50 protein-coding genes, 2 pseudogenes and 1 riboswitch (2 of these 53 cut by a window edge) are annotated in these 57,671 nt (G+C 43.8%); of the genes and pseudogenes, 37 read left to right on the plus strand and 15 right to left on the minus strand.

What is annotated here, in order from left to right:
- The 8 genes and pseudogenes from ACN6NF_RS04365 to ACN6NF_RS04400 form a co-directional block, all read left to right on the plus strand.
- Positions 1–300, plus strand: partial view of a sirohydrochlorin chelatase gene (locus ACN6NF_RS04365; RefSeq protein WP_474315493.1) — the 3' end only. Its footprint begins 489 nt before the window's first position; 300 of the gene's 789 nt are visible here — the last part of the coding sequence; the start codon falls outside the window, past its left edge; the stop codon is at positions 298–300.
- Between the two features lie 177 nt (positions 301–477).
- Positions 478–1,359, plus strand: coding sequence for a diacylglycerol kinase (locus ACN6NF_RS04370; protein ID WP_025677329.1), 882 nt, complete (start codon positions 478–480; stop codon positions 1,357–1,359).
- A 198-nt stretch (positions 1,360–1,557) separates the two neighbouring features.
- Positions 1,558–3,312, plus strand: coding sequence for a 23S rRNA (uracil(1939)-C(5))-methyltransferase RlmD (gene rlmD, locus ACN6NF_RS04375; protein ID WP_474315496.1), 1,755 nt, complete (start codon positions 1,558–1,560; stop codon positions 3,310–3,312).
- Between the two features lie 19 nt (positions 3,313–3,331).
- Positions 3,332–3,436 (plus strand): annotated as a pseudogene (locus ACN6NF_RS04380) (N-6 DNA methylase); the annotation flags it as partial.
- Positions 3,437–3,820: 384 nt separating this feature from the next.
- Positions 3,821–4,810, plus strand: coding sequence for a tRNA dihydrouridine synthase (locus ACN6NF_RS04385; RefSeq protein WP_474315499.1), 990 nt, complete (start codon positions 3,821–3,823; stop codon positions 4,808–4,810).
- Positions 4,811–4,864: 54 nt separating this feature from the next.
- Positions 4,865–5,434 (plus strand): SF0329 family protein, encoded by a 570-nt coding sequence (locus ACN6NF_RS04390; protein ID WP_474315501.1) that lies wholly within the window; start codon positions 4,865–4,867, stop codon positions 5,432–5,434.
- 327 nt (positions 5,435–5,761) lie between these two features.
- Positions 5,762–6,379: a TetR/AcrR family transcriptional regulator gene (locus tag ACN6NF_RS04395; protein WP_474315504.1), complete on the plus strand. Its 618-nt coding sequence runs from the start codon at positions 5,762–5,764 to the stop codon at positions 6,377–6,379.
- A gap of 134 nt (positions 6,380–6,513) precedes the next feature.
- Positions 6,514–7,842 (plus strand): metal-dependent hydrolase family protein, encoded by a 1,329-nt coding sequence (locus ACN6NF_RS04400; protein WP_474315506.1) that lies wholly within the window; start codon positions 6,514–6,516, stop codon positions 7,840–7,842.
- Here the strand turns inward: ACN6NF_RS04400 and ACN6NF_RS04405 are convergent.
- Positions 7,839–8,780 carry a helix-turn-helix domain-containing protein gene (locus ACN6NF_RS04405; protein WP_474315509.1) on the minus strand — a complete coding sequence of 314 codons (942 nt, stop codon included), beginning with the start codon at positions 8,778–8,780 and terminating at the stop codon, positions 7,839–7,841. The genes ACN6NF_RS04400 and ACN6NF_RS04405 overlap by 4 nt on opposite strands.
- Positions 8,781–9,130: 350 nt before the next feature.
- On the opposite strand from ACN6NF_RS04405, the gene ACN6NF_RS04410 reads away from it, so the two are divergent.
- The 3 genes from ACN6NF_RS04410 (at position 9,131) to ACN6NF_RS04420 (ending at position 12,860) form a co-directional block, all read left to right on the plus strand.
- Complete coding sequence (locus ACN6NF_RS04410; protein ID WP_474315511.1) at positions 9,131–10,150, plus strand: glycoside hydrolase family 88/105 protein; 1,020 nt, start codon at positions 9,131–9,133, stop codon at positions 10,148–10,150.
- A 12-nt stretch (positions 10,151–10,162) separates the two neighbouring features.
- A complete protein-coding gene (gene gnpA / locus ACN6NF_RS04415) occupies positions 10,163–12,337 on the plus strand; it encodes a 1,3-beta-galactosyl-N-acetylhexosamine phosphorylase (protein ID WP_474315513.1) in 2,175 nt (724 codons plus the stop codon).
- 241 nt (positions 12,338–12,578) lie between these two features.
- Positions 12,579–12,860, plus strand: a complete 282-nt coding sequence (locus ACN6NF_RS04420; protein WP_474315514.1) for a hypothetical protein — start codon at positions 12,579–12,581, stop codon at positions 12,858–12,860.
- Between the two features lie 91 nt (positions 12,861–12,951).
- Here ACN6NF_RS04420 and ACN6NF_RS04425 read toward each other — a convergent pair whose 3' ends face one another.
- Entirely contained in the window at positions 12,952–13,890 is a 939-nt protein-coding gene (locus tag ACN6NF_RS04425; protein WP_474315516.1) for a helix-turn-helix transcriptional regulator, read from the minus strand.
- A gap of 124 nt (positions 13,891–14,014) precedes the next feature.
- On the opposite strand from ACN6NF_RS04425, the gene ACN6NF_RS04430 reads away from it, so the two are divergent.
- Positions 14,015–14,464, plus strand: coding sequence for a VOC family protein (locus tag ACN6NF_RS04430; protein WP_474315519.1), 450 nt, complete (start codon positions 14,015–14,017; stop codon positions 14,462–14,464).
- A 102-nt stretch (positions 14,465–14,566) separates the two neighbouring features.
- Positions 14,567–16,045, plus strand: a complete 1,479-nt coding sequence (locus ACN6NF_RS04435) for a protein adenylyltransferase SelO (RefSeq protein WP_474315520.1) — start codon at positions 14,567–14,569, stop codon at positions 16,043–16,045.
- Positions 16,046–16,153: 108 nt separating this feature from the next.
- Here the strand turns inward: ACN6NF_RS04435 and ACN6NF_RS04440 are convergent, their stop codons facing one another.
- Positions 16,154–16,918 carry an SDR family oxidoreductase gene (locus ACN6NF_RS04440; RefSeq protein ID WP_474315523.1) on the minus strand — a complete coding sequence of 255 codons (765 nt, stop codon included), beginning with the start codon at positions 16,916–16,918 and terminating at the stop codon, positions 16,154–16,156.
- A 488-nt stretch (positions 16,919–17,406) separates the two neighbouring features.
- Between ACN6NF_RS04440 and ACN6NF_RS04445 the strand changes: the two genes are divergently transcribed.
- Positions 17,407–18,792: an amino acid permease gene (locus ACN6NF_RS04445; RefSeq protein WP_474315524.1), complete on the plus strand. Its 1,386-nt coding sequence runs from the start codon at positions 17,407–17,409 to the stop codon at positions 18,790–18,792.
- Between the two features lie 565 nt (positions 18,793–19,357).
- Here the strand turns inward: ACN6NF_RS04445 and ACN6NF_RS04450 are convergent.
- Positions 19,358–20,398: an NAD(P)-dependent alcohol dehydrogenase gene (locus ACN6NF_RS04450; RefSeq protein ID WP_019686215.1), complete on the minus strand. Its 1,041-nt coding sequence runs from the start codon at positions 20,396–20,398 to the stop codon at positions 19,358–19,360.
- 253 nt (positions 20,399–20,651) lie between these two features.
- Here ACN6NF_RS04450 and ACN6NF_RS04455 point away from each other — a divergent pair, with 253 nt between their 5' ends.
- From ACN6NF_RS04455 to ACN6NF_RS04465, 3 genes are all read left to right on the plus strand, one after another.
- Complete coding sequence (locus ACN6NF_RS04455) at positions 20,652–21,068, plus strand: MerR family transcriptional regulator (protein WP_474315526.1); 417 nt, start codon at positions 20,652–20,654, stop codon at positions 21,066–21,068.
- Between the two features lie 116 nt (positions 21,069–21,184).
- Positions 21,185–21,892: a hypothetical protein gene (locus ACN6NF_RS04460; protein ID WP_474315527.1), complete on the plus strand. Its 708-nt coding sequence runs from the start codon at positions 21,185–21,187 to the stop codon at positions 21,890–21,892.
- A gap of 407 nt (positions 21,893–22,299) precedes the next feature.
- On the plus strand, positions 22,300–25,194 hold the full coding sequence (locus ACN6NF_RS04465; RefSeq protein WP_474315528.1) for an S-layer homology domain-containing protein: 2,895 nt from the start codon (positions 22,300–22,302) through the stop codon (positions 25,192–25,194).
- A 102-nt stretch (positions 25,195–25,296) separates the two neighbouring features.
- On the opposite strand, the gene ACN6NF_RS04470 is transcribed toward ACN6NF_RS04465, so the two are convergent.
- On the minus strand, positions 25,297–25,971 hold the full coding sequence (locus tag ACN6NF_RS04470) for an NAD(P)H-dependent oxidoreductase (RefSeq protein WP_474315530.1): 675 nt from the start codon (positions 25,969–25,971) through the stop codon (positions 25,297–25,299).
- 142 nt (positions 25,972–26,113) lie between these two features.
- On the opposite strand from ACN6NF_RS04470, the gene ACN6NF_RS04475 reads away from it, so the two are divergent.
- Positions 26,114–26,494, plus strand: coding sequence for a winged helix-turn-helix transcriptional regulator (locus ACN6NF_RS04475; protein WP_017426240.1), 381 nt, complete (start codon positions 26,114–26,116; stop codon positions 26,492–26,494).
- 204 nt (positions 26,495–26,698) lie between these two features.
- Positions 26,699–27,691 carry an ABC transporter substrate-binding protein gene (locus ACN6NF_RS04480; RefSeq protein WP_474315532.1) on the plus strand — a complete coding sequence of 331 codons (993 nt, stop codon included), beginning with the start codon at positions 26,699–26,701 and terminating at the stop codon, positions 27,689–27,691.
- Positions 27,692–27,808: 117 nt separating this feature from the next.
- Here ACN6NF_RS04480 and ACN6NF_RS04485 read toward each other — a convergent pair whose 3' ends face one another.
- The 3 genes from ACN6NF_RS04485 to ACN6NF_RS04495 all read right to left on the minus strand — a co-directional run bounded on the left by ACN6NF_RS04485 (position 27,809) and on the right by ACN6NF_RS04495 (position 31,035).
- Positions 27,809–29,311 carry a stalk domain-containing protein gene (locus tag ACN6NF_RS04485; protein ID WP_474315534.1) on the minus strand — a complete coding sequence of 501 codons (1,503 nt, stop codon included), beginning with the start codon at positions 29,309–29,311 and terminating at the stop codon, positions 27,809–27,811.
- A gap of 225 nt (positions 29,312–29,536) precedes the next feature.
- Positions 29,537–30,172, minus strand: coding sequence for a cyclodeaminase/cyclohydrolase family protein (locus ACN6NF_RS04490; protein WP_474315536.1), 636 nt, complete (start codon positions 30,170–30,172; stop codon positions 29,537–29,539).
- Positions 30,169–31,035 (minus strand): bifunctional 5,10-methylenetetrahydrofolate dehydrogenase/5,10-methenyltetrahydrofolate cyclohydrolase, encoded by an 867-nt coding sequence (locus ACN6NF_RS04495; protein WP_413985619.1) that lies wholly within the window; start codon positions 31,033–31,035, stop codon positions 30,169–30,171. Before ACN6NF_RS04495 ends, ACN6NF_RS04490 begins: the two co-directional genes overlap by 4 nt.
- 113 nt (positions 31,036–31,148) lie before the next feature.
- A riboswitch (ZMP/ZTP riboswitch) is annotated at positions 31,149–31,233 on the minus strand.
- A gap of 212 nt (positions 31,234–31,445) precedes the next feature.
- On the opposite strand from ACN6NF_RS04495, the gene desA reads away from it, so the two are divergent.
- The 8 genes from desA (at position 31,446) to ACN6NF_RS04535 (ending at position 40,106) form a co-directional block, all read left to right on the plus strand.
- Positions 31,446–32,507 carry a Delta(5) desaturase DesA gene (desA, locus tag ACN6NF_RS04500; RefSeq protein WP_474315538.1) on the plus strand — a complete coding sequence of 354 codons (1,062 nt, stop codon included), beginning with the start codon at positions 31,446–31,448 and terminating at the stop codon, positions 32,505–32,507.
- A 60-nt stretch (positions 32,508–32,567) separates the two neighbouring features.
- Positions 32,568–33,701 carry a sensor histidine kinase gene (locus ACN6NF_RS04505; protein WP_474315539.1) on the plus strand — a complete coding sequence of 378 codons (1,134 nt, stop codon included), beginning with the start codon at positions 32,568–32,570 and terminating at the stop codon, positions 33,699–33,701.
- The gene (locus ACN6NF_RS04510; protein WP_017426246.1) at positions 33,698–34,297 is read left to right on the plus strand and encodes a response regulator transcription factor; all 600 of its coding nucleotides are present in this window, start codon (positions 33,698–33,700) and stop codon (positions 34,295–34,297) included. The genes ACN6NF_RS04505 and ACN6NF_RS04510 overlap by 4 nt, the downstream gene beginning before the upstream one ends.
- A 168-nt stretch (positions 34,298–34,465) precedes the next feature.
- Positions 34,466–35,086: a deoxynucleoside kinase gene (locus tag ACN6NF_RS04515; protein WP_014599501.1), complete on the plus strand. Its 621-nt coding sequence runs from the start codon at positions 34,466–34,468 to the stop codon at positions 35,084–35,086.
- On the plus strand, positions 35,086–35,727 hold the full coding sequence (locus ACN6NF_RS04520; protein WP_017426248.1) for a deoxynucleoside kinase: 642 nt from the start codon (positions 35,086–35,088) through the stop codon (positions 35,725–35,727). Before ACN6NF_RS04515 ends, ACN6NF_RS04520 begins: the two co-directional genes overlap by 1 nt.
- A gap of 191 nt (positions 35,728–35,918) precedes the next feature.
- The gene (locus ACN6NF_RS04525) at positions 35,919–36,920 is read left to right on the plus strand and encodes a Gfo/Idh/MocA family protein (RefSeq protein ID WP_474317503.1); all 1,002 of its coding nucleotides are present in this window, start codon (positions 35,919–35,921) and stop codon (positions 36,918–36,920) included.
- A 273-nt stretch (positions 36,921–37,193) separates the two neighbouring features.
- Positions 37,194–38,627: a purple acid phosphatase family protein gene (locus ACN6NF_RS04530; RefSeq protein ID WP_474315542.1), complete on the plus strand. Its 1,434-nt coding sequence runs from the start codon at positions 37,194–37,196 to the stop codon at positions 38,625–38,627.
- A 252-nt stretch (positions 38,628–38,879) separates the two neighbouring features.
- A complete protein-coding gene (locus ACN6NF_RS04535) occupies positions 38,880–40,106 on the plus strand; it encodes an RtcB family protein (protein WP_474315543.1) in 1,227 nt (408 codons plus the stop codon).
- A 192-nt stretch (positions 40,107–40,298) separates the two neighbouring features.
- Here ACN6NF_RS04535 and aroE read toward each other — a convergent pair whose 3' ends face one another.
- Entirely contained in the window at positions 40,299–41,189 is an 891-nt protein-coding gene (gene aroE, locus ACN6NF_RS04540) for a shikimate dehydrogenase (protein ID WP_474315544.1), read from the minus strand.
- 27 nt (positions 41,190–41,216) lie between these two features.
- Positions 41,217–42,407, minus strand: a complete 1,191-nt coding sequence (locus tag ACN6NF_RS04545) for an MFS transporter (protein ID WP_474315545.1) — start codon at positions 42,405–42,407, stop codon at positions 41,217–41,219.
- A gap of 216 nt (positions 42,408–42,623) precedes the next feature.
- On the opposite strand from ACN6NF_RS04545, the gene ACN6NF_RS04550 reads away from it, so the two are divergent.
- From ACN6NF_RS04550 to aroD, 3 genes are all read left to right on the plus strand, one after another.
- Entirely contained in the window at positions 42,624–43,535 is a 912-nt protein-coding gene (locus ACN6NF_RS04550) for a LysR family transcriptional regulator (RefSeq protein WP_474315546.1), read from the plus strand.
- A 129-nt stretch (positions 43,536–43,664) separates the two neighbouring features.
- The gene (locus ACN6NF_RS04555; RefSeq protein ID WP_474315548.1) at positions 43,665–44,927 is read left to right on the plus strand and encodes an MFS transporter; all 1,263 of its coding nucleotides are present in this window, start codon (positions 43,665–43,667) and stop codon (positions 44,925–44,927) included.
- Positions 44,928–45,030: 103 nt separating this feature from the next.
- On the plus strand, positions 45,031–45,795 hold the full coding sequence (gene aroD / locus ACN6NF_RS04560; protein WP_474315550.1) for a type I 3-dehydroquinate dehydratase: 765 nt from the start codon (positions 45,031–45,033) through the stop codon (positions 45,793–45,795).
- A gap of 104 nt (positions 45,796–45,899) precedes the next feature.
- Here the strand turns inward: aroD and ACN6NF_RS04565 are convergent, their stop codons facing one another.
- On the minus strand, positions 45,900–46,472 hold the full coding sequence (locus tag ACN6NF_RS04565) for a shikimate kinase (protein ID WP_474315552.1): 573 nt from the start codon (positions 46,470–46,472) through the stop codon (positions 45,900–45,902).
- A gap of 533 nt (positions 46,473–47,005) precedes the next feature.
- On the opposite strand from ACN6NF_RS04565, the gene ACN6NF_RS04570 reads away from it, so the two are divergent.
- From ACN6NF_RS04570 to ACN6NF_RS04580, 3 genes are all read left to right on the plus strand, one after another.
- Positions 47,006–47,698 (plus strand): pectate lyase, encoded by a 693-nt coding sequence (locus ACN6NF_RS04570; RefSeq protein WP_013369567.1) that lies wholly within the window; start codon positions 47,006–47,008, stop codon positions 47,696–47,698.
- Between the two features lie 181 nt (positions 47,699–47,879).
- On the plus strand, positions 47,880–48,875 hold the full coding sequence (locus ACN6NF_RS04575) for an aminoglycoside phosphotransferase family protein (RefSeq protein ID WP_474315554.1): 996 nt from the start codon (positions 47,880–47,882) through the stop codon (positions 48,873–48,875).
- A gap of 53 nt (positions 48,876–48,928) precedes the next feature.
- Positions 48,929–49,927 (plus strand): glycosyltransferase, encoded by a 999-nt coding sequence (locus tag ACN6NF_RS04580; RefSeq protein ID WP_235307374.1) that lies wholly within the window; start codon positions 48,929–48,931, stop codon positions 49,925–49,927.
- A gap of 288 nt (positions 49,928–50,215) precedes the next feature.
- On the opposite strand, the gene ACN6NF_RS04585 is transcribed toward ACN6NF_RS04580, so the two are convergent.
- The 3 genes and pseudogenes from ACN6NF_RS04585 to ACN6NF_RS04595 all read right to left on the minus strand — a co-directional run bounded on the left by ACN6NF_RS04585 (position 50,216) and on the right by ACN6NF_RS04595 (position 51,945).
- Positions 50,216–50,365 carry a hypothetical protein gene (locus ACN6NF_RS04585; RefSeq protein WP_474317576.1) on the minus strand — a complete coding sequence of 50 codons (150 nt, stop codon included), beginning with the start codon at positions 50,363–50,365 and terminating at the stop codon, positions 50,216–50,218.
- Positions 50,366–50,390: 25 nt separating this feature from the next.
- Positions 50,391–50,540, minus strand: a pseudogene (locus tag ACN6NF_RS04590) (DUF1036 domain-containing protein); the annotation flags it as partial.
- Positions 50,541–50,742: 202 nt separating this feature from the next.
- On the minus strand, positions 50,743–51,945 hold the full coding sequence (locus tag ACN6NF_RS04595) for an MFS transporter (RefSeq protein ID WP_474315556.1): 1,203 nt from the start codon (positions 51,943–51,945) through the stop codon (positions 50,743–50,745).
- 216 nt (positions 51,946–52,161) lie between these two features.
- Here ACN6NF_RS04595 and cysK point away from each other — a divergent pair, with 216 nt between their 5' ends.
- Positions 52,162–53,085, plus strand: a complete 924-nt coding sequence (gene cysK / locus ACN6NF_RS04600; RefSeq protein WP_474315557.1) for a cysteine synthase A — start codon at positions 52,162–52,164, stop codon at positions 53,083–53,085.
- A gap of 582 nt (positions 53,086–53,667) precedes the next feature.
- Here cysK and ACN6NF_RS04605 read toward each other — a convergent pair.
- Entirely contained in the window at positions 53,668–53,985 is a 318-nt protein-coding gene (locus tag ACN6NF_RS04605; protein WP_474315560.1) for a hypothetical protein, read from the minus strand.
- Between the two features lie 257 nt (positions 53,986–54,242).
- Here ACN6NF_RS04605 and ACN6NF_RS04610 point away from each other — a divergent pair, with 257 nt between their 5' ends.
- The 3 genes from ACN6NF_RS04610 to ACN6NF_RS04620 form a co-directional block, all read left to right on the plus strand.
- Complete coding sequence (locus ACN6NF_RS04610; RefSeq protein WP_080561132.1) at positions 54,243–54,404, plus strand: epilancin family lantibiotic; 162 nt, start codon at positions 54,243–54,245, stop codon at positions 54,402–54,404.
- A 66-nt stretch (positions 54,405–54,470) separates the two neighbouring features.
- On the plus strand, positions 54,471–55,412 hold the full coding sequence (locus tag ACN6NF_RS04615) for a S8 family peptidase (RefSeq protein WP_240664123.1): 942 nt from the start codon (positions 54,471–54,473) through the stop codon (positions 55,410–55,412).
- A 4-nt stretch (positions 55,413–55,416) separates the two neighbouring features.
- Positions 55,417–57,671, plus strand: the 5' portion of a protein-coding gene (locus ACN6NF_RS04620) for a lantibiotic dehydratase (protein ID WP_474315562.1). 829 nt of this gene lie beyond the right edge of the window; 2,255 of the gene's 3,084 nt are visible here — the first part of the coding sequence; the start codon lies at positions 55,417–55,419; its stop codon lies off the right edge, out of view.

The raw sequence follows: 57,671 nt of genomic DNA on the forward strand, positions 1-57,671 counted from the left end.
CGTACGGTGCAAAACGTGAGTGGTATCATCACGGATCACGCTTTGCTAAATCCTGAGGGTGTGCATGACAAGGCTGCGTATTGGAATCAGGTGCGGGGTCATGATGTTATTGTGGCACCGCTGTTTTTGAGTTCGGGGTATTTTACAAGTCATATGATTCCTAAACGCTTACAGGGACTCGATTACCGCTATTCAGGAGATCCTTTATTGCCGCATCCTTTGCTTACAAGCTGGATGGACAGACAAATTCGTGAACTGCTGCAGGGTATGCAGAAACAAGCAAGGACTGACAATAGATAAGATGGTCTGAATTGGGTGATAGTGTTTCTAACCTGAAATTCCCTTATTTGGATAGTGAATGGCTTCTTTTATTGTAAAAGAGGTCTTTTTCCAGTATGATGATATTTTGTACAGACTGAATGTGATGAACTACGATGTGAATATAAATATCATTAAATATACGGGTGGCGTAACGGAATGAAAAGAGCTAGATTAATCTATAACCCGACCTCTGGGCGTGAGGAAATGAAGCGTCGCCTTGCGGATGTCTTGCAGCGCCTAGATGAAGGTGGTATTGAGGCCTCTTGCCATGCAACTACAGGAGAAGGGGACGCAACGCGTGCCGCAACAGAGGCCGTTGAGCGTGGCTATGATATGATTATTGCCGCTGGTGGCGATGGTACATTGTATGAGGTCATTAACGGGATGGCTGAAAGGGAAAACCGTCCGCCTCTGGGTGTGTTTCCTCTAGGAACGACGAATGATTTTGCCAGAGCACTCGGCATTCCCAGGCATTGGGAGGATTATTGTGACCTCGTTATTCGTCAAAATCCGAAGCCGCTGGATATTGGAAAAGCCAATGACCGCTATTTTATCAACATCGCAGGCGGCGGAACTTTAACCGAGCTTACGTATGAAGTTCCAAGCAAGCTCAAAACGATGATTGGCCAATTGGCCTACTATTTCAAAGGTATGGAGAAAATGGTCAGCCTTGCTCCACAGGAGCTGATCATCAAGGCATCGGGTCAGGAAGTGATCCACGATGAATTTATGCTTTTCCTGATCGCGAATACAAATTCGGTGGGCGGGTTTGAAAAGCTTGCTCCCGGGGCGACAATAGATGATGGACTGCTAGATGTCATCGCTGTGCGGAAATGCAATCTGGCGGAGATGATCCGTTTGGTTACACTTGCGCTGCGCGGGGAGCACTTGCAGGACAAGAAAATCGTTTATTTCAGAACAGATTACATGGAAGTGACCTCACCTGGCTATGTCCAGCTTAACCTGGATGGCGAGTTAGGAGGCACTCTGCCAGCGACCTTCCGGAATCTTCCGCATCATTTGAATGTTTTTCGGTAAGGAAATGAACGAGAATGGATTGGTTTCCAGTTGGTTGAGCAGTGCGATATACGGAACGCAGAGTAGATAGTTGTTTTTTGAAGGGAACATATCAGCCCTTGCCGTTCTCCGTGGGGAGTAACGGCATTTTCGAGTTGTTTGAATGATATGGCTGAATAAAGATAAGCATGAAAAGAAGAACAGAAAGAAGTGACCATCATGACGAATAACCGTAGCGGACGTGGAAAAAGCCGCCGGAATACAGCAACAACAACTCCAGTTCAAGGGAATCAGCACAAAAAGACCATGCAGGTGAAAAAAGAGAGAGAACTGGAGCAGTCACGAGTTGGAGCTGGGAATAGAATGCTTCGGGCTGGAACCGAAAAGAAAAATGGAAATATGGATAATTCGGATCGAAAAATGCGGGGGGATGAACGGAAATCTCGTCATTTTTCCAAAGGTGAACGGAGTAACGATAGACGTAATCAGGAAGCTTCCAATCGTAGCAGGTCTAATGCAGAGCGTAGCGATCTGCCTGTGCAAAAGAATGATGAGGCCGTGATAGACATCATCGGCATGAACCATGATGGCGAGGGTGTAGGGCGTGTCGAGGGTTTTACGCTGTTCGTTCCGGGCGCGTTACCGGGTGAAAAAGTACGGGTCAAGGTGCTGAAAACGAAAAAACAGTATGGCTATGCCAAACTGCTGGATATTGTGCAGGCTAGCCCTGACCGGATTGCAGCTCCGTGCGCCATCTATGATCAATGTGGCGGTTGTCAGATCCAGCACATGAGCTATGAAGCGCAGCTAGGCTGGAAGCGACAGCATGTGGTGGATGTGCTGGAACGTATCGGAAAGCTGAGTGTAGCTACGGAGTCCAGTGAGCATACTGAGGTTTTGGCTGACTCTGCGGATGGAAATGAAGACAGCATGTCACGTGTACAAGGCGTAGTCGTGCATCCTACGCTCGGTATGAGTGAGCCTTGGCGGTATCGGAACAAAGCCCAGGTGCCGATTGGTGTCACCGAGGGCGGGCTTGTCGGTGGCTTCTACGCACGTGGCAGCCATCGAATTGTGGATATGAACACCTGTCTCATTCAGGATGAGCGTAATGACGAAGTTGTCGCACGTGTGAAAGAGATTGGCCGGATGCTGGGCATCAGTGCATATAATGAGGAAACTGGACGCGGGCTGTTGCGCCATGTCGTGGTGAAGACCGCTTTTCGCACAGGTGAAATGATGCTGGTGCTCGTCACGAATGGACGAGATATTCCGCACGCAGATGCGTGGATTGGCAGTATTCGTGAGCACATCCCACACGTGGCAAGCATATGCCAGAACGTGAACACGAAGCGAACGAACGTTATTTTTGGCGACGAGACTCGTGTACTGTGGGGACGTGACGTGATCTACGACTACATTGGAAACGTCCAGTTTGCGATTTCCGCACGATCCTTTTATCAGGTGAATCCTGTACAAACGGAAGTGCTGTATAACAAAACCGTCGAATATGCCGGTCTCACGGGCAAAGAAACGGTAATTGATGCATATTGCGGCATCGGCACGATCTCCTTGTTCCTCGCTCAGCATGCGGACCAGGTGTACGGGGTGGAGATCGTCAAAGAAGCCATTGACGATGCACGAAGTAATGCGCTATTGAACGAAATGCGTAATGTAAAGTTTGAGGTAGGCGCGTCCGAAGATGTGATTCCTGCATGGAAAGAGCAAGGCATCACCGCTGACGTTATCGTCGTCGATCCGCCCCGTAAGGGCTGTGATCCACGCCTGCTCGACACCATTCTGGAGATGAAGCCAGAACGCGTGGTGTATGTATCCTGTAACCCAAGCACACTGGCGCGGGATTTAAGGATATTGGAGGATGGCGGGTATAAAACAGTGGAAGTACAGCCTGTGGATATGTTCCCGCATACAGTGCATGTGGAGAGTGTTGCGCTGTTGGTCAGAAAAGACTAATTGTTGAGGTGTATTGGCGTTTGAAAAAGGTAAAAATCAAAACAAACTTACTGATAAAAACATCAATAAGATTATCGAAACGTACCGAAATCGTGTAGATGTTGATAAATATGCTCATGTGGCATTAGCTGAAAATTTTGGGTATTCATGTGTAGAAATTGACGAAAAGGGTCGAGGATATTATTCCTCGGCTCTTTTTTTAAGCCGTTCGCTTGGGAACGGCGCAGGCTGGGGGAAGTTATGCCGTGCAGTATTTCTATGAACTGCGGCGCAGTACGTTATAGAAGAGGCAAGGAGGGGCGGGCTCTTCCTTTTATTACGAGTCTTTTGGGGAGTATGCTCCTCTATTGAGTATGATATACTCATTTAGATGCTATGCTTAACATATACTGCCGTTTGAAATACGTTGGTTAAACATGTTATATGAGAGAAGCAAGGATATGAGCAGGTGAGCTTTACCATTTTGGGACCAAAGATTTGTCCTGGTATTTATAGAGGAGTTTTTGATATGACGAATAATTTTTGGCGTGATTTGCCACGACCTTTTTTTATACTGGCACCGATGGAAGATGTGACGGATGTTGTGTTTCGCCATGTCGTAAGTGAAGCAGCTAGACCGGATGTGTTTTTTACGGAGTTTGCGAATACAGAGAGTTATTGTCACCCGGAGGGGAACAAAAGTGTACGCGGGCGTTTGACTTTTACAGAGGATGAACAGCCCATGGTGGCCCATATCTGGGGAGATAAGCCGGAATATTTCCGTGAAATGAGCATTGGTATGGCGAAAGAAGGCTTCAAAGGCATCGATATTAATATGGGTTGTCCTGTAGCGAATGTAGCCGAGAATGGGAAGGGAAGCGGCCTGATCTGCCGTCCCGAAATCGCAGCGGATATCATTCAGGCCGCCAAAGTCGGGGGACTGCCCGTCAGTGTAAAAACAAGGCTCGGTTTCACTGCCGTAGACGAATGGCGCGACTGGTTGACCCATATTTTGAAACAAGACATTGTGAATTTGTCCATTCATCTGCGGACAAGAGAGGAAATGAGCAAAGTAGACGCTCACTGGGAACTGATTCCGGAGATTAAGAAACTTCGTGATGAGGTGGCACCAGATACACTGCTGACCATTAACGGAGATATTCCGGACCGTCAGACTGGCTTGAAGCTCGCTGAGCAATATGGAGTGGATGGCATTATGATTGGGCGTGGTATTTTCCAGAATCCATTTGCGTTTGAGAAGGAGCCGAAGGATCACAGCAGTGAGGAATTGCTTGAACTGCTGCGGCTTCATCTAGATCTTCATGATCATTATTCAGCGCAGGAGCCACGTTCGTTCAGCCCTCTCGCCCGCTTCTTCAAAATATATGTCCGTGGATTCCGAGGGGCAAGTGAACTCAGAAACAGCTTAATGAACGCCAAATCAACAAGTGAAGTGCGTACATTGCTTGATGAGTTTGGAAGCAAGGATCATGATGAGGTAGAGGAACGAGGAAATTAAATTGCCAAGTTAGGGACGGGCTGTTAGTAGGCATTGAGAACATAGGAGGAATACATGTCCTGGAGTAAATTGAAGCAACAACTGGAGAGTTTCCTTTCTCCTGCGTTATATGGAAGGTTCGAATACCGAGCAACCAGTTACCGTTATTTACCTGATAAGTCTGGAATTTGTTATATAACTGTAGATAAGAAGAACATACTCAATATGAATGAAATCACTAGTCCAATCAAATGGTATCAGACGGAGTTGGAAATCAAGAATGACCCCAATATCCAAGTTCCTATCAGCAATGAAGAAATTGAAGCGGTCAGAAAAGATACTAATGGGAACGTTCCGGAGGATCGTCTACAAGTAATTGCAAGAGGTAGAAAAATATCAGAGCATGCAAAGGAGCTTTTGTCAGCACAGGCCTCATTAAGCAAGTCAAATTTTAATGTTGTAGCTAATCAGTTTTTAACTACTTCTATAGAGGACAGCTTAGAGAGTAATGATATCTTATTGAATATTCTAGCTTTAGTGGACAGACGAGTAGGAAAAAAGCGAATTTTAAACATGTCTGAGAAGATGAAGTTAAAGCATCCGATTGTGCAGTATTTTTATGAACTACGGCGTAGTACGTTATGAAAATAAATAACTTTCAATGGTCGGGGCACATCGTGTCGGGGTTGTTCTCACTGAAGATAAGAATATAGGATTTGAAAGAAATTTGGGGAAAGGTTGAGTGGAGAACGGGGCAAACCGGCTTCTACCATGACTTTTTCCTGTTTTTTATCTCGGCTGTACTCTAGAATTCCCTGCTTGGTCGCATAAGTTTATCTATACAGGTGCGGCCATACAACGGAATTATTACCTATCGTAAATGTCAAAGTTTCTGTTGTCTTGCTCGGGTTTGACAAACCAAAACCATCGAACTACACTAAAAATGAATGGTTTATTCATTATTGATTGAAGGTGTTCATCATACAGGCCAAAAAAGATGAAGTGAAAAAGGAAATTGAATCAGCTGCTTTAAAGGTATTTTTTCGAAAAGGGTTTGTAGATGCCAAAATGAGCGATATTGCGGATGAGATCCAAATTTCTGTTGGAAATATTTATACTTATTTTAAAAATAAAAAGGAGTTATTTTATACGGTTGTTCCGTCGTCTTTAGTGGATTATTTGAAGAATGTGTTAGTGGAAAGCATTCATATCGATAACCAGACTTTTTTTGGAGAAGCCCATAACGAAAAAAAATCGGTCATTGTCCAGGAGCAAATCAACCTATTAACTCAATATAGCATGCAGATCGTCATTATTTTCGAAAAAAATAAAGGGACGATTTACAGCGATGCAAAAAAAGAACTAATCGACCTGATGATCGAAACCAAGAAGCCCTATTTGAAAAATACTTATAAAAGATATGAAATCGGAACTGATGAAAATATGATTTTGCTTAGTATCATTGCCAATAATGTCATCAATATGATTTTGGATTTATTGAAGAGGGATATGAGCGCCGATAGCCGGAAACGGATTTTTGAGGCACTTAACCTGTACAGGCTCCATGGACTAAAAAGCTCGAATGAATAATGTCGACACGTAGGAGAATATTTGCGGGACGGTCTATCATTTTTTGGCATTAAGGCTGTCCCTATATTTTTCATTTCAAAAATGAATAGATAATTCATTATTAAACAGCTTGAGCGCAGCAGGAGGGAGACACGATGAAGACAGGTTATGCACTTAAGAACTGCAATGTGATTTATGGAGACGCGAAAAAAGACGTTGAAAAAATGATGACGATTTTAATTCACGAAGACGGGCTGATTCAGGAGATCGGGAGATCAAGTGATTTGGCTATCCCTAGCCATTATCAAACGATTGATTTATCAGGGAAATATGTGATGCCTGGTCTCATCAACGCGCATGTCCATCTTTTTGCAGATGGAAAGCCATTTACGCTGTCTGCAAGCGAAGGGCTGCTGAATTTTGCATTCCATCATATTTTGGATACGAGACTGGGCCGAAATGTGTTAAAAAAACGGGTGAAGAAAAATGCTCTAACGGCACTGCATTCCGGTGTAACCACGATGCGCAGCGTCGGTGAATTTTTTTACACTGATGCACAGCTCCGAGATGAGATTAATGCAAACCAGTTTGTGGGTCCCAACCTTTTGGTGTCCGGGTATTTCCTGAGTGTAACAGGCGGTCATGGGGCGCCTTATTTAGCTTTGACCGGCGATTCCTCATGGGAAGCGAGAAAAAATGTAAGAATTAATGTGAAAAACAGAGTAGACCTAATCAAAATATGCGTGACTGGCGGGGTTACCGATGCCACCATGATCGGCGAAGCAGGCCGCTTGCAAATGACGGAGGAAGAGGTTGCTGCCGTCTGCGAGGAAGCCCATAAAATAGGTATGCGTGTAGCAGCCCATGTGGAAAGTACCGAAGGCGTAAGAATCGCGCTAAAAGGCGGGGTGAATACCATTGAACATGGTGCGGAGATGGATGAGGAGATCATAAGTCTGTATCAAAACAATCCTAGGGCATTAAAGGGCTATACCGCCTTGATTCCTACTTTACAGGCTGGGTATCCCGTTGCGAAATTGGACACAAGCCTAACGAAGGTGAATGAAACGGTTAAGGAAAATTCGCGACTTGTGTACGACTCCATGCTGAAGGGGCTGCGTCAGGCTGTAGAACATGAGATCAAAATTGGAATTGGAACGGATGCCGCAATGTCTTACGTCACTCACTATGATATGTGGCGGGAACTAGACCACTATATGAGACAAACGAAACTGAATGCGGGTCAGGTCATCGAACGGGTAACAAAGTCTAATGCGGAAATCCTAGGCATTGATCACCTTACAGGGAGCATTGATATCGGAAAACAGGCAGATTTAATCGTGTTGGAGCACAACCCTTTGGACAATATAAAAGCTTTGTCGAATGTAGCTATGGTTATGGTGAGAGGAAATCTTATACAAACACCATCGGTAACCCGAATTCAGGAAGTGGACGAGCTGCTTGATTCAGTTTGGCAAAATTAAACCCATCCCGTAAACTCCAGTATAGACGCCTTCGCCGATTGTGCTTCGGATTGCGCCCCTTTACGCCATTCTTTAGGCGGCTCTCCCATGAGCTTGGAGAAGCATCGGTTGAAGCTGGAAATGGAGCGATAACCGACTTGCTCGGAGATTGAAAGAATGGAGTCTTCTGTGCTTTTTAACTGCTTGCAGGCTTCTTCGATTCGGGTGCTGTTTAGGAAATCGAGAGGCGATGTCCCCATAATCTCGTGAAATTTTCTGCGGAAATGAGTTGTGCTCAAATGGCATAGGTCAGCCAAAAAATCTATGGTAACAGGTATCATATAATTTTTAGTGATGTACTCCAAAGCCGGAGAAATGGCAAAATTGCTTTTCCGGTTATGTACTGTTTCTGCATCTTTCAATGATTCATTCCTGGAGTGAATTCTGAGAAGTTCTATATAAAGGGATAGCAATAAGCCATAGGCGCTTTCCTGATAGTAAGGATTCTGTTGTTGTAATTCCTCTACGATCGAAGTCGCAAGTGTATACACCTTGGGATGCTGCTCCTTGTTTATTATGCAGTTTATTCCCTTTACGACCCACAAATTGGGCTCAAAGTTGCTGTAAGCGCTTTTAAAAGAATGTTGGAAAAGGTCCTCTGGCGAAAAAAAGATATAAGACCAAAGGCTGGCTGTATTTGGCGAGCTATACGTGGTATGAGGAAGATACCTGGGAATGAAAGTTACATCCCCGGCTTTGAAGGGGACAGTTTCTCCTTTGATCTCCATGAAACCGCCATCCGAATAGCAAATACCAATCTCCAAATGGTTATGAAAATGGAGATGCTCACTTTTAATATCTGAAATCTTCCAACGTTCACCGCTTAACAGCAAGACAGGGAAGTTTATAGGCAAGCTGTAATGTCGGTATTCTATAATGGGCTTCTTTTTTCTGGGCATATTCGATACTCCCATAACTTGGATTTGAGTAGATTATAGGTGAACGCTATGTCAAGTTTAGCCAGCAGATATACATCAGGATTTTGGAAAATTCGATTCCAATCGCTCCAAGGTGCAATATATAGACGAACTAGATCATGTCGATCTATATATTGTTTATGGGAAGTCGCTTATTGGACTTTTGCAAAATCCTCACATAAATGATTGAAATTGCGTAGTTTTGTTGTGGATATGCTTAGATTGAGACTATTTTACTGCGTACAATGAAATAAGTAAAGCGTTTCCAAAATAGTGACGAACAGCTCTCAAGCGCCTTTGGGGGCGTGTGCGCTAATGAGAGGGGAATAACGATGCTTCAATTAATTTATGACAAGGAAGAGATATTAAGAGTTATCGATAAAGTCGTCAGAAAAACGATGGCGATGGATTTAACATGGGATTGGCCTTGCGGTGTGGCTTATTATGGTGTTTCCAGGGCCTATACCCAAACAGGGAATAAAGAATATCTAAATATGCTTGTCCAGTGGGCAGATGAATACATCGAGCTGGGTTTGCCGCACTGGACGGTTAACACATGTGCCATGGGCCATATGCTGATCACGTTGTATGAAGAAACAGGAGACCAGAAATATTGGGATATTGTGATGAGCAAGGTGGATTACATCCAAAACAATGCCCTCAGGTTCGGAGACCATGTTCTGCAGCATACGGTATCCGTTGCTAATGATTTTCCAGAACAGGCATGGGCGGACACATTGTTTATGGCGGCATTTTTTCTACTTCGTGTAGGAACCAAATTAAAGGACGAGAAAATGATCCAGGATGCTTTAAATCAATATTACTGGCATATCAAATACCTGCAAGACCCTAGCAGTGGTCTCTGGTACCATGGCTACAACAATGTCAAACAGGATCACATGTCCGGATTTTTCTGGGGAAGAGCGAATGCTTGGGGAGCATATACCATGTCGCAAGTCAAAATTCATTTGAAAGACTGGTATTTGTATCCGCCGTGTATGGACGTGGAGTGTTCCCTTCGGGATCAACTGGCGGCACTGAAGGGCGTGCAAACAGAGAATGGTCTGTGGCGGACAGTGCTGGATGACGAGGAGTCCTATGAAGAAGTATCTGCATCTTGCGGTATCGCGGCGGCCATGATCAATAACGGCAATCCGCTGCATACCAAATACGTGCAAAAGGCATTAGAGGGCATCTTGAACCATATTAGCGAAGACGGACGGGTACTAGGTGTATCGGGCGGCACAGCGGTTATGAAAGATCGGGAAGGATATCGTAATATTCCAAAAGACTGGATTCAGGGCTGGGGACAAGGCTTGGCGTTGGCTTTTCTATCCGATATGTTGAATTAGGAGGGATCGAAGTTGTCTAAACAAACAACGGGGGCCTTTACGCTACCAGGAGAATCTGGTTATGAGGCGCTGACCCTGAAATTAGCTAAACGATGGGGTGCTGATGTTATCCGTGACAGTGACGGCACGCAATTGTCCGATGAGATTATAAACGCTGGATATGACATTTATTCTACAATCTGTATCATCAGAGATCATAACGAGTGGGCGTCCCGCAATCTGGATAAGCTGCAGCAGTGTTTTTTAATTACGAATCCGAAGGTAGCTGTACAGGATTATGTATCCATCTATCTGATGGAGGATTTTTTTGCAGAACATTTCAAAGTGAATGATTCCAAAGAGGCGCTTAACTACTGGCAGGTTTTTGACAGAACGACCGGGGGAGAAGTTCCAAGAGAACAGTGGAATTATGAAAGGGAATCCGGCATTGTGGTCATTACCGGAATTGCTCCTTGGCATAAATACACGGTAAGCTTCATGGTCTACCGGATCTGGGAAGAGATTTCCATGTACAATCACACCACGAATCATTGGGACAAAGAGCATTTGATGCAGATTGATCCTATCTATACAGAAACGCAACAGTATCTGCTGGATTGGATGGAAGATTGGTGTCTTCATCATAAGGAAACCACGGTTGTCCGGTTTACCTCCTTATTTTATAACTTTGCCTGGATTTGGGGCAGCAATGAGCGCAATCGCCATCTGTTCTCTGATTGGGGGTCATACGATTTTACGGTAAGTTCAAGAGCGCTTGATCTGTTTGCCAAGAAATATGGGTACTCGATGACTGCCGAGGATTTTGTGAATGGTGGGAAATACCGCGTCACACATATCCCGGCTGAGCAGCGCAAGCTGGACTGGATGGCATTTATCAATGACTTTGTAATCGAGTTTGGCAAGAAATTAATTGATATTGTGCATAAGCACGGCAAGTTGGCCTACGTGTTTTATGATGACAGTTGGGTTGGCATGGAGCCTTATAATGACCGTTTTCAAGAGTTTGGATTTGACGGGTTGATTAAATGTGTGTTCTCAGGTTACGAGGCGAGGCTGTGTTCAGGTGTAAAAGTGAATACGCATGAAATTCGGCTGCATCCATACTTATTTCCGGTTGGTTTGGGCGGGCTTCCTACCTTTATGGAAGGGGGAAACCCCACGCTGGATGCCAAAAAGTATTGGATTAATATCCGGCGCGCCCTGTTGAGGGAACCGATTGACCGGATTGGACTGGGCGGATATTTGCATCTTGTCGAGCCTTACCCGGATTTTTGCGATTACATCGAAAAGATTGCCAATGAATTCAGAGAAATCAAAGAACTGCATCATGAAGGCAAACCCTATCACATGAAGACGAAGGTAGCTATTCTGCATAGCTGGGGAAAATTGAGATCGTGGACCTTGTCTGGTCATTTCCACGAAACATATATGCATGATTTGATTCATATTAATGAGGCTTTATCCGGATTGCCGGTTGACGTGCAGTTCATTGATTTTGAAGATATCCGTCAGGGCATACTACAGGATTGTGATGTAGTGATCAATGCCGGCTCTGCCGGTTCAGCATGGAGTGGTGGAAAGCACTGGGATGACAACAAATGTGTAGACTTACTGACCCAATGGGTTTATGAGGGGGGGACCTTTATTGGCATCAATCAGCCTTCAGCGGTAGAAGGTCACGACAGCTTTTTCAGAATGGCACATGTCCTCGGTCTGGATGAGGATACAGGCTCCAGAGTAGCTCATGGAAGATGGACATATGAGGTTAGGGATGAGCATGGTTTGGTGCCTGAAGGGGCAAGTATAACGCCAAAGAACAGCATTTATCTCACCGATGGGTCAGCTGCGATAGCAGCTGAAACGAATGGAATGATAACACTATCGACTCATGCCTTCGGTAAAGGAAAGGGAATTTACCTTCCTTCATTCGAATTCAGCTGGGAAAACACAAGACTGCTGCTGAATATAATCCGCTTTGCGGGCAATGAGTTAAAGGAAACGAAGTATATTACGGATAACTTATATACAGAGTGTGCTTATTATCCAGAAAGTGAGATGTTGGTTGTTATTAACAATAGCGATCAACTGCAAAGAACGACGATTGAAACGGACTATGGCAAACAAACCATGGAGTTAGAGCCATATGACACCATGATCACCCATATCGGCTTAACAAAATCGGTATAGGACATAAGAAGTAGCGGTATCAAGCCCTCCTTTATTGTAAGGAAGGGCTTTTTGTTTCAGCACCTCCAGAAAATCCAGCCAATTTACCGGGGATTTTGTCCATTCAAAAGCATTTAGTCCTTCATTAACTATAAGTATAACAATGAAGGAGATGATTTCTTTGCGAAAGGCAACTTTAGTGAAAATTAGAAAAGCGGAAGCAAAATTGGGGAAAAAACTGAAAAAAAGAAGCCATGTGGTTATGAATGTTAGAAAAGCCATTCGTGTAACTCAACTTGGAGATGGATTCGCACGTTTCACTTTCGCTCCGGTCACTCTTTCTCCCAATAGCTTTAGAAGCACTACGATTAACGGTAATGACTACAACCTGATTAGCGGCTCATGGACTTTCTCTGGAAATGAACAAGGATTTCTTCTCAATAATTATTCCGCGGCCGAAGACAGATGGGTATTTACTGCATGGAATCCGACGGGATTCACAAGAACGGTATCCTATGCTGTTATCGCCAAACGGAAGCCATAATTTCAATGTTATCGTTGGCAGGGAAAAGGAGCTTGAGGCTTCTTTTTCTTGCTAAAATGTAGAGAATCTTTGGAACAAACCTTCGATGGTCTTATAATTTTTGATAGTGGTTTAGGAGGTGCTCAACTCTTTCTTTAATAATCAGTTTTAAAGACTCAGGCTTCACTGAGCGTACATTATGACTATACCTCATAAAGTAATTAGCGATAAACTCTTCTTCTCCAGGATTGTAGAATCCTTTTATGACTGTTTTATGACCCTGTTCTATTTTCATAGAGGGATAATGTTCTTTATAAAAGATATCCTTGGCTTGTTCTACAATTTCTACTTCAAAATCAATGCTCTTCTCAGATTGATACATTTCTAATGAACGAGTAAGAAGTTCATCTATAGAAAAGTGAGAATTAATTTCCTCTTCTTCTATTGAGGTGATTCGATCACATCTGAAAACCCTATATTTGTTCGTATTTAACTCTATTCCAGTAGCGTACCATTGGCCAAACTTAGCGGAAATCTTGAAAAATTGAACATGGTAACTTTTGTTCTGGTTATTTTTTGAATATTGAATCTTACAGTACGTCTCATTAAGAATACCGGTTAGAATTTTGTCCAAATAGAGACTAACATGATTATGTTGATATATTTCAAATTGTAGAACCTTTTTCATTTTATGAATCTGGTTTATTTGTATTTTAGAAAGACAGTGTTCAAACTTTTCATTGAGTTTATTAACACTTAAATGAAATGGTGTAGATTGATAAGCTTCTAATGTCAACATTGCAAAGTACAGAGCATATACTTCATCCAGCGTAAAAATAATAGGAGATAACAATCTATTTTTTAAGATACCATATCGTCCATGTCTGCCATGTTCCGAATAAATAGGCATACCTAATTGTTCTAATGAACTAATATCACGTAAGGCTGTACTTTTTGAAATGTGGTATTTATCCATGAGATCATTTAAATTAAAGTACTCACGACTATTTAAGTATCTGATCATGTCATTTAATCTTTCGGGTTTCTTCATACATAAATCTCCTTATAAAAGGTGTCATGTTTTGATACCTTTACATATGATAATAGGTTCAAGGGGATATATCAAATCTATAAGATATCTACCTAAAAGCATGATATAAAAGGAGATTGAACCCATGAGTACAACACTGGAAGTAGCTATTTTCTTATCTATGAACGGAAAAGCAAAGGAAGCTATAGCTTTTTACAAAAAACATTTTAACGCAGAGGAACGATTTCTCGTTACTTATCAAGACATGGCCAAACGTGACAGCTCAATACAGCTTACTGATGAAAATAAAGATTATATTTCTCATTCTGTCTTAATGATCGGAAGAACAAAGGTTATGATAGCAGAAGAACCAATGAATCCCAATGAGGAATATACCGTAGGGAATAATACTTCATTATGTATTCAAAGTGCTGACAGAGAAGAAATTGAACATTTTTATCATAGTTTAATAACAGATGATCGAGTGAAAATCATTGTTCCTTTATCTAGTAATGTGTTTAGCCAAGCCTATGGTATTGTAGAAGATCCGTTCGGTATCCAAATACAATTTATGTTTGATCAGCGGTTACAATAAAAAAGTAAAGCACAACAGCATGGTGAAAAGTGGATAATAAATGGATAGAAGTAAAAACTAAAATGGAAAAATCCAAGATACCATAGCAGAAAAGGAGACACTATGACGGAGAAAAAAGAAATAGCAGACAAAATAGGATGGAACTTCGACAACAGTTATTCTCGTCTGCCGGAATCCATGTTTACGAAGCTCAATCCAAATCCTGTTCGCTCACCAAAGCTGATTATTTTAAATCATCCGTTGGCAGTCTCACTGGGGTTGAACGAAACGGCGCTGCAAAAAGAGGATGCCGTTGCGATGTTGGCTGGCAATCAGGTTCCCGAAGGTGCCACGCCTCTTGCTCAAGCTTATGCAGGACATCAATTTGGGCACTTTAACATGCTAGGAGACGGTCGTGCTCTACTGCTTGGCGAGCAGATCACTCCCTTGGGTGAACGGGTTGATATTCAGCTCAAGGGCTCAGGCAGAACGCCGTACTCTCGTCGTGGTGATGGCCGTGCGGCACTTGGGCCGATGCTCCGCGAATACATCATCAGCGAAGCGATGCATGCGCTAGGTATCGCTACCACCCGCAGCTTGACGGTGGTAACCACGGGTGAGGCGATCGTCCGGGAAACAGAGCAGTCCGGTGCCATTCTGACCCGTGTGGCTGCCAGTCATCTTCGCGTTGGCACCTTTCAATATGTCTCGGCATGGGGCACGTCCCAAGATCTGCGGACTCTGGCTGATTACACATTGGAACGACACTATCCGGAAGTTGCCAATGACGAAAACCGTTACCTTTTACTGCTTCAGGAAGTGATTAAGCGTCAGGCGAAGCTGATCGCCCAATGGCAGCTGGTGGGTTTTATTCACGGAGTGATGAACACTGACAATATGACTCTTAGCGGAGAAACCATTGATTATGGTCCTTGCGCCTTTATGGATACCTATAATCCTGAGACGGTGTTTAGCTCCATCGATATACAGGGCCGCTATGCTTATGTCAATCAGCCGCATATCGCTGCATGGAATCTCGCGAGATTTGCGGAGACCCTATTGCCACTGCTGCATGACGACAGAGAGCAGGCTGTCAAAATGGCCGAGGATGCAATTTCAGATTTTGCAAACATGTTTCGCCATCATTGGCTTGCGGGAATGCGAGCGAAGCTAGGGATCTTTAACGAAGAGCAGGAGGATGAATCTCTTATTGAGGAGCTCCTGAATATCATGCAGAAGCATCGCGCGGACTACACCAATACATTCCGTGCCCTAACTTTAAACAAGCTAGAGGATGCGGTTTTGTTCGGCACTGCGGATTTTGCCCAATGGCACGAGCAGTGGCAGGCGAGGCTGGACAGACAGCAGGAATCCAAAGCCTCCGCGCATCAGCTCATGCGCAGCAGCAATCCTGCAATCATCCCGCGCAACCACCGGGTAGAAGAAGCGCTGGAAGCTGCGGTGGAACGAGAGGATTACCGTGTGATGGAGCAGCTTCTTAAAGTTCTTTCGGATCCGTATGCTTATTCTATCGAACAGGAAATTTACTCTACATTGCCTGAGAAATCCAGCTGTCCTTACCGGACTTTTTGTGGTACCTGATCTGTAGTAGTCGTGTTGAACAACTTGAATGACTGCTTATTACATGCGTTGGTGGAAGATTGCCTTTCTCTCACCAACGCAATTTGTTTTATTTTGAACCTGTGTTATTTACAGATGAGATCCGCCACTTGCATCAATCAATTGACCAGTGATCCAACGGCTGTCTGATGAGGCAAGAAAGGCAGCTATATCTGCAACATCCTCAGGCTCGCCCCAGCGTTTAAAGGTTGATAGGCCAGCGGCAAATTTCTGCCCGTCGGGATCTTGTAAGGTTCCGCTATTCATCTCTGTATTGATAATGCCAGGTTGGATGGCGTTGACTGTAATATAACGGTTCCCAAGTTGATGAGCCAAAACGTGTGTAAGTGTGTCGATTGCCCCCTTTGACATGCTATAGGCAAAAACACTAGGCGAGGCCACGCGTGTAACAAATGATGAGAGATTGATAATGCGGCCCCCATCTTTTAGACGCGGCAAAGCTTGCTGGGTAACAAAAAGAGGTGCTTTGACATTCATGTTCATGACTTCGTCAAAAGATTCTTCAGTTGTCTCTTCTAGGGAGACAATTTGACCTATTCCAGCGTTATTAACGAGAATATCAAACTGATTATCGCCTGTACGTTCCCGAAGTGCTTCATCCAATTTTGCATATAAATCATGAATGCCGCTCAGGGCACTGAAGTCAGCACCGATCGTAAATGCAGCCCCTCCAAGTTGCTCAATTTGATGAACCACCTCATCTGCTTCATGGTACCTTTTTCCGTAGTGCACTGCGACAATTGCCCCCTCCTGAGCCAGACGTAATGCAATACCACGACCGATTCCTCGACTTGCACCAGTTACTAAAGCGATTTTATCTTTTAACCTGCTCATGTCTTCATCTCCTTGTTTGGAATTCATGCCTAGTTATATCACAAGGGTATGTTTGAAATGTTGCTCTTTCATTCGGAGCTTATATTTTACACTGTATGGATATAGGCTTTAAATAAGCTTAATATCGTGATATTTATCATTGAAAAAACACGTATCTTCAACGCTCTAATGCATTACATTAAATTGACCAATGTTCAGTAAAATGAATCTCCTTCCTTTCCATTTCATGTCTAAAAATGTCTGCGAATTAGCAGTTGTATTTAAACGTTTTTTGTCATACAATGCATCTAATGCTACGGACTCGGTCTTAGAAACAGTAAGGTTTTAGACGGTAAATAGGACGTGGTTGACTTTGTATATTTATGAATCGTGGAGCTACTGTGTAGTCGTTCGATCAACCACGTCAGTCTGAAAATTAATAATGTTTGGGGGCAGTTTTCCGGATCATTAGCATTTGATGACGAACATATACGAAGGGGAGCGTTCTTTTGGAATCGAAACAACAATTAACGAGAGGGCTGAAGCCACGACACGTTGAGTTGATTGCGCTTGGAGGCACGATTGGCGTTGGCTTGTTTATGGGATCGGCAAGTACGATAAAATGGGCAGGTCCTTCGGTGCTGTTGGCTTATCTCTTAGCTGGGATTATTATGTTTTTTGTCATGCGGATCATGGGGGAAATGCTGATTCTTGAACCGGTGACGGGCTCATTTGCTACCTTTGCTCATAAATACATCAGCCCTTTGGCCGGTTTCTTGACCGCTTGGAGCTATTGGTTCTTATGGGTTACTGTAGGAATGGCGGAGGTCACTGCGATTGGGGTATATGTGGGCTACTGGTTCCCGGATATCCCGCAATGGTTGCCGGCTTTGGCAGGTGTAATTATTATTGCGCTGGCCAATTTAGCGGCTGTGAAATTTTATGGAGAATTTGAGTTCTGGTTTGCGATGATTAAGATTATCGCTATTATCTTCATGCTAGTGGTTGGTACGGGGATGATTTTCTTTGGCCTCGGTAACGGCGGACAACCGATAGGCCTATCCAATCTAGTCAGCCATGGTGGTTTTTTTGCGGGAGGGTTAAAAGGGTTCCTATTTGCACTATGTATTGTAACGGCGGCTTACCAGGGGATTGAGATGGTGGGCATTACAGCGGGTGAAGCAGAAAATCCGAAAATGACCCTGCGAAAAGCTATTAAAAACATCATCTGGCGTATTCTGATTTTTTACGTAGGGGCAATCTTTGTCATTGTTACGATTTATCCTTGGAACCAAATTGGCGAGATTGGCAGTCCGTTTGTTCTGACTTTTGCCAAAGTAGGAATTGTAGCTGCTGCGGGTATTATTAACTTTGTTGTACTTACAGCTGCGATGTCAGGTTGCAACAGTGGTATTTATAGTGCGGGCAGAATGTTATATACCTTGGCTAAGAACGGACAAGCTCCTAAGTTCTTCGGGAAGGTTTCCGCAAGCGGCGTTCCTAGAAATAGTATAATAACGACCATTTCCTTGCTGCTGGTAGGCGTGTTATTTAACTATTTAATGCCTGATTCCAAACTGTTTCTGTACATTTACAGCGCCAGTGTTCTCCCGGGTATGGTACCGTGGTTTGCATTAGCCATCAGTCAATTTAAATTCCGGAAAAAGTGGAAAAACGAAATGGAAGATCATAATTTTAAGTCTCGTTTTTTCCCGATCAGTAATTACATCACCATTATCTTTTTGTTGCTCGTAATCGTTGGAATGTGGTTTAATCCGGATACACGCTTGTCGTTAATTGTCGGGGCAACATTTATGGCGATCGTCGTTGTTGGATATTTTGTCTTTGGTATAGGAAAGCGGCAGAGAATTGAAGAATTAGAAAAAGACGAATAGGCTGCTCAAAATGTACTATTTGCCGAGTGTAATTCAGATTACCTGAGTTGCACTCGGCTTTTTTTATATGGAGAGGAATAGAGCAATGGGAAGGCTGTGAGTGAGGTGAAAAGATGTGTGGTTAACCTGTTCGCACAACAAGTGTAAATATAAATACAAAGAAAGTGAGAAAGGAAACGGAGAAGTTCATTATGGCTATACTCTTACGATGAGCCTTAAATTCTGAGATGCCGGACAATAAAAATACAAGTCCTAGAAAAAATTGTGCGATAGTGTATGCGTGCTTGTAAGTATCGGGATATGCGAGGGATAACAGGGACGAGACCATGGCAACTACAGCAAATATTAGAGTGAGAATTCGATAGATATCCATTTTCTTGAACATAGATAAGTGCACCCTTCCTTTATATACCTATTATTCTAAGGGGTGAATCTTTAGATTTCAAATAAAAGGAAATGGACGTTGACAGCTTTTTGTTTTGCAAAAGGAATGCGAAGATGCCCCAAGCCATGCTTGGGACACCTTCAAACATAATCGCTTTTACAATTTATTGATTTACATAGCTTACATTGTGCTAATGTCAATCACGAATCTGTACTTCACATCAGATGCTAATACTCGTTTGTAGGCTTCGTCAATCTGGTCAGCTGATACCACTTCAATTTTAGGAACAATATTGTGTTTCGCACAGAAATCCAGCATTTCCTGTGTCTCACGGATGCCTCCTATCATTGATCCTGCAAATGAACGGCGATGTCCGATAAGGGACATCACATTGAGTGACATCGGCTCCCCGGGGGCACCGACATTCACCAAAGTTCCGTCAAGAGTGAGTAGTGCAAAATAAGCGTTCAGATCGATGTTGGCACTTACCGTATTAATAATCAAGTCAAAGCGTCCAGCCAGTTTTTCAAATGTTTCTGGTTCGCTTGTGGCATAATAGTGATCCGCGCCAAATTGCAAGCCATCTTCTTTTTTCTTTAATGTTTGTGATAGAACGGTTACCTCAGCACCCATAGCATGTGCGATCTTGATAGCCATATGACCAAGACCTCCCATGCCCACAACTGCCACTTTCTTATCTGGACCAGCTCCCCAGTGGTTTAACGGCGAATAAGTCGTAATACCTGCGCAAAGTAATGGAGCAGCCACGTCAAGCTCAATATTATCTGGAATTCTTACTACAAAATCCTCAGTTACGACAATGTGGGTAGAATACCCGCCTTGTGTAGGCTCGCCGTATTTGTCAACACCGGCGTAGGTAGGGACATTACCTTTAAGGCAGTATTGTTCCTCTCCTTTACGACAGTTCTCACATTCGCCACAGGAATCAACCATACAGCCAACTCCTACCCGGTCACCAACTGTGTACTTTGTAACTTCAGCTCCTACATCCGTAACAATCCCTGCAATTTCATGTCCAGGTACAAGAGGGTAGTTCACGGGTCCCCATTCGCCGTGAGCAGTGTGGATGTCAGAATGGCATATGCCAGCATATTTAATTTCAATCAATACATCATGTGAATCAAGATCCCGTCGTTTAATTTCAGCCGCTCGAAACGGTTTGTCTGGGCCGTCGACAGCTCGTGCTTTAGCAGTAATCATAAATAACCTCCTATTATTTATATTGTTCAAGAGAAAGAAATTGTATTGAATACAAAGTGAAAACTAAGTGAAGTCGGCTGAAGCTTTCTCTTGCAGATCAATGTTAATCCTTATAGTTAACTCTAAGTCAAGCCCTATATTCCTTTTAAAAATTTATGCTAGAGGACTTTGACACTCAACCAATAGCTTGATAGAATCCCTCTATACCTAGAGTTAACTCGAAGTCTATATCATTAAGGATAGGAGATACATGATGAAGACATATTCGATCAGCAAAGTTGCTAAAGAATTGAATCTTACAGCATATGCCTTGCGTTACTACGACAAGGAGGGACTTATGCCTTTTGTAGAACGGACATCTAGCGGAACAAGATTATTTAAACAATCCGATATTGACGCTTTAAAAATAATTGAATGTCTAAAATCCACCGGAATGCCGATCAAAGAAATTAAAAATTTCATTGATTGGTGTTCTGGGGGAGATTCCACACTACAACAAAGATATGACATGTTTATCGAACGAAAAGCGACTGTAGAAGCACAAATGGAGGAACTAAAAAAAACAATGGAGGTTATTGAACATAAATGCTTATATTACAAAACTGCATTGGATGCCGGAACGGAAAATATTCATAAAAACAATAATATAGGGAGTCACATGACTAACTAACAGAAAAGACATAATTTATCCACACTTCCTTCTAATATTTAACTGTTAGTAGAATTATTGAAAAGCTATAATTCTAATGATGATTTGAGTGTATATGAAGAAAAGAGGTTGTGGGTATGAAGTTGAAAAAATGGCCAGTAGTATTCATGCTAGGTATTATCATGCTGGTATCTGTAGGCTGGAACAGTGGAATATCTTATGCAAAATATTATTACGAATACACTTGGGATCAGTACAAGGGGACTGAAATCAAGACCTACAGGCTGACACCAGTAGCTGGTAGAGCCGGATCTATGGATCAGGAAAAGGCCCTTGCTGCTATTGGAAAAACTCCAAATGTGTATGGAAAGTTCAGTGGCTATCGAACAGATAAAACAACTGAATTTGCAACCAAAAGTGTAACGGATGAGGTTTATAAATATTCGGTTGTTGATTTTAATACCGACAAGGAGCCAGCAATTGTAGAATACGTGAATCCAAAAGGCGGAATTCCTCATACATGGAACGGAACCGATGAGATTCGAATTTTTATGAGAGGATCTGAGGCTGCTTCTTTGGCTGAGCTGTTTTATGAGGGAACTCCAAGTGAAGGACGCTATCAATTTAATGCTAACGATGTCTACTTAGTTACATTCTGGTCCAGCACAGTTAAACCAATTACTGGAATGTCCGCTGAAGCACTAGTTGAGGAAGGACCCACTACGCTAATAAATCGAGAGTGGGTAAGTCAAATAAAAGACAAAGATCCTGCTGCTTATCCACAAAACGGAACTCTAAAGGGCTACTTTTATATTTATAAGGGCTCTGAGTTGAAAAAGGATTAACGAGCAGCCAGATGATGTACACGAGAACGAGATAACATTTTGTATTCTCCAAGCGAATGTGGATACAAGATGTTATCTCTTCTTTTTTTTGAACATGATTAAAATTATAAGTCCAAAAGGTGATAAGTATTTAATTGCCAATGAAAACCATTGTTTAGTGATAGGGAATTACGGCTTAAAAAAACATGGTGAATGAGCAGAACAGCAGATTGCTCAAACCACTTTTTTTGCTGGCTTTATTCAATCCTAGGGAGATTATTCCGATAATTCAAGTATATACAGTTTGGTGTTAACAGTAATGAAAAACCGTTTGAAAACAAAAGAGATTAATTTTCAAAGTTGATATGAAGGTACAGGTGAAAGTGGCCCAGTGCTATCTCGTAAAGGAGGTGTAATGATCTCAAATAATGAATTATGAAAAAAAGTTAAAACAAATTAGGCATTACATGGCTGGTTTACTGGCTGTCTGGTTGTTCTGTATACATAGTGCGCCTGTTTTTGCGGACAGAGCCTTTAACGATATCGAACATTCCTATGCAGCTGATGCGATTGAGGCCATGGCTGCTCAAGGTTATGTTACGGGTTATCAGGATGGGAGCTTTCGACCTTTACAATTTATCTCGCGTCAGGAATGGGCAAGCATTTTCGCTAAAACTTTAAAGCGAACATCGAATAACAGAGGCGTAACTTCTTTTCGGGATGTGTCACCATGGGCTTTACCTTATGTACAGGCCTTGCATGAAGAAAGCATTACGAAAGGGATTAGTGATCAATTATTCGGTGCCAAGCACAATATGACTCGTCAGGATATGGCCGTTTGGTATGCCCGGTATTTTGGTGTTACTGATGATACCCGATCTGCTGGTATATCCAGTTTTGTGGACCAACCTAATATATCAGATTATGCACAAACGAGCGTATGGCTGATGGAACGGTTGGAACTGATTGAGGGGGATACAAATCATTATTTCCACCCTAAAGAGTCTGTGAGTCGGCAGGACGCCACGCTGGTTGCTTATCGGATATGGTTAGGCGGTGACGTTCTGAAAGAACGTGCCAAGCGCTTGTTGGAGTCATCAGGAACTGGAGCTGCAACGATGCCTCAGACGACCAGCCAACAAGAATCGAAGAAGACGGCGGTCGATTTGACACCGGAAATTAGGCAACAACCTGTGAATTCGGAAATTGAGGAGCCTAAAAGGCATCGCCCAAGGCCTGATTCACCAGTATCTCCGGTGACACCACCAGAACCGAAGCCAGAACCGCCGGTGACACCACCGGAGCCGAAGCCAGAACCGCCAGTTACACCACCGGGACCTAACCCCAAACCACCAGTAATTCCGGTTGACCCACCGGTGATTCCACCGGATCACTTTTCGGATTTTTTGGTCGATGAAGTCGTAATCAAGGCGCAGGAGCTAGTAAATCAGCCGGAAACGTACCCTTCGTATCAGCTATCCTTTCAGCTATACAATGAAGGACGACCAGTAAGCATTCCTGCTGCCAGCGTCACAAATGTTACGTACACATTTAGTGATGGGTTAGGTGTGTTTGATGTACAAGGGAAAATCGCACATCCCGAAAATATACCGGCTGCGGACAGCTTCATTCCGGTAGAAATGAAGGTCACCATAGCCAAACCTTACCGGGTTCTTACAGCTCAGGCCAAGCTGATCGTGAAAGGGAAGACTCCGCCGGCAGAACCACCGAACGTAATCAGGTCCGTATACTTGGCCACGTATACTATTTCAGAGGCGGCTACTTTAGATCCTGCTGCTTGGAAAATGTCCTACGTATTTCATAATGCTAAAGGAGAGGTTATAGCTCCTGAAATGCTGCCGTCCGACTTGAAACTTCGGATAGAGGATTCCAGAGGAATATTTGACGAGGATGGAAAGATTGCCAACCTGCATTTGATTCCAGCAGTGAACTCGGTCATTCCGATAAAAATTGTGGTTGAGTCACCATCCCAGGGGATTCACTTCACATCCGATGCGGAATTAACGGTAGAACCCGGGGAACGCAAAAAGCAATACTTTGCTGTCTCCATCATGCTGCAGGGAAGCGTAACTACTGTTGAGCAAATCAAGCAATCTCGTCAATTGCTGATGGATCGCTTTGGTCCCAACATCAAAGTGACATGGGCTATGAATAACGGATTTGTTTTTGTAGAAGCGAATCGGCCGCAGCTTAAACAGGTTCTGGATTACGTCGATCAGTATGGAGATGAAGTCGGGATATTGGTCGGGTATCCGAACCAGGAGAAGTTTCCTGTTTGGGAAGTAAAGATGGATGAGTGGCTGTATATGTACCGTTACAATGCATTCAATGAGCTACACCAATCTGGTTCGATGGGATCACCATCCGTATTTGAAAGCATGGATACAGACCAATATCGGAAGTACCTCCCGAAATCATTGACCAGCTTTACGGTGAATCCTGAACAGACTCAATGGCTTAAAGATCACTATCGAATTACATCCGCGATGGGATGGTCGGCTACACAATATAATGTTAACGGCATGTATGGTGAGGGCTCACCTTTGATGCCTTACTGGTCTAATAAAGACAATCCGATTGTTCCCGCACAAGGAATTGCTGATAATAGCGGTACCGTATTCATGAACTCGGTTACGATTGATCCGATTGGATCACGCTATACGAAAGATTCCTCCCGCTGGACTCTTCATCCGGGTGACCCCTATGTGACGGAGACGGATGCGGCACCACAACTGTATATAGTACAGCAATATTTGGATAACCCTTATCAACGTATAAATACGGTAAACTACTTGTCCATTATTTTGGACATCAACGCACTTGCCAACACCCATAATATGGGTCCAATATGGGAGAACTTTGTGAATCATTTCCCGCTTGATCGCAAGGTCGAGATTGTGGGTGTGGATGGGCTGAAACAGGTTTATGAATCGGTAGCAGGGTCCAATAATGGTCATACGGAGTTTACGCTCATGTTTAGAGGCTCAGGGATTAAGACGGCTATGGATTCCAATAATTCACCAGCGAACCTGCGCTATTTGTGGACCGAAAATGCCTCACAACGGATTATTTTATCCAAAGAGGACGGAGATGCGGCATGGTCCATTATTGACTTTACCGATTATACCCGAATACCGGTTCAAAGGCTGGCCTACAACTTGGATGGTCATACGGATGTAAGTTATGTTACCGGAAGGAACTTCAAGCTATGTCCAACAGCTCCTTTAACAGCAGATGAAATTGAACGCGTGAAAGCTCGTTTGAAGGATATCTATTTCGTGGAAAAAGTGAACTATCAGTAGGCGTTATGAAGTGACCACACTTTTAGGAACTATAGTTTTATGTAAAGAGGGCGCCTCTAGCCATGGAAATGGCTTGGGACGCCCTTTGCTTTATTCCGCGTTTTACACCCACTCCACAATCTGATCTACAGGTCGCCGAGTTTTGTCGCGCGGCTCGTTCAGGCGGTATCCAAAAGCCACCATACAAGAAATACCGAAATGCTCGGCATCCATAATGCCTTCTTCGGAGAGGATGCGTTCAATTTCTTGTTTATTAAAACCTTCGATCGGGCAGGAATCAATGCCAATTTGAGCTGCGGCAGTCATCATATTGCCCAGTGCGATATAGGTTTGTCGGCATGCCCACTCGAACATAGCTCTTTCATTTTCCTCAAGTGCAAAATCTGATTTTAGGAAGGCGTCATATACCTTCTCTTTGCCTTGCATCACTTCAGCAGGTAATTGTTGCACGTTTTCCATCATATTCTTGATATAATCGGATGAAGCTACCATATCTTTAGGCAATCTGGAGAGAATAAGTACGAAATGGCTTGCTGTTGGGAGCTGTTTTGTGGCCCCCCAAGAATAGGGCAGCAGCTTCTCACGCATATCTTTACTTTGGACGACAACAAATTTCCAGGGTTCAAAGCCAAACGAGCTTGGGGATAAACGACCGGTTTCAAGAATAAACTCAAAATCGGAATCGCTAATTTTCTTATGGCTATCAAATTCCTTTGTAGCATGTCTGAACTTGTATGCAGCTAAAATTTGATCTTTAGTGGTTGTTAAGGTTTCCATCGTGATTCCACTCCTTATGGATGTGATTGAAATTGACGCTTACTAAGTGCATGACTAATATTAGAATATATATGATCGTTTTTGAAGTACGCACATTAATGTGCTGTAGTATATAAAATGATACCAAGGAGGAGAAGGGCCAATGCGCAATCGGAAAGGCGGTTTTGGTGAATGTACCGCTGGGAATGATCAGGCGTGTCCTGTTGAGTACACGTTGGATGTGATTGGGGGCAAGTGGAAAGGGATTATTTTATACCATCTCATGTATGGGACTAAGCGATTTAGTGATTTTCGGCGGATCTGCCCGGGAATTACCCAGCGTATGCTGACACTCCAATTGCGCGAGCTGGAAGAGGACGGTGTCGTTCATCGTGAAGTCTACCAGCAGGTTCCGCCTAAGGTTGAATACTCTCTCACCGAGTTTGGAGAAACACTCATCCCGATTATTAATCTGATGAAGGATTGGGGAGAAGAATATAAAACAAAACAGCGATCACCGGAAAGCAGCCCTTCAGCAACCTAGCCCCGATTTGTAGGTTTAAGAAGCAGCTGCATCCAAAAGACCTGGCCAATATTTTGGCAGGTCTTTTTATTTTAAAAGCGAAATAACGCAAAGTTCGCTTTGCAGTTGACAGAAAGGATGACACTTGATATATTTCTTACGATATTGATAATCATTATCATAATGGTATAAGGCTATTTCCATATTACATAGGGGGCTAATAGGTTGAGGGAAAAATCGATTTTTATGCTGGCTACTTTGATGCTTGTATTGGCTGTATTTATCAGCGCATGCGGCGGAAATAACACTGGAAGTAATCCCGTTTCATCTTCTGGAGATAAGCAAGAATCGGCTTCCACTGGAGAGACAAGGAGCTTTAAAACGGTTAAAGGGGATATTCAGATTCCCGCTAAGCCGCAGCGTATTGTAACGGATTTTTACGGCGGAGAGCTGCTGTCCGTGGGTGCTAACGTGGTGGGGGTGGAGCCGACTGCGTTTCAAAATCCTTTTCTGACCGATTTGCTAAAGGAAAAAGGAACCAAAGAGGTGGGTGATCCGACTAATTTGGAAAAGACGCTGGAACTCAAACCCGATCTGATCATAGTTATGAAGGATACGAACTATGAGGCTTTGTCTAAAATCGCACCTACCCTGTACATTCCGTACGGTACGACGACTAATATCTATGATACAGTCAAGCTGTTCGGCGATATCACTGGGGAAAAGGAGAAGGCTGAGCAATTTATTGCTGCATTTGATAAAAAGGCTGCTGAAGGCCGCGCTCGGCTGAAAGGTGTTATTGACGAAAAGGCAACCTTCGGTTTGTATGAGCTGACGGACAAGAACGCACTTTGGATTTTTGGCGACAATGCGGGGCGAGGCGGACAAGCCGTATACAATGCGCTCAAACTGAACATGCCGAAGAAGACAGCTAATTCCAAGGAACAGACCGTACAGCTTTCAATGGAGGTACTGCCGCAGTATGACGCAGATTACATGTTCCTGACAACCTATGATCCAGACAAAAAGGGAACCGCACTTAAGCAACTGAAATCGTCTGCTGTGTGGGGCAATCTGCCTGCGGTGAAGAATAATAGAGTATTCTTTAATGATTTTGATACGTACTATCGCTATGATCCGATCGCTATTACCGGACAGATTGATATGATTGTGGATATGCTGGTTGAAAGAGAGAAAGAAAATAAAGCTAAAAAATAGGTGGATTTTGTGTTGTAACGAAATGTCGAAGGCAGATAGGAAGTTGCATACTACTCGCAGTATATAGCAATAAAAGACCAGTCCAACATAAATCATGTTTGGACTGGTTTTTATTTACTACTTCGTCGTAATTACAATAGTATCTTCTTTTTGTATCCAATCTACCTTGGCTCCCAGTGTCTCGCTGATTAACCTCAGTGGAAGATAACCAATACCGTTCACCATGAAGGGCGGATTGGTGAGTTTTACAGATTTACCGTTCACTTTTGTTTGGCTGGTTTTGAAATTTAGTTCTAGAGATACGGGATGATCTCCTGCTTTGGACTGATTCATTTTCGCTATTTTGCTGTTGTAATCATATATGACCTCGGCTCCTAGTTTGTCAAATACTGAGCGGAGGGGAATAAATGCCTGCCCGTTGCGAGTAATCACACCATTACTTAGAGGGACAGGCGTACTGTTGAGACGGACGAGAATCGGCTTTTGTACAGGAACTGGTGTACTATAAAGAAATTCATAATCGCCTATACCGAGTTGCGCGTGTTTGTTAACCCCCCAACCCCACAGTGCGCCGTTTGCCTTTTGCATGATGACGTGCCGTGGGCCTGCTTTGATGCTTTGAATATTTTGAGCAAGTAATGTAAAAGGGGCATTGGGAAGTAACTTTTCACCATCTAGAGATGCAACATATACATTACTAGCAGTGGTTAGTGCAAGGATAGAGCGTTCAACGAAAAAGGCGTCTTTAATGTCCTTTACTCCTGTTAGCAGTACAGGGGTATTCGTGTTGTGATAGGTTGTATTGTCTAAGGCACCTGTAACTGTGGCACCCCAGAACCATAGCCGACCTTGCTGATCAATGGCGAGATTGGAATACCTGTTGGCCTTGATGGTCTTGATGCCCGATAAGGCATGAACTTGCGATACGGATAGCATTTCGGACGGAGCTACAATTTTATCAAATTCTTTGGGCCACGTCCACACGGTACCATCCTTTTTTAAAGCTATATTTTTAGCAATTGCCGTAATATCCTTTAATGATGAAATAGGTTCGAAGCTCTGCAATGCTTTTGTGTTTTTCCATACACTGCCGTCTTTTCTTAGGAATATCCAGCGCTCCTCATTATCCGGTCTTTCCTCATAGTAACTATCTATATGGGCAACCTCGCCGATGCCAGACAGGGGTTGAAAACGACTAAAGGTACTTCTATCTCCGAGTTGATCAGCTAAAAATACATTCCCTTCGTTGCTAAGAGCGAGCATATGATCACCCAAACTACTTACAGCTGCGAGGTTCTGTAGTCCTTCCAGAGGAACAAATTTCACGGATTCAGAAATATTGTTTCTAGGCACATACCAAGCAGAGTGGTCTTGCAAGGTAAATACTAGATCGCCTTCGTTGATAATATTAGAGAATGTTTTTACAACGTTCGGCTTGCCCTCTATACGAGTCGGTACGGAATGATTATAGCCCCACAGCCACAAGCTTCCATCGGATTGAATCAGACTTCCGGAATCATAGGAGCGAATATGGGATGTGAAATCATCTCCGGCCGCCCACACACTGGGACTGAGCAGCAATAACGTGATTATACTGAGTAATAGAGCACGTCTTTTCATACGATTTTCCTCATTTCTTGATCAATGTGTATAAGAGAAAAAATGTTCTTAAAGAATATCCCTTATCCATAGACGAAGAAAGTATAGAAAAGTTTTCCATAAGTAATAAATTGCAATAAAATAACCTCCAAACCCAACGATTAAAGATGGGTTTGGGGGTTATTTGTAATCACCAAATAGGCAGAATATTTTGGTTATTACAACTTGTGCACAGTTATGAGCTGATTAATTAGCAATTCGACTGCGCACAGTCAATAAGGTTTGCTCTTTAATTTGTCCGATTTCACGGAGGAGTACGACTGTTTTGGCTTCGTAGGATTGTTTGACATCCAAGTCCTTTAGCGAGGCAAGGTTAATATCAATGGTAAGCAGGGCCGATTGAGCGGCTGCTTCAAACAAAATCGCGCCGATGCCCAGATCAGAGATCACATTTTTATTGGATATTTCAACAATGTTGTAAGCTTGTGATAGTCCGTCCCGGCATACTTCGAGCAGGCGCATAGGGACCTCAATGGCAGCAATCACCGCTGTTTGTAAGGAATGGGTACGATAGCGCTTTTCTTCGTCTGTTTCTTTGGGCAAACGCAACGCGGTCATGTACTGTTCAAAGGATTGGATGTCTGCGGCCATCAGTTCCTCACAATGTGTAGACAATCTCTCCATGCTGCTAATGACTTGCGCGAATTGTTCACGGAAGTGCGCGTATTTTTCTCCTTGTGAAAGGTTGGCGGTCATGGAGGTCATAGCTGCGCCTAGTGCCGCAGCCAGCGCGGATACACTTCCTCCGCCGGGGGTAGGCGCTGCACTTGCAGCTTCTTTCAGAAAATGTGCGATGGACTGATTCCACGACAGTTCACTCATGAATAAACCACCTCTCTGGAGTAATGTTGCAGACGTATCGCTTTGAGCAGATTTTTGTACAAAATGGCAGTCGTTAAGGTACCCACACCGCCGGGAACGGGAGAAATGGCATGTACCTTTTCTACCACATCCGGAGCAGCGTCACCCACGATTTTTCCCTCCAGCGTCTCATTAATCCCTGCATCCACGAGAATTAGACCTGGATGCACCATATCCTGCGTAATCACATCAGGGCATCCAACTGCGACGAAGGCAATATCTGCATGGTTCAGATGCTCTGCAATATCACGTGTACCTGCATGACAGGCGGTGACGGTGGCATTTTCTCTTTGCAGCATGTGGAAAAGGGGAAGTCCCACCGTCTGCCCAATGCCCACGAGCGTGACATTTTTGCCTGCCAAGGAGTGCCCGTAATGCTTCAACAGTTCAATACAGGCTTGAGGTGTAGCGGGGTATAGTCCTGCGTCACCCGTAACGGTAGCCAGTTTGTTATCAGGTGTAATTCCATCAATATCCTTGTAGGGGGCGATGGACTGTTTAATAACGGAGGCAGAAAGATGTTGAGGAAGCGGGAGTTCCAGCATAATGCCATGTACATGGGATGCATCATTTAGGGTACCGATCACGTGCAGAAGTTCTGCTTCGCTTACATGACGATTAAAAGTATGGAGATGAAATGAGATGCCCAGCTTCTCTGCTATTTTTTGCTTGGTCCGTGCATAGTATGCAGATGCCGGATCACCTTCTACCAACAGGGTTGCCAGATGGGGACGGTGTCCTTGCTGTTTCATTTGCTCTACTTGGGAACGGATCGTTGCATACACTTGCTCAGCTGCTTCTTTGGATTTCATGATAATAGCCATAGTCCGAGCCTCCTCTGAATTTATCGCATAATAGAATCAACAGGGTGTCATGGTCTTAAAAAACGAAAAAAAGTATTTGCACAAGGTCGTCAAGACAGACGAATCCTCTGCAAATACTTCTCCCAGGCGAACGGTACGCTTTGTTTGTATGCTCCCTCGTGGTTGATTCCACTGACTTCGCCAGTCACATACAGCGTTATATATCTTACATTTTAACAAAAAAACAGCAGAAAGGAAACCCGCGAACATTTGGCAAACAGGTTTGGTTAGTTGTCTATATGACAAATGTCATATGCCCGAACTGACGTTTATGACTACAGCAGATCCAGCGGTCTCCTTATACTGAGCTTAGATCAACATGTACGCCTGACAGGATCAAGGTATGGGCTGCATTTTAAAGGAGGATCATAATGGGTATGACACAGCTCCCGTTAGCTCAATTGAAAAAAAATATGGCTCCCTACGAGAAAATAAACACGAAATCCAGCGTTCTGCAACTTATCAATACCTTGGGACCGCTGATCCTATTGTGGTATGCCGCTTATCTTAGCCTAGCGGTTTCTTACTGGCTGACGCTTCCCATTACCATTATTGCGGCAGGGTTTGTGGTACGGACATTTATTATTTTTCATGATTGTGGTCATCAATCTTTTTTCAAAAGTCGCAAGCTGAACGATATGGTGGGAACGATTACAGGGATTATTACGCTCTGCCCTTACCATCAATGGAAAAATAGTCACGCGATCCACCATGCAACCAGCAGTAATTTGGATAAAAGAGGCACGGGTGATATGTGGGTGCTCACGGTAGAAGAGTACACAGCGGCCTCCACATGGACACGGCTGGCGTATCGTATATATCGAAATCCTTGGGTTATGTTCGGTTTAGGTCCGATCTATACTTTTTTGATTTCCTATCGGTTTAATGTCAAGACAGCCAAACGTAAGGAAAAAATAAACACCTATGTGACGAATATATCCATTGTTGCATTGTATGCACTGTTGTGCTGGGCTATTGGATGGCAGGCATTCCTTCTGGTACAGACGCCTATCTTTTTTGTGTCTGGTATGTTGGGAATTTGGCTATTCTATGTTCAACACCAGTTTGAGGATTCGTATTTTGAGCATGATGAAGAGTGGAGTTATATTAACGCGGCCGTCGAAGGCAGTTCTTACTACAAGCTCCCTAAAGTTTTGCAATGGATTACAGGCAATATTGGTTTTCATCACGTTCACCACTTGAGCCCTAAAGTACCAAATTACAATTTGGAGAAAGCGCATGAAGCGACACCGTTGCTGCAAAAGGCGACCACGATTACGGTGAGTAGCAGTCTGCAATCTTTGAAGTTCCGACTATGGGATGAAAATACAAAAACCTTTCTGACCTTTAAACAAGTGAAGCCACGGCTTAGCAAACATGTTGGCGCTTCACCTCCCATTCCTACACCTGCTGTAGGCACGGAAAGAAAATAACGTTGTAGGGAAATTGGTATGATAAGATAAAGGATATCTAAAGTAGAAAAGGGTGGCAGGATGCAAAAGTGGTATCAGATTTTCCAAAGAAATACGGGACTTAGCCCTTATGTGTGGGTCGTCTTTTATATCCTGCCCTTTTACTATTTTAGCTCTTCATCTACCAGTCATATTATTCTGGGTACGGCTATTATATTGGTGTTTTTTGCTTGTTATGTACTGGCTTTTGTCTCTCAAGGCTGGCTCATATACTTTTGGACCAGTGTGCAGATCGCCATATCGATTACGATGACGCTGCTATTTAGCTATATGTATTTTTCTATATTTATCGCGTATCTGATCGGTAATATTAAAAGTAAGGCCGCATTTACGACGCTGTATATTATTTTAATGGTGATTACGATTGGATTAATCAATTATGGGTTTGTTTCTCAGAATCCTGTTTTCATTAAGCAGATTCCTTTTATCCTGCTGAATCTAATCGGTGTGATCCTCCTGCCGATTACGAATTTTAATCGCAACAAAAGTGATCGGCTTCAAGTCCAATTAGAGGATGCCAATAAGAAAATATCGGAATTGATCAAGCTGGAGGAACGGCAAAGAATCGCGCGTGACCTGCACGATACCTTGGGGCAGAAGCTGTCACTTATTGGGCTGAAGAGCGATTTGGCGGGCAAGCTGCTGGATCAGCACCCAGAACGGGCTCATGTCGAAATTAACGATGTTCGTCTTACGGCAAGAAGTGCGCTAAAAGAAGTACGAGAAATGGTTACTCAAATGCGCGGCATGAGACTAGAGGATGAGTTGCTACGGATTCGGCAAATTTTAAAGGCAGCTCACATTGAACTGACCTTGGAGGGCGACCCCAAGCTGGAGCATACGTCATTAATGAATGAAAACGTGCTGAGTATGTGTATGAAGGAAGCTGTAACCAATGTAGTGAAACACAGTGGAGCTACCGCTTGTTCCATCACCATTGAGCCGTCTCGTAAGGAATTGACCCTGCGAATTCAGGATAATGGAGTCGGCATTACTGGAGAATATGGGGCTCTTCGGGGAAATGGTCTGCAAGGCATGAAGGAAAGGCTTGAATTCGTGAACGGATGTATGGAACTGCGTTCAGATCAGGGAACGACCCTGGTCATTAAGGTGCCTAACATCACTGAAAAGCCGAATGAGGAGGTGGGGCCATGATTCGAATCGTCATCGCAGAAGACCAGCGTATGCTGCTGGGTGCTCTAGCTTCCCTGTTGGACTTGGAAGAAGACATGAAAGTAGTCGGAAAAGCAAGCAACGGGGAAGAAGCTATAGAACTGGTGAAGCTGCATCAGCCAGATATATGCATTATGGACATCGAGATGCCAATAAAGAGCGGATTGGATGCGGCAGAGGAACTCAAAGGCTTGAATTGCAAGGTGCTTATTTTAACAACTTTTGCTCGCCCAGGATATTTTGAACGGGCAATCAAGGCGGGTACACACGGTTATTTACTCAAGGACAGTCCCAGTGAAGAACTGGCTTCCTCCATTCGCAGTATTATGGCAGGTCGGCGTATTTACGCTCCAGAACTGGTTGATGATGCTTATGCCGAGGTCAACCCGCTGACGGAGCGTGAAAAGACCGTTTTGGCGCTTATTGCTGACGGAAAGAACACCAAAGAGATTGCTGGTGAACTGTATTTAACAACAGGGACGGTGCGGAATTATATTTCAGTCATTCTCGATAAGCTGGGTGTCAGCAACCGGATTGAGGCCATTACCCGTTTTAATGAAAAAGGTTGGTTTAAATGAGAGACAGACAAAATATTAAGCAGGACAGGGACGCTATGAAGCCAAACATAGCTGCTCTGTTTTTTTGTTTTATCCATAGATTTGCTATGCCTCTAGCGTACTTCCTTGTGATACAATAGGATAGTTGTCCACAGGATGGACCCGGAGTACAAGGAGGAGCAGAACCGCATGAAACAAGCCCCGTTTATAGCTGTTGAAGGGCCAATTGGAGCAGGTAAGACGACGTTGGCTTCGATGCTTTCAACTGAGCTACATTTGCCAATGATCAAAGAGATTGTCGAGGAAAATCCGTTTCTCGATAAATTCTATCAAAATATAGATGAGTGGAGCTTTCAGCTGGAAATGTTCTTTCTCTGCAATCGGTATAAGCAGCTAGAGGATACTGGCCTGCAATATATCGAGAAAGCTCAGCCTGTGATTTCAGATTACCATATCTATAAAAATCTGATTTTTGCTGAACGTACACTTAAAGGTGTAAAGCTCGAAAAATATCGCCAAATCTATCATTTGCTCACCGATGATATGCCCAAGCCTGACATTATCGTTTATATTAGAGCAGATCTGGATACGTTGCTAGGTAGAATTCGTAAGCGCGGACGCTCCTTTGAACAGGAGATGGACCCTGCCTATCTGGAGCAATTGATTACGGATTATGATAAAGGCATTCAATTTCTCGCCGAACAGTCACCTGCCCCTCGTATATTGACTGTGAACGGGAATGAAATTGATTTTGTAGAAAACCAGGCACAATTTGAACAAATTGTTTCCGATGTAAAGGAGCTTATATAGTGAATAATTACAACATTCCTGCAAATGCCCTGATTACGGTAGCGGGTACGGTGGGTGTAGGTAAATCCACGTTAACAGGTGCTTTGGCCAGTCGTCTTGGTTTTAAAACCTCGTTAGAGCAAGTCGATCATAATCCGTATCTGGAAAAGTTTTATCACGATTTCGAACGATGGAGCTTTCATCTGCAAATATATTTTCTCGCGGAACGCTTCAAGGAGCAAAAGAACATTTTCTTGTCTGGTGGAGGTTTTGTGCAGGATCGTTCCATTTATGAGGACACAGGCATTTTTGCGAAAATGCATGCCGATCAGGGAACAATGAACCCTACCGATTACGAAACATATACTAGCCTGTTTGAGGCGATGGTCATGACACCGTTCTTTCCGCACCCTGATGTGCTGATCTATCTGGAAGGCAGCTTGCCCTCCATACTGAGTCGGATCGAAGAACGCGGCCGCGAAATGGAGATTCAGACCGAGCGATCCTATTGGGAGCAAATGCATCGCAGATATTCCAATTGGATCAATGAATTTGATGCCTGTCCTGTACTGCGTCTCAACATTGATGAGTACGATGTACACGATCCTGCTTCCATGGACGCCATTTTGACAGAAGTGGGCAAAGTGATCTCCACAAAGTAGTAATATAACCCCAAAAAGCATATAAGGACTGTGGTACAATCAGTATAAATTAAGCTGGTAGACCACGGTCTTTTTTAATATGTGGAAGCATGGGGGATGACAAGCGGTATAGTGGACAAGTCTTGGCTGGAATGCGAGAATAGGAACATATATTAATTGTAATGACTCACGGGAAAGGATGGGATACTGTGATGCGTTTTGGTATCGTTGGAACGAACTGGATAACGGAAAGATTTATTCAAGCTGCGATAGAGACAGACGAATTTTCCCTGACTGCGGTGTACTCACGAACAGAGGAGAAAGGCCAAGCCTTTGCTGCCAAATATAACAGCCAGCCAGAGGTTTTTACAGATCTGGCACAAATGGCTGCAAGTGATCAGGTGGATGCCGTATATATTGCCAGTCCCAATTCCTTACATGCAGAGCAAGCGATCTTATGTATGAATCATGGAAAGCATGTGCTGTGTGAGAAGCCATTAGCTTCTAATGCAGCAGAGGTGCAGAGCATGATCGAAGCCGCGCGCAACAACGATGTTCTGTTGATGGAGGCCGTTAAGTCCACACTTATGCCCAACTTTAAAATTATAAAGGATCATATGTATAAAATAGGCCGGGTTCGGCGTTATTTTGCAAGCTACTGTCAATACTCTTCACGCTTTGATGCTTTTAAGCAGGGCAAGGTGCTGAATGCCTTTAATCCGGCTTTTTCGAATGGTTCATTGATGGATCTGGGAGTTTATTGTTTGTATCCAATGGTGGCATTATTCGGCAAACCGGATGAGGTCAGAGCGGTGGGTGTACTGTTATCCTCTGGTGTTGACGGCGAGGGTAGTATCGTGATGAAGTATCCGGATATGGATGCAATCGTCATGCATTCCAAAATTACAGATTCCTATTTGCCTGCCGAAATACAGGGTGAGTATGGGACGATGGTGATCGACAAAATCAGCCAGCCCTATGAGGTGAAAATTCATTATCGGGACGGCACGATTGAGGATTTGACCAAGGCTCAGACGCGTGAACCCATGTATTATGAAATTCGGGAATTTATGGATCTGATCAAGAGTGGGGAACGCAATAGTTCCATTAATTCCTTGGAGTGTTCACTGACAGTCGCTGAAGTGATGGAGGAGGCAAGACAACAATTTGGCCTTCATTATGAAGCGGATTTGAAAAATACTTCTGCACATTAGTTGGCTAGTGATTTAATAAAACCTTAATAATTTTCGAAGACTCGCCACTGTTTCTTATATGGGGTGAGTCTAATACTATATGTAAATAGCACCTAGAACAGGAATAAGGGCTGCCGGTTTAGCGAATTTTGCAAACATCCGGGGCCTTTTTTGGTTTATATACCTCATCTCATTTTTACAAAGTACTATATTTCCAAAGACAACGTATTAACAATTGATTGTTATGATCATATTTATAACTTTTACATAATAATTGCACAGAGGAGTGTACACATGTTTAAGAAGTTTCAAAAGTGGTCCGCAACATCTATGTCTGTTGCTCTTGCACTAGGTTTGATTACTGGCATGTCAGTCTTGCCTGTCCATGCTGAGTCATCAGGGAACACAGATCAAGGTATTAGTAAAGTTACAACTACATTTTATGGAGACACCAAAGCCTCCAAAGGATTTACCTGGTATACTTCAAAACTTATCACGAAGAGCACGGTTCAAGTATCCAAGAAAACAGGTTCTGAAGCTGATTTTACGAGTGCTCTTACATTTGAAGGCACTTCCTCTCCATCGACCAATTCTCCAGAAGAGCTTGTCCATAAAGCCGTAGCTATAGGTCTTCAAGCGGACACAGCTTATTATTATCGTGTGGGTGATGCAGCGCGTGGGATATGGAGCGAAACAGGTACGTTTCAAACAGCTCCTAAGAGCGGTGAATTTACCTTCATTGATCTAGCTGATACACAAGCAAAAAGCGAAGATGAAGCCATATTGTCTTCACAGACGCTCGAAAAAGCACTTCAAACCGTAAATAATGCTCAGTTTGTAGTCCACAACGGGGATATCGTAGATACCGGCACCAAAGAAGAACAGTGGAACTGGTTGTTGGGGCATTCACAAAAAAGCCTTTTGAATACAACCATTGTTCCTTCAGCAGGTAATCACGAGGATGAGAACTACGCTTTTTATGATCACTTTAATATTAACCAACCAGCTGGTTCAGCTACTAAAACAGGAGCGTACTACTCCTTTGATTACAGCAATGCTCACTTTATCGTACTGAACTCCAATGAGGACTCAGAGAAATATGCCAATTTTTCTGAAGACCAAGTCGAATGGTTAAAGAAAGATGCTGCGGCAGCCAAAAAGGCAGGTGCAAAGTGGATCATTGTGAACATTCACAAAGGTCCCTACACTACCTCTAACCATGCAACAGATTCTGACATCATGGATAACAATGGAGTTCGTAAGCAAATCGCTCCACTAATGGCCGAACTTGATATCGACTTTGTCGTGCAGGGGCACGATCATATTTATGCTCGTACGAAGCCAATCAATCAAGAGGGTAAAGCAACAACGCCAACCAAACTAAAAGATACATTAAATGAAAAGACGATTGAATATAGTGTGAATCCAGATGGAAGTATCTATGTCATCCCAGCAACTGCTGGCCCTAAAGTTTACTACAAGAACCCGAGTGAAAAACTTGGAGATAAGTATTATAACCTCTTTGAACTAGCTGAAGAGAATCATGCGGCAGTCTATGGCCCAGATCCGAGTGACAATCGTAGACCTGTACGAGGACAGGTACAGAATTTTGTTGGCATCACTATAAACGAAAATAAACTTACAGCCGTAACGTATGAAATTGATCAAAACAAAAATGATGCCAAACCTTTTATTGTGGATCAATTCGGAATCATCAAAAAATATTAGTATATTTGATTTAATGGTCTCTAAATGATCATAAAAGGATATCCTACAGTCTGTTTGGGCTGCAGGGATATCCTTTTTCATTTTCTTATAAAGACTTTCTGATAGAGACCTCTGATGTGGGTGGTTGTAATACTTACGCCCTGTTCGGAAGCGGGGAAAACGTACATAATGCTATTAACAGACCAAAGTTTAAAAGTAGATTATTCAATTTTACATATACAAATTTTGTGCAAAATACGGGAGGGTACAACGATGGCTTATCAAGAAATCAATGGAGTACGCGTATGGGGAGCACCTGATCCGGGGGCACTATCTCAAGCCCGCACATGTGCCGAAAATGGTAATGTGATTCAGGCGCTGCTGATGGCAGACCATCATAAAGGCTACAGTCAGCCGATTGGCGGTGTGATGGTGTATGACGGACAAATTTCACCTTCAGGGGTGGGGTATGATATCGGCTGTGGAAATAAGGCGGTAAGAACCAAGCTGTCTGCAGCAGATATTATGCCGCGTATTTCAACCGTGATGAATGAGATTGCACGTCAGATTTCGTTTGGTGTAGGTCGTGTGAATGAGGTTCAGGTAGACCATGAGCTGTTCGATGCCCCGGATTGGGCGGTATATGCAGCGATTGGGAAGCAAGAGCATGACAAACTGAAGTCCTTGGCGAGAGAACAACTGGGTACAGTAGGAAGTGGTAATCATTTTGTTGATATATTTGTGGAGGAAGCGACAGGACAGGTCTGGATTGCCAATCATTTCGGCAGCCGGGGCTTTGGACACAAAACAGCAAGCGGGTTTCTAAATTTGGCCGCAGGACGGGAGTTTCTCGGAAAGGCGCCAGGAGAACATATGGATCAGCCGCCTGTGCTGCTGGATATGAACAGTGAGCTGGGGGACATGTACTACCGTGCGATGCGCCTTGCCGGACGTTATGCTTATGCCGGACGCGACTATGTGATAGAACAAGTGCTTGGTATTATGGGGACCGAAGCGGATTTTACGGTGCATAACCACCATAATTACGCGTGGAAAGAACAGCATGATGGACGCGACACCATTGTGGTCCGCAAAGGCGCAACCCCCTCGGCCCCTGGTCAAATGGGCTTTATTGGAGGAAGCATGGGCGATATCTCGGTGATTGTACGTGGAAAGGATTCGGTAGAAAATCGGGATTCCTACTATAGTACAGTTCATGGCGCAGGGCGTATTATGAGTCGTACCCAGGCAGCTGGCAAAATGAATTGGAAAACCCGTACGCGTAGCGGTGGGCAGATTACGGACCTACAGATGAAGGAGGCCGTTCGAAACTACGGTGTCGAGCTGCGCGGAGCGGGTACTGATGAAAGCCCGTTCGTCTACCGTAAACTGCGTGAGGTGCTGGACGCTCATTCCGGGACCGTGGAAGTTATGCATGTACTGAAGCCGATCGGGGTGTGCATGGCTGGGGCCAATGAGTTTGACCCTTATAAGGATTAATGAAATAATTTAACAATAAAAAGGGACTATACCCGACAGGAATAATCATTCGTCGGGCATAGTCCTTTTGAGTATATGAATAGAAGTATTGCATTGGATCGTGCGTGCGCTATATAGATTGAACTAAAAAAATCACATGAGAAGCGGAGTAGGCGGAATAGTGCTGTACAAGCGATAGGGTGCCTCTAAATCTTACATTTGATCAGCAAAAAGCTGTTCTTTAATATAAGCGACAGGCATTTCTTGTCCTGTCCATAATTCGAAGGCAAGTGCGCCCTGCCACAGCATCATGCCCAGACCGTTAATGGCGGTTGCACCTACGGACTCAGCTTGTTCCATCAGCCTGGATTTAGCTGGGCTGTATACTACATCGGTTACAATCAGATCGGAACGAAGCATGGATACATCCTCAATGATACTTTTACCTTCCAGCGGTTTCATACCCACACCTGTCCCGTTAGCAAAAATATGACTTGTAAGAATCTCTTCATGCAGCTTCTCTTGATCCTCTAATGCATAGATATTCGCCTTGACTTGGGCATGTTTCATCTCTTCATTAATCATACGAACATTCTCTTCCGCCCGGGCAAAGAACTGGTCATTACGAGCAAAAATCGAAATTTCAGCAAGACCAGCTCGGGCGGCTTCAATAGCAATCGGCGTTGCAGCACCGCCTGAACCGACGAGTGTCATTTTCTTACCTTTCAGATCAATGCCGTGTTCCTGCAAGTTACGAACATAACCAGATCCATCTGTACTGTAGCCCTTCAGCTTACCATCCGTATTCACGACGGTATTGACGGCACCTGTAAATTTAGCGCTGTCGTCCAGCTCGTCTAGGTATTGTAAGATCGCTGTTTTGTTGGGCATGGACACGTTGTAGCCGCGTATGTTTAGAGCGCGCATTCCCCGTACTACTTCTTCGAGTTGTTCATTACCTACTTCAAAGGCCATATACGCGTTGTTCAGCCCCAGTTTTTCAAACGCAAGATTATGCATAGCCGGGGACAAAGAATGTCCGATCGGTGTAGCAAGCAGTCCAATTAATTGTGTTCTTCCGTCAATACGTCCAGCATTTTTCATAATAAGCCTCCAAGTGATCTGTGTAGTTTAATGAAACACTTTTTTATATCGATAAGCAACAAACACGGCCAGCAAAATACTGACTACGGCAATCGCAATATCCAGAATGAATACCGAGGTAATTCCCAGACTTTTGGACATGCCCCCGGTAGCCAAAGGCATCAGGATGAACGATAAGCTGGCTGCTATGTTCACGAGAGAAGTCGTAGTTCCTTTGTTCTTCCGGAAAAATTCCGTCATAACCGTGAGGGCAATTTGGAATATGCCTGCGGTGGACAAGCCGATTAAGAACGAACTGATTAAAGTAGCGACAGGATTGTGCCATACAATTAAAGCTAGCAAAGAAAGCAGGGCAATAAGCGGGTACACGATCATGACGGTAATGGGTTTAATGAATCTACCAAGTACCACAGCTAACAAAATAACAGAAACTAATGAACCTATACTATAGTAGCTAAGCAGCTTAATGGCGCTGGCTTTATCCATGCCCAGAGCCTCTTGTCCAAAGGTAGGAAGCCATAGCTGCACGATCATGAACAATACAGTTGAAGTAAAACCGATAATAATCAGAGACAAACCTTCTTGCCAAAACTTAGGCTCGCTGTGGAACGAATCTGTTGATTGGCCCGTCTCAGTTGGAGCCTGTTGTTCCTCTGCTTTGTGGTTGGGGAAAGTGGTCGTCGACAAGAAGATCCCGTTCAGCAGATAAATTCCTGCTGGAATAAAGAAGGAATATCCATAGAACATATCGTGATTAATAAAAAATGCAATCATGAACGGAATAACAATGGCACCGATCGAGATGGATGCTTTGACCAGAACGGTTGCAGACCCGGCTTTTTTTCCGAACCCTTCAATGAGTGCGGGATAAGTCCCCGCATCCATCATCGAGTTGCAGAGCCCTGCGATAATGGCAAACACAAATGCTAACGTGTAGTTAGGTGCAAGCGGAATGCCGATTAGGAAGATTAAATAAGCAAATGATGCAATAACAATGAGTGGTTTCCTTCCGTATTTATCTGACATTTTTCCGGCTACTCCGAGAGCAAGCAGTTTACCGATTCCAATCGCTGACACCAGATAGCCGATGGCTGCTTTATCCGTGTTCAATTGCACGGTCAGAAAGCTCATATTCGATGAGAGAATAACATTAATCATACCCAGAAGAAAATAGTTGATATAAAGCCCTGTTGCCATTCTGATATAAGGATTTTTCATAAGTGTAACTCCCAACTTAAATTTTAGATCAATGGCCTAGATAGGCATCGTCCAGGTCTATTAAAGTACGTCCACAAACAAGTGAAAATATTCACATAATGTCTATGTCTTAATTATATAAGGGGTGTTATTATAAATCCAATGCATATTTTTATCGTTTTTCATAGTTTGAATCTATAATTTAAAATATGAATTAAAGAGGGAGCGTACATCCTTATGAATCTGAAGCACTTACAATATTTTCGTGTACTTGCAGAGATGGAGCATTTTACCCAGGCAGCTGCGCGGCTATGTATCACTCAACCCAGTTTAAGTCATGCGATTTCAGAATTAGAAAAGGATTTGGGTGTTCATTTGTTTGAAAAGCAGGGGAGGAATATTCGACTAAACAAATACGGGCGATTTTTTCTGAAATATGTGGAGCACGCGATGGATGAATTGGAAAAGGGAGAGCATAACTTACGGGAATTAGTGAGTCCAAGCCATGGGAATATAGATTTGGCGTTCATTTACACGTTAGGTTCACACTTCATTCCAGCGATAGTCCAAGCCTTTTCAGCTCTGGATGCCCGTAAAGACATTTCCTTTTCGTTTCACCAAGGGAATACGAACGATATTATTCAAGGCCTGAAGCAGGAACACTATGACGTGGCGTTCTGCTCTCACGTGGAAAATGAACCAGATGTGGAGTTTATTCCGCTAGCTCAGCAGGAATTGGTGGTCATTGTTTCTCCTGATCATCCGCTGGCTTCTCTGGACCAAATTGATCTTAAGGATACAGCGGATTACCCGGTGATCTTCTTTAACAAAAAGAGTGGGGTTCGGCCCATTATTGAAAATTTGTTCGCCAAGGCAGGCGTTACGCCACAGATTATTTGCGCGATTGAAGAAGATACGGCAATGGCTGGGTTGGTGTCTATTAATTACGGGATCGGAGTTATGCCCCGCATTTCATCGTTAGATTATTTTAACGTCAAAACATTGCCGATTATAAATCCAGCATATGAGCGTTTTATCTACCTAGCCAGCATTAAAAATAGATATTTATCCCCAGCAGTTGTGGAGTTTCGGAACTTTGCCCTAAGTTATGGCAAGGAGTTTTATCTGAAGACGCATCAGCGTGTCTAAGCCGGAATCTCGCAATATTTAAACTTGATAAATTTTAAATTGTGTTCTATACTTCATCCTCGACACAAGCAATGTGAAATGATTCACGTTTTGATACTACAAGACTTACTTACAAAAGCAGGTGAATTCATGATGAAACGTTCTTCTATTTCAGTGGCGACAGGTCTGTATGTGAACTATCTTTTGTTCGGCATGTTTAATATTATGCTGGCGTCACACATGTCCTTTTTAACAGAGCATTTGCATACAGATCAGGCGGGCATCAGTCTCTTGGTTTCCGCGATGGGGTTTGGCAGACTGTTTACGCTGTACATATCCGGAGTGCTCTCTGACCGTTATGGTCGCAAACCGTTTATTGTGGCCGCAGGGCTGCTGATGGCCGTATTCTTGATCGGTATACCGCTGAGCCCTACTTTTGAGATGGCGATGGTACTGGCTGTGCTGGCAGGTGTAGCGAATTCTTTTCTTGATTCAGGTACTTATCCAGCTCTGATCGAGACTTTTCCCCAATCCTCTGGTTCGGCTACAGTGTTGGTGAGAGGTTTTATATCCATTGGGGCGGCATTTTTACCGCTAATGATCATCTTTTTTATGAATCACGATATTTTTTACGGGTTCTCTTTCTTTATACCAGCATTGATATTTGCATTGAATGCGATCTACTTGTTCAGAATGAAGTTTCCAGACATGTGCGTACAGCCCACTAAGGAGCAAAGTGGCGGTACTACTGTATCTAGCGCCGAGTGGACGGGAAATTTAAAGACAAATGATGCGAGTAAACCGCGGTTTTGGCAGGAAGGTGTATGTCTTATTTTGCTTGGATTTACGGGACCTACCTTGCTGTATATTGTGCAGTTATGGCTGCCTACGTTTGGACAACAGTTTATTGGTATGACCGAATCAGAATCTCTCAGACTATTAGTTTATTACAATATGGGCTCGCTGGTTTCCGTGTTTGTATTGGTCATTGTGTTGAGAAAATGGGTTAAACCTGTTCATATCATTCTTATTTATCCCTGTATTTCCTTGTTGGCTTTTGGTGCGCTTCTTCTTTTCAAATCAGAGGCTGCCGCCATTATCTGTGCGAGTGTCATCGGGTTTTCCATATCGGGTGTACTTCAGCTGACGTTAACTGTAATGAGCGAATTTTTTAGTCAACGAAAAGGACAGATTACCGGGTTTATTTATACCGCAACATCCCTGTCATATACGCTTATTCCCGTGTTTACAGGCTTTCTTTTGAAGCATTCTCAGATTTCCAGTGTGATTATGCTGGCTATTATCGTGAATGTGCTCGGGATCGTACTGGCGGTGTTTGTTAATTTTCGCTACAGTGTCGTTTTTTCTGCAAAACGAGAATTGTCTCCTCAAATTGTACTGGATACGAAATAACTAGCGACTGAACCTAATCATCTGCATGCTTATTCAGAATGCGTTATACTATGAATTATTGTGAATGTTCGACTTAAAACTGTAATTGGGGAGTGAGATAGATATGGCAAAAATCGTAAAGGTAAAAGATGTGCGGATCGGTGAAGGAGCGCCTAAAATATGTGTTCCCATGGTGGGAGAAACGTTGGAGCATTTGAAGGAAGAGGCTGCCCATTTACGTACACTCGACCTGGATATCGTAGAGTGGAGAGTCGATTTTTTTGAGCATGTGGAGGAGCTGGAAAAGGTAAAGGCTGCCCTACATGAGATCCGGTTTATTTTAGCCCATATTCCACTCGTATTTACGTTCCGTAGTGCCCGAGAAGGTGGGGAAAAGGAAATCAGTGCGGCAAGTTATGTGGAATTGAATCGTACAATAGTCGAAACGGGACAAGTAGATATGATTGACGTAGAGCTTTTTAATGAGGAAGCTGATGTGAAGACGTTGGTAGAAGCAGCACATAAGCATAACACGTATGTGATTATTTCTAACCACGATTTTCAAAAGACGCCGCCGAAGGAGGAAATTGTGTCCCGGTTGCGTAAGGCACAGGAATTGGGCGGGGATCTGCCTAAAATAGCGGTGATGCCAACCAACACAGCTGACGTACTGACCTTGCTGGACGCCACACGCACCATGGCAGAGGAGTATGCGGATCGGCCGATTATCACAATGTCGATGGCAGGAAAAGGTGTCGTGAGCCGTCTGACCGGAGAACTGTTTGGTTCAGCTTTGACTTTTGGTGCTGCCAAGAAAGCTTCCGCGCCGGGGCAGATTCCTGTCACTGAACTGAGAGAAATATTGCAGGTGCTGCATAGCCATTCTTAAAAGATGCAGGTATTGCTTGCTAGCAAACAAGCAAGGTATCCGCAATGAACACAGAAGGAGGACCCCAAGCGATCAGCATGCTGGGGTCCTCCTTTGTGTAACGCTTAATTCAATCCCCGAGTAGGTTCATACAATTCCCAACCCAGATTCAGCGTTTGAATAATATAGTCTGCGACTTCTTCCGCATCCAACTGATCGGTATTGATCTTGGAGTGATTCACCGCGTAAATGTCCTGTCTGGAACGGAAAAGATCTTCAATTTCCTCTAGCGTCTTGTTTTGCAGATTAGGGCGGGTGTCAATCAGCATCTTGAGCCGATCTTTCCAGGAATCCCAATTTAAATCCAAGAAGAACACAATGGAGGAAGCCAAACAAGCCTGCTTCACCTCTTCCTGTAAAAACGCACCACCGCCAACAGAAATGATTTTAAGGCGCGTATTGCTGCACAACTTCAAAATATGCTCTTTTTCAATCTCACGGAAACGCTTCTCTCCGTAAGTTTTGAAAATTTCTGTTGTAGGCATGTTGTACTGTTGTTCAATCTCCTGATCAATATCCACGAAATCGCGATACAGCTTGCGCGCTAGATGGGAACCGATCGTTGTTTTGCCCACGCCCATAAAGCCGATGAGCACAATATTTTGTTCTTTTAAAGGAATCTCACTATTGTTTTGCACGATAACCACTCTTTTCTCACCAGTAATGTTGAGATGTAACGCTTCAAAGCACTAAATACATTATACGTTCATCAACCGTGTCATTCAATAGTATAGAGCACATCAGCAATGAGGTATACGATAAAAGAGGCAAACGAAACTAGGTATTCAAGTATTATTTAATGCGTAAATTGAAGAATAACAAACTTATACAAGTATAAATGAGGCAATTTTGTATACTTAATTAAAAAAAAGGACATATTTTGCCGAAAACGTATTGAAATTATTGGAAGTTGGAATATAATAGAATTATGCAAATTGTAAATGTAATCGCTCTATTTACAATTTGTGATTGATTGAATTTATAATAATGAAGCTACTTTGAACCAAAAACCAAGTATACATATGCAAATAGTTAAATATCACTTTACGGACATGTATCGGTCAATGGGTTCATTGTACGAAGGTGGTGATACGGTCTACGCGCTTGCGCTCTAGTCAACGGAGAATTGGAAATAAGAATAAAAAACAATCTACGAGAGGGATGAATTGAAATGAAAACAAACACAGCTAAAGTATTGAAAAAGGGAATGAGTATTGCTTTATCCGGTATGCTGATTGCATTATTTGTCGGCAATTATTCTGCTCATGCAGCTCCAGAGGTCGTTCATAAGACCATACTTGTAAAAGCCGGAGAAGTATACGATGGTAAAGGCAAGACCGTAGTGGCTGACCCCGATACCTTGGGAGATGGAAGCCAAAAAGAGGCTCAAAAGCCTATCTTCAAGCTTGAAAATAATGCAACGCTGAAAAATGTGATCATCGCCGCGCCTGCTGCGGATGGTGTGCATGTATATGGCAATGGCACCATTTCCAACGTAACGTGGGAGGATGTTGGTGAAGATGCATTGACGCTTAAAGAACCAGGCACGGTGAATATTACAGGCGGTGGAGCGTACCATGCATACGATAAAGTGTTCCAAATCAATGCCGAAGGCACAATTAACATTAAAAACTTTAGAGCCGATGATATCGGTAAGCTGGTTCGCCAACTTGGGGGCTCTACTTTTAGAGTGAATATGACTTTGGATAACTCGGATATTTCCAACGTGAAGGATTCGATCCTGAGATCCGACGGTCCTAACAGCAAAGCTAAAATTACGAATACTCGTTATCATAATGTAAAACAATTGTTCAAAGGCTTTAAATCTAGCAACACGAGCGAGTCCGGCAATACTAAATACTAATCGTTAGCGTAGGATAGGAGTACGGATAGGAAAAGGGGCTGTCCAACAGGTCGTATGATCTGATAGGACAAGCCCCTTTTCGATACGTTGAGTTACCCAAAAGATGATCTGGGCTTCGTTCAGAACAAGGACTATGTTATGATCGTGCTATTACATTTTATACAAAAAAAGTTGGGTGGCTATGAATCTATTTCATCAATATGTGAATGTAGACGGTACTTTGAATGATACGCTGGTGCGCGATCGTGAAATTTTATATACAGGTACGAATGGCCGGCATGTGGAACGTTTTTACGTGTCCTCCTCTGAAAGTTATATATTTAAACCACTAACCAATGACGATCAGAAGGGGCACGAGAGATGGGTGTACGAGCAAGTGCTTCCCGCATTACCACCCATCTATCCCCAATTGCTAGCTTGGTCTGATGCAGACGCAGATGACGGAGGAGAATGGATGGTATTTGAGGACCTTGGTCCGTTACATCATGTTCACGCAGACAAAACCCTATTGGAAGCTGTAGGACTTGTTGCAAGGTGGCATGCTTTGCCACTGGATTATTTTGTTGGGATGCCGCTACGGGGACCAAAGCCACTTATTCAGGAGATGGTTTCTGAGCTATACACGCGCAAGCCGGATGTGTTAAAGCTTTGCAGCTCACTCGGTTTATCTAAGCAACAGATGCAGCGTATGTATGTACAGCTGGAGCATGTATCTTTTTCACACCAGCTTGTACTGTCTCATGGTGATCTTCATCCGGGGAACTATGCGCTGAGTGGGGAACGATTAATGGTATTGGATTGGGAGCATGCTCACTTAAACACACCGCTGTGGGACGTATATCATCTGATCGACATGTCTCATCCGTTGTTCCCCCGACACATGACGTCTGAATTGCGTATTCGTCTGCTGGATACCTATCTGGAGCAGCTGAAGCTGTTCGGGATAAGGGTGGATCGACCGGCATTTGTGCAGGAATATGGCAGGTTTGCTGTGGTATTTTCACTCTGGATGCTATTGCTAATTACAAGTGATTTGCAAAGGATGAGTACTGAGCTGCATAGAAATAGCGCCAAATGGTCAAAAGAGCAATTAGAGTCCCAATTGGAAGCAACGTTAGCTTGTTTAAACCAATGTACAGGGATAATGGATTGGGTACAAGTTCAACCATGCAAGTAGTGGCTTAAGGCACAGATTCTATATAGTTAGCCAAAGAAGGTAGGGAGTAATCCATGAAAAAAGTCGGTTTGGTCATGAGAAAAATACAATTTGCTGAAGCGCAAGGGCCTCGTATTTTTGCAGAACGTCTGAAGCAGATCGGATTGGAACTGGGGGTAGATATCGTATTTGTATCACCGGAGCGCCATGTAAGCAGCCATGACTGGCTTCCAGGCTATGAGCACGAAAAGGGTGACCTGGTCAATTATGACATCGTACTGGATCAACTGCATGAGCAGCAGATTGAGCACGTTATTTATACGGTATCTGGCTTTACTTATTTGAACATGTTTTTTAAAAACAGCGTGCTCTTTCCGCATAGTTTTCCAGATCCGGCACTGACAGGCTATGAGATGATGAAGCCTTTTTATCAGATTGTGGACAAGGCTATCGTACAGACTGCCTTTCTCAAGCAGGAGATGGCCTCAAAGTTTGGCGTAACCGATGTGACAGTCATCCCGATCGGATTTAATGAGCGGCTGGTGGAAAAGCATTTTGATCCCTCACAAGTGGTGGAGAACCGGGTGATGTGGATTGGTAGAGATGAAGAAAATCGGCGTCCGGATCTGGTGCTGGAGTATGCGCGGCATAATCCTGACAAGGATGTCTATATGGTGTTTGGCGGTGAACGCTACAAGGAGAGCATGAAGAAGTACGACATCCCGGACAATGTAAAACTTCAATTTGCATTGACGCAAGACGAGGTATTTGCATTAATGAACACGGCGAAGGTGTATTGGAGCTGCTCCAAATTCGATACGTTCGCCATGCCGCTGACCGAAGCGCTTGCGATGGGGAAGATCGTGGTGAAACCGGAGCACCCTTGCTATGGGCACATCAGCTCTACGCATTCTTTTTCAGGAAACGAGAAAAACTGGTTCGAGCTGGTCAATATGGCTGCCGCCTCACCCCGCCGGGTTTCTACAGAAAATCAGGCATACGCCATGGAACAGTTTTCAAGTCAGGTGATGAAGCAAGGGTATCGGGACTTTTTTGATCATTGGTTAAGCTGAGCAGCGAGGCATAATACTGTGGTTGCAACTCGCGTACATGAGCCTAAATGGAAACAAAAATAACCCGCAAGGTGGTCACTTTTTTTCAAAATGCCCATCTTGCGGGTTACGGTTCTTTGACTTATCGTTTGGACTTTACTGGAACAGGGGTTCCTTTTTTAAAGCGAACCGGTCTTCTCGGAATTCTGTTAATGCCGGAGTCCTCCGATTTGGAAGGTAATGCTCTACGAGTTTTCTTTGTTGACAGTTGGCTTTGATTGGTTCTGCTGAACTCAACAGTGTAATTGTCTACAGATGAATCAATGGCAAGTCGGCGCATCCCCACTCGTCTGGATGATCCTCTGCTATCGTTCCAACACCAATGAAAATCATGGTCAGTACTTCTCGGAAGCCGTGTGCGGTACGTACCACGCCACCTACTGGAGTGATTTTCAGCATAATAATAGAATGTAGTTCCTCCTACGGACCCGCTCCATACTTCTCTCGTATCACCAGGTTCTAGCCGATACCAGCCCATTTTAGAATAATTCATGGGATGACAGTCGGAATCAGGATAAGCATAGGCAGCATAGATCGTGTTACTCGTGTTGTTTGTAAAAAAAAGGCTCATCATTCACACTTCTTTCCTCATAAATTAGTATTACAATGTCATACTATGAGGAATTTGGAAGAAGAGATTGGACAATACTCTCTCAATCTATGAAAAATGAACCATTCGTTTACGTCCAACTTGTTGTCTTTTTAAAGATACGCCATCATTTATTGCTGAGCTCCGGTTGGTAGCTGTGCACTGTCCAACAAACTGAATAATGATTCTATGAATGTGTTGCTGTTTCTGTATGAGCCGTCTTGCGATCCATCATGTAGCTGACCAGCATCAGTAGCAGACCGCCGACAGTAATGAGTGATGCAACCCATGGAATGGCGGGCAGCCCCATTTGATTAATAACGACTCCTCCGATAAAAGCACCACCTGCGTTGCCCAGATTCAATGCGGAATGACTGGAGGTTGAGGCCAGCAAAGGAGCCTCATAGGCCAAATTCATAATGCGAACCTGAATCCCCGGCATGATGCCGAATGCGGCAATTCCCCAAATGAAGACAGTAATAACGGCCAGTACCTTGTTTTGAAGCGTAAACGTCAGAATAGCTAAAATAATGGCCAAAACAGCGTAGTTTGCGATCAAGGAGGGCAGCAGCTTCCAATCTGCGAGCTTGCCGCCAACGATGTTGCCGATTGTGACGCCTAGGCCGAACAGGACGAGAATCCAGGTAATGCTGTGCTCGGCAAAGCCGCTAATATCCGTAAGCATGGGCGTAATGTACGTAAAGACAGTGAACAAGCTACCACAGCCGACTGCACCTGTGAGCAGCATCAGCAGCACTTTTGGATTGAATAAGCTTTTGACTTCTTGTTTGAGACTGGAAGGCTTGTCCTGATGAATCACTGGAATATACCGAATGATACCAAAGAGAGAAATTAAGCCGATAACCACAATGGCTCCAAAGGAAGCGCGCCAGCCGAGCTGCTGCCCGATAAAGGTGCCAAAGGGCACGCCAATAATATTCGCTACCGTCAATCCGGCCAGCACCATCGAGATGGCCCCTGCTCGCTTATCCGGACGAACCAGCCGGGCAGCGATCAGGGAACCGGCACCCAGGAAGGTTCCGTGCGATAACGCAGTAGCCATACGGGCCGCAATCAGAAGCTCGTAGTTAGGAGCAATGACGGAAAACAGATTTCCTAAAATGAATATGGACATCAGCAGACACAGTAGCTTCTTTTGTGGAACCTTATGGGTTAATACAGTAAGCACAGGTGCACCAATGGCTACACCAAGCGCGTAACTGGTGATTAATTGCCCGGCTTGCGGAATCGTAACATGAAGATCATGGGCTACATTGGGCAGAAGTCCCATAATGACGAATTCGGTCATGCCGATGGCGAAGGCACCAAGGGTTAACCATAGCAAGGAGGGGGGAAAGCGATTAGCTGTCATATTTTCTTGAGTACTCATAAGTTTCTTGTATCCTCCTGAAAAAATAGTAATGCGAGTATATCATTCCAGCCGACATCTGGCGACCCATTTTGCAAGAATTTTACATACTAATCTGATAAGGTTTGTGTAATTTATAAAAGCGACAGGTTGGAGGGAGCCCATTATGTTTTTTTGGTAGTATGATATGAAGATAGGGAATGATGTTGTAAGGAATAATCCGGGGAGGATATAACAATGACACTTAAAGTGGTACATAAAATTACGGATTTAATCGGAGATACGCCTTGTGTAAGGCTGCAACGGTTCACAGGACCGCAGGATGCGGAAGTGTATGTGAAGCTGGAGTATTTTAATCCAAGCGGTAGTGTTAAAGATCGGGCCGCGGGCAACCTGATTGCCGAGGCGGAAAAGGCGGGGCATCTAAAGCCGGGAGGCACCATTATTGAGCCGACCAGTGGCAACACGGGAATTGGTCTTGCGATGAATGCGGCAGCCCGAGGTTACCGTGCAATTTTGGTAATGCCTTCGAATATGACGAAGGAACGGATCAATATTTTAAAAGCCTACGGGGCTGAGGTCGTACTGACACCAGCGGAAGAACGGATGCCAGGAGCGATTCGTAAAGCACTTGAACTGGGGGCAGAAATTGAAGGGAGCTTTATCCCGCATCAGTTTGAAAATGAGGCCAACCCCGATATCCACCGTACAACCACGGCACTTGAAATTTTGGAGCAGACGGAGGGCAAGCTGGATGTGTTCGTCGCTTCTTCGGGAACGGGCGGGACCATCACGGGAACAGGTGAAGTGCTGCGTCAGCATTTGCCGGATCTGCGGATTGTTGTAGTCGAGCCTAAGGGCTCGCCCGTCCTGTCAGGGGGCAAACCCGGTCCGCATAAGCTGGTGGGAACGAGTCCGGGCTTTGTACCTGCCGTGCTGAATACGGAGGTGTATGACGAAATCATCCAGGTTTCCGATGAGGATGCGATTGCTATGACACGAGCGATTGCTGCTCAGGAAGGGATTCTCGTCGGGCCCTCCAGCGGAGCTACAATATGGACGGCCATTCAGGAAGCTCGGCGTTTGGGAGCAGGCCAACGGGTACTCTGCATTGCCCCGGATACCGGAGAGCGTTATCTGAGCATGGGGATATTCGGATGAAAAGATGGGGATCGGGGCCAAAGGGATTCGACTCATTTATATGTAAGATCCAGCCTCATTAATCGAAGTAACTAAAGTGAATTGGCGGATATGGTAGATTCTTTTTCAATGGAGGAACATAAACATTGAATACATTCTTGCCATAATTCATAGGTTAATTTCACTCCTGACAAATTAATAAGCCACAATCCATAAGGTTATGGCTTATTAATTGTTGATTATAGCTAATATTCGTGAGAATTTTAAAAGACTCACGGTTCATGTTCCGTTCTTCGACCTTATTTGTTTCTTCAGGATCCTCTTGAAAAAAACCAAGTAATCAGAGTAGGAAACACCAAGCCTATTCTCCATTTCAGCAAGAGCTGCCTCAAACGGGTCAACTTATGAGTTGACTGTTTAACTGGTTATGGAACATAGTATAATGTACGCTGACATTATTTGTCTCCTCTAATATTCGTGTAGTGATTATATCCAATTCAAAGCTACTGAACAGCAAACGATTCGCTCGCTGCCTCATTTTTCATATTTTTGGCGGCTACTACGTTTCTATTAAAGACTTCGCGCAAGACGTACAATGCTTCATTATCTCCGGCTGGACTCCATCCATAGACAAGAGAACGTCACCGTTTTGTTCCGTCGTTTCGGCCAGTATCGTACGAATATGGTCATCAAGATGCAGCAAAAAGAACTGATATTGCTCAACAGATTTTGGGTACTTGTTGGGATGCCGCGTACATGTAGTGCGTCAGTCAGTTCCTTTACAGCCATGTCCTGTTTGAATCGCAGTTCGTCCACAAGAACCAGCATATCGTAAACATAGGGCGAGCGCTTCTTGCTAAGCATCTCTTCTTCAGCCGATTTATACGAGACACCTGTATAGGAACTACCGGATTCTTGCAAGCATACGTCATGCTCTAAGCGTCAATCGTTCCGCTCTGTGTCGGTATTTTTTTGTCATGCCGCATGGGAAGCAAAATGACTGCAATTTAGGAGGTTTGGAATACCTTTTAGGAATAAAGTTTAAAAAACGGGAGAATTAGATATATTCTTTATTCATCGACAGCAAGATATGACATACAGTCACTCACAATAAACATGATTAAGGGGTACCACTGAAATCATGTTTATTAGAATTTAATTCAGAGAGGAAGAGGAAAATGAAAGTAGATCAAATGTTTGACCTTGATTTAAGAAAGAGCTATGAGGCCAGTGAGCTTAGCCCACAAGCTTCAATCATCAAGACAACCATTAAGGTATCCAAAGCAGTATGTAAAACTCTTACCTGTATCTGTACCGGTTCTTGTTCCAATTGTAAATAATTCATAAGCGATTCGTAAGTCAGGGGTAGTGAAATGGGCTACCCCTACTTACATTATGGAGATTGCATGATAAAACCTAATATATACAATTGGCATGTAGCCCGGCTGACCGATCATTTTAGTTGTGGTGCAACTGTTGGTCAGCCGCTTACTATCCTGTTTATTGATACAGGCGTCGATAAATCCCACTCAGAGATCCAAGGTAATCTAGTTGAGGCAGAATGCAAGTCATTTGTACCTTATGAGCCTTGTCTAAGCGATTACGTCGGGCATGGTACAAAAATGGTTAGCTCTGTTACCGGCAAATATATATTGAAGGGGATATGCCCTTTCGCTCGGGTTGTTGTCTACAAAATTACGGACAAAAAAGGAATAAGCAAGCTTGAATGGTTGTATAGAGCGCTGGAAGAGGGTATTGCTAAAGGATATCCAATTATCAACATCAGCTATCGTACAGAATATGAGGTCGACTTATTCGAGTTCAATCGGTTTCAGGCTTTGGTTGACTGCGCTAATGCGCAAGGCATCTGGGTAGTCTGTTCCGCAGGAAACGATGGACGCGATATTACGCAGGAGTACAGAGTGCCTGCGAATTTAAAGGGAGTATACCCAATTGGATCAACTAATAAGAACGGGGATATCTCCGGGTTCAGTAATACGCTCAGCGGCCAATTTTTTGCGCCGAGTGGTGATGAGTATGAAATCAATTACAACAATGATTGGGTAATGGTTGCCAAATCAAGCTTCGACACAGAGGATTATTTATACGAAGTGCTGGGATTTGACAAAGCATACACAGTAGGTATCGGTACGAGTATTGCCAGCGCCTTATTCAGCGGAGTTGTTGCCTCTCTTAGCGGAGAGCTTATCGCGCAGGGGATGAATGCCGGGCGCACAGAAATGGAGTGTCTGCTCCGTCAAGGCGCGAGACCGATTGATGTTCAGCGGAATTATTATGAAGTAAGCCTTGCCGGTTCAATTCGTGCTTTAAGACAGATGAGAGGTTGATTGCATGTTGGAAAACTTTGAAATCTCGGAAAATTACATGTACCGGAAGACGTTGCTTGGCATGGAGTATTATACGCGGATATTTGATCATGAACAACTAGACGATGATGAATATCTTGACAGACTTGTACGGTTCGTTCAGCAGCAAGGGTTGATGGATTCCATTTATGTCTCCAGCCCCTCGACCTACGCTGCACTGCAAAGCCTGGAACAAGGCAGAACATTGAAGTCCAAAAAAAAGCGGAATCTTATCCTTAGTCTAAGCAAGTTCATTTCGCGGGCAATTTGTAGACCAACACCGTTTGGACTGTTCGCGGGAGTAGGCATTTCCCGATTTGGAAACACGGGAGGCGACGGAGAACATGTCGTCTGGGCAACTCCGGATTATAGCCTAATTTACCGCTTAATAGGGCTTTTCCATGGGGATGCGGATGTCCGCAATGAATTGAGACTGAGTGTAAATAACACCTCTTACATTGACCATCACAGGCTCGTCATCTCTTATCAGACTCTGTTTGCAGCAGATCAGGAGGAACGAAGCACTGAAAATATATCTATTCTCAAAACCCCGGTCATAGATTTCATCATGAAGATCCTTGATAAAGAGCAGCAGACTTTTCTGCAGCTTATGCAAGCTATAAAAGATGCCTTCGGCGTGGATGACACGATCAGCACAGATTTTTTGCAGCAATTGATAGAACAAGGCTTTTTGGTAAGTGAGATGATTCCCAATCCTCGGGATAGCACTCCTTTGGAGCATCTGATCCGTACACTGAAGATGCTCGCTGCTCCCAAGGCAGCATATTACGCAGATATTTTGGAGAGAGTTGGACATGCCATTCAGGACATCACAGTTGCTGCGGTCAAACGCGAAGGCATTGAGGCTGTCCGAAAACTAGTCCAGCTTATCCTTCCCGATTATCAGGGCGACTTGGTCAAAATAGACGTAAGGCTGAATCAAGCAAATGAAATTCACTTATCGGACAGCGATAGGCAAGCGTTGGCCCAAGTAGCTTCAATATTGAGCATGCTTTCTACGTACAGGAAAGAGGATACACTTTCCGACTATCGTCAGCAATTTACTGAGAAGTACGGAGTATATGAAGAAGTGCCCTTATTGCAGTTGTTCAGTAAGACGTTGGGGCTCGGCAAACCTGAAGAGTACAAGAGCCACTACCAGAACGGAGATAAGTACAGGCATAAGGATGAAGGCAGGTTCCGACAGCTCAAGGCGCTAATTGCGGAGTGGCAGACTGAAGCGCTTGCCAATCATTCGGATATCGTGCTTGACGAGGCCAAAATCCAACAGCTGTCTGAATTGAGTCTGGAGAATGTCCATGTCTCGTTCGATTTGTATTATTCCTGCATGGAGAATGAACAAGGTGAAGTTACGTTTTATTTAAACAACAGAGCCGGATCATTGGAAGCGTGTCAAAGCTTCGGAAGATTTGCCTACATGTTTGACAAAGATAGCCGTGATGACATCTTCCGTTTTGTCAGGAACCCGAAGGATCAGAAAGCAGGGGAGAGCGCCGCTGAAATCTCATTTTACCCATTCAGCCCCAAAATAACTAATATTATGACGGCAGGCGCAACACCGGATCAATCCATGGATATGGCCACGTTCCCCGAGAATCGGAATTTGGATATTTCCCAACTACTGGTAGGGGTGGAGGATTCGGGATACTTTTATCTAAAGCACAGGGAAACAGGCGAACTGGTATTTCCGAAACTCAGCAGTATGTACAATACAGAGCTGGCGCCTTATCTGATCCGGTTTCTGAATGATATTAATCTGCAGTATCAGACCGGATGGTCCCATCTGGAGGAGTATCTCTATGATTCTTCTTTTACACCGAGAGTAATCTATAAAAATATCATCATCTGCCCTAAAAAATGGACATTATATGCGGATAAACGGCTCCAGAGCGAAGAACAGTTTTTGGCCTTTTTGGAGGATTGGATCATAAAGTATAACATTCCGCGATATGTATATTTGGTGGAGCTGGACAATAAGCTATTGCTGGATTTGGATCGCCATCATCATCGAAAGCTTTTGCACAAAGAATATACGCGGAATCCGGAAGGCAAGGCGGCTGTTATTATGGAGACGGAGAAAGAATTGTTCGCTTCCGTTAACCGGTATATGGAGGAGTGCGTATTTTTTTGCAAAAGCCCGATGTTTCAGTACTTGCCGATAGACAGATTGTCTGCACAGGCTACCGATAAAAGCTTAAATAAAGTGCTGAGTTCTTCGGT

The sequence above is a fragment of the Paenibacillus sp. TSM33 genome (genome assembly GCF_056099025.1).

Coding starts and splice junctions, on each gene's coding strand:
- ACN6NF_RS04370 (WP_025677329.1), top strand. CDS start 478: ATGAAAAGAGCTAGATTAATCTATAACCCGACCTCTGGGCGTGAGGAA.
- rlmD (WP_474315496.1), top strand. CDS start 1,558: ATGACGAATAACCGTAGCGGACGTGGAAAAAGCCGCCGGAATACAGCA.
- ACN6NF_RS04385 (WP_474315499.1), top strand. CDS start 3,821: ATGACGAATAATTTTTGGCGTGATTTGCCACGACCTTTTTTTATACTG.
- ACN6NF_RS04390 (WP_474315501.1), top strand. CDS start 4,865: ATGTCCTGGAGTAAATTGAAGCAACAACTGGAGAGTTTCCTTTCTCCT.
- ACN6NF_RS04400 (WP_474315506.1), top strand. CDS start 6,514: ATGAAGACAGGTTATGCACTTAAGAACTGCAATGTGATTTATGGAGAC.
- ACN6NF_RS04405 (WP_474315509.1), bottom strand. CDS start 8,780: ATGCCCAGAAAAAAGAAGCCCATTATAGAATACCGACATTACAGCTTG.
- ACN6NF_RS04410 (WP_474315511.1), top strand. CDS start 9,131: ATGCTTCAATTAATTTATGACAAGGAAGAGATATTAAGAGTTATCGAT.
- ACN6NF_RS04420 (WP_474315514.1), top strand. CDS start 12,579: ATGAATGTTAGAAAAGCCATTCGTGTAACTCAACTTGGAGATGGATTC.
- ACN6NF_RS04425 (WP_474315516.1), bottom strand. CDS start 13,890: ATGAAGAAACCCGAAAGATTAAATGACATGATCAGATACTTAAATAGT.
- ACN6NF_RS04430 (WP_474315519.1), top strand. CDS start 14,015: ATGAGTACAACACTGGAAGTAGCTATTTTCTTATCTATGAACGGAAAA.
- ACN6NF_RS04435 (WP_474315520.1), top strand. CDS start 14,567: ATGACGGAGAAAAAAGAAATAGCAGACAAAATAGGATGGAACTTCGAC.
- ACN6NF_RS04440 (WP_474315523.1), bottom strand. CDS start 16,918: ATGAGCAGGTTAAAAGATAAAATCGCTTTAGTAACTGGTGCAAGTCGA.
- ACN6NF_RS04450 (WP_019686215.1), bottom strand. CDS start 20,398: ATGATTACTGCTAAAGCACGAGCTGTCGACGGCCCAGACAAACCGTTT.
- ACN6NF_RS04455 (WP_474315526.1), top strand. CDS start 20,652: ATGAAGACATATTCGATCAGCAAAGTTGCTAAAGAATTGAATCTTACA.
- ACN6NF_RS04460 (WP_474315527.1), top strand. CDS start 21,185: ATGAAGTTGAAAAAATGGCCAGTAGTATTCATGCTAGGTATTATCATG.
- ACN6NF_RS04465 (WP_474315528.1), top strand. CDS start 22,300: ATGAATTATGAAAAAAAGTTAAAACAAATTAGGCATTACATGGCTGGT.
- ACN6NF_RS04470 (WP_474315530.1), bottom strand. CDS start 25,971: ATGGAAACCTTAACAACCACTAAAGATCAAATTTTAGCTGCATACAAG.
- ACN6NF_RS04475 (WP_017426240.1), top strand. CDS start 26,114: ATGCGCAATCGGAAAGGCGGTTTTGGTGAATGTACCGCTGGGAATGAT.
- ACN6NF_RS04485 (WP_474315534.1), bottom strand. CDS start 29,311: ATGAAAAGACGTGCTCTATTACTCAGTATAATCACGTTATTGCTGCTC.
- ACN6NF_RS04490 (WP_474315536.1), bottom strand. CDS start 30,172: ATGAGTGAACTGTCGTGGAATCAGTCCATCGCACATTTTCTGAAAGAA.
- ACN6NF_RS04495 (WP_413985619.1), bottom strand. CDS start 31,035: ATGGCTATTATCATGAAATCCAAAGAAGCAGCTGAGCAAGTGTATGCA.
- desA (WP_474315538.1), top strand. CDS start 31,446: ATGGGTATGACACAGCTCCCGTTAGCTCAATTGAAAAAAAATATGGCT.
- ACN6NF_RS04505 (WP_474315539.1), top strand. CDS start 32,568: ATGCAAAAGTGGTATCAGATTTTCCAAAGAAATACGGGACTTAGCCCT.
- ACN6NF_RS04510 (WP_017426246.1), top strand. CDS start 33,698: ATGATTCGAATCGTCATCGCAGAAGACCAGCGTATGCTGCTGGGTGCT.
- ACN6NF_RS04515 (WP_014599501.1), top strand. CDS start 34,466: ATGAAACAAGCCCCGTTTATAGCTGTTGAAGGGCCAATTGGAGCAGGT.
- ACN6NF_RS04525 (WP_474317503.1), top strand. CDS start 35,919: ATGCGTTTTGGTATCGTTGGAACGAACTGGATAACGGAAAGATTTATT.
- ACN6NF_RS04530 (WP_474315542.1), top strand. CDS start 37,194: ATGTTTAAGAAGTTTCAAAAGTGGTCCGCAACATCTATGTCTGTTGCT.
- ACN6NF_RS04535 (WP_474315543.1), top strand. CDS start 38,880: ATGGCTTATCAAGAAATCAATGGAGTACGCGTATGGGGAGCACCTGAT.
- aroE (WP_474315544.1), bottom strand. CDS start 41,189: ATGAAAAATGCTGGACGTATTGACGGAAGAACACAATTAATTGGACTG.
- ACN6NF_RS04545 (WP_474315545.1), bottom strand. CDS start 42,407: ATGAAAAATCCTTATATCAGAATGGCAACAGGGCTTTATATCAACTAT.
- ACN6NF_RS04550 (WP_474315546.1), top strand. CDS start 42,624: ATGAATCTGAAGCACTTACAATATTTTCGTGTACTTGCAGAGATGGAG.
- ACN6NF_RS04555 (WP_474315548.1), top strand. CDS start 43,665: ATGATGAAACGTTCTTCTATTTCAGTGGCGACAGGTCTGTATGTGAAC.
- aroD (WP_474315550.1), top strand. CDS start 45,031: ATGGCAAAAATCGTAAAGGTAAAAGATGTGCGGATCGGTGAAGGAGCG.
- ACN6NF_RS04570 (WP_013369567.1), top strand. CDS start 47,006: ATGAAAACAAACACAGCTAAAGTATTGAAAAAGGGAATGAGTATTGCT.
- ACN6NF_RS04575 (WP_474315554.1), top strand. CDS start 47,880: ATGAATCTATTTCATCAATATGTGAATGTAGACGGTACTTTGAATGAT.
- ACN6NF_RS04580 (WP_235307374.1), top strand. CDS start 48,929: ATGAAAAAAGTCGGTTTGGTCATGAGAAAAATACAATTTGCTGAAGCG.
- ACN6NF_RS04585 (WP_474317576.1), bottom strand. CDS start 50,365: ATGCTGAAAATCACTCCAGTAGGTGGCGTGGTACGTACCGCACACGGC.
- ACN6NF_RS04595 (WP_474315556.1), bottom strand. CDS start 51,945: ATGAGTACTCAAGAAAATATGACAGCTAATCGCTTTCCCCCCTCCTTG.
- cysK (WP_474315557.1), top strand. CDS start 52,162: ATGACACTTAAAGTGGTACATAAAATTACGGATTTAATCGGAGATACG.
- ACN6NF_RS04610 (WP_080561132.1), top strand. CDS start 54,243: ATGAAAGTAGATCAAATGTTTGACCTTGATTTAAGAAAGAGCTATGAG.
- ACN6NF_RS04615 (WP_240664123.1), top strand. CDS start 54,471: ATGATAAAACCTAATATATACAATTGGCATGTAGCCCGGCTGACCGAT.